Genomic DNA, 57,671 nt, shown 5'->3' with positions numbered 1-57,671 from the left:
CCGGCACCACCATGTGTAGCAGATGAACCGGTTCGTTCAAGACGGGCGGATTCTCCACGGACGCCTGCGCCGCAAAGGTCGGCGCACACGGCATAACGGCCAGCAACACGGCCAGACTGGCCCACAAAGGGCGAAAAGCGTAACGGCTATCCATGGTATGACGTCCTCCGGCAGGTCAAAAGGTAGCGGCCACGCGGGGGTGACCGACAGCCGCGCCTTTTGACGACAATGGCGTGATAATACCGTAAAACTTACCGCAGGGGATCCGCAACAAGTACCGTCGGACGCTGGCGCCCGGCTCTCTGCGCCCCGGGAACAACAGCACCGTCTTCAAGCTCTAATGCGTCGCTGGCACCCTCCGCATTGCTTCGAGCGGCCGTCATCCGGCACAGGGCGGCGCAGATAGTCCCCTTGACCTTGATGACCGCGGGCGCCGCCAGCACGACGACGCCGCAGGTGATAAGGTTATTCTACCGTTACCGATTTGGCCAGGTTACGCGGCTGATCGACGTCAGTCCCTTTGATCAGGGCAATATGATAGGCCAGCAGTTGCATGGGTACGGTGTAGAAAATAGGCGCCACAATCTGCTCCACGTGCGGCAGAGGGATAATCTTCATGTTTTCGCTGGCGGTAAAACCGGCATCCTGTTCCGCGAACACATACAGTAAACCGCCCCGGGCACGAACTTCCTCGATATTGGATTTCATCTTTTCCAACAGTTCATTGTTCGGTGCGATGACAATGACCGGCATATCGGCGTCAATCAGCGCCAGCGGCCCGTGCTTGAGCTCTCCCGCGGCATAAGCTTCCGCATGGATATAGGAGATTTCTTTCAGCTTCAGCGCCCCTTCCATGGCGATAGGATAAAGATCGCCGCGCCCCAGGAACAGCGCGTGGTGTTTATCGGAGAAACCTTCAGCCATGGTTTCAATAGGCTCATCCAACGACAGCATCTGCTCTATCCGGCTCGGCAGCGCTTGCAGAGCATGAACGATGTCTTCCTCCACCTGTTTTTCCATACCACGCAGGCGACCAATACGGGCCACCAACATCAACAGCACCGTCAACTGCGTGGTAAATGCTTTGGTGGAAGCGACGCCGATTTCGGTGCCGGCCCGGGTCATCAGCGCCATATCCGATTCGCGCACCAGCGAGGAGCCGGCAACATTACAGATGGCTAGCGAACCGAGATAGCCAAGCGTTTTGGTCAGCCGCAGCGCCGCCAGCGTATCAGCGGTTTCGCCGGATTGGGACAGGGTAATCAACAGGCTGCCCGGGCGCACCGCGGGTTTGCGATAGCGGAATTCGGAGGCGATTTCCACATCGCAGGGTACGCCGGCCAGCGCCTCGAACCAGTAACGGGATACCATGGCGGAATGATATGACGTGCCGCAGGCGATAATTTGCACATGCTGCACCTGGCTCAATAACGCATTGGCGCTCTCGCCCAGTTCCGACAGCGTCACCTCACCGTGGCTGAAGCGGCCCTCCAGGGTATTTTTGATCGCCTGCGGTTGTTCAAAAATTTCTTTTTGCATGTAATGGCGGAACAGCCCTTTCTCTCCGGCATCATATTTTACCTGGGATTCAATTTCCGGGCGCGCCACAATCTGGCCAGTCTTATCCCAAACCTGCACGGTGCGACGGGTGATTTCGGCAATATCCCCCTCTTCAAGGTACATAAAGCGGCGGGTTACGGGCAGCAAGGCCAATTGATCGGAGGCCAGGAAGTTCTCGCCAACGCCGAGGCCGATCACCAGCTGACTGCCGGAACGCGCCGCAACCAGCACGCTGGGATCGCGGCTATCCATGATAACCGTGCCGTAGGCGCCGCGCAGCGCGCCGACCACCCGCTGCATTACCTCGACCAGCGCGCCGTTCTGCTGACGCTGCTCCCAATGCACCAGATGCGCGATCACCTCTGTATCGGTTTGGGTAACAAAAGTGTAACCGCGTGCGCGCAGTTGCTCGCGCAGCGGTTCATGGTTTTCGACAATGCCGTTATGGACCACCACGATATGACAGGAGACGTGGGGATGGGCATTGTTTTCCGTCGGCTCGCCGTGGGTCGCCCAGCGGGTATGGGCAATGCCGGTGCCGCCGGACAGAGGATGCGCCTGGGCCGCTTCGGTCAGGGCGCTCACTTTGCCCACGCGGCGCAGGCGTTGCAGATGGCCGTCTTTATCCACCACCGCCAGCCCGGCGGAATCATACCCACGATACTCAAGACGACTTAATCCTTCTAACAGGATCTCGGAAATATCACGCTGCGCAACCGCGCCTACTATTCCACACATCTCGGTTATTCCTGATTGAACGGCGGCAGTCGCCGTTATGAGCTAGCACAAAATCCGACCGGCGCGGCGCCGGAACACGCCACGGGTTTTGCCGGCCGCGGTAACGTTAGGCGGCGGGCAAAACCTACCGCAGGGGGCGGCCGCATCCTCATTTTTTCTTCACCGGTCGCGTCCAGTTGGCAAGGGGAAACTGACGTATCCGGCTGATAATCATTTCGCCCTCGGCCACATCGCGCGTCACGGTGGTACCGGCGCCGATGGTGGCGCCGCGGCCGATAGTCACCGGTGCCACCAGCTGACTATCGGATCCGACGAAGACATCGTCGCCGATGTGGGTCTTATGCTTGTTGGCGCCATCATAATTGCAGGTGATGGTACCGGCGCCTATATTAACCTGGGCGCCAATTTCGGCGTCCCCTAGATAGCTGAGATGACCGGCTTTAGAGCCTTTGCCCAGACGGGCCTGTTTCATCTCGACGAAATTCCCCACGTGTGCGTCTTCCTCCAGCTCGCTGCCGGGACGCAGGCGGGCAAAGGGGCCGAGAGTACTGCGCGCCGCCACGCGCGCGTCTTCAATCACGGTATAAGGGCTGACTATCACATCATCACCGATGACCACATTTTTCAGGACGCAGCCGCTGCCGATAATCACCCGGTCGCCCAGCGTGACCTGCCCTTCGAGAATGACATTGGTATCAATTGACACATCCTGCCCGTGGCGCAATTCGCCGCGCAGATCGAAACGGTCAGGATCGGACAACATCACGCCGGCCAGCAACAGGCGCTCCGCCTGCTCACGCTGAAAAAGCCGCTCCAGCCGCGCAAGCTGCAGCCGGTTGTTGACGCCTTCGACCTCTGTCTGCCGGGCGGGCTGTACCGCGTTGATCTTACGGCCTTCATGCCAGGCCATGGCGATGATGTCCGTCAGATAGAACTCGCCCTGCGCGTTCTCGTTGGTTAACTGCCCCAACCAGCGTTTGATATCCTCGCCGCCGGCGACCAGAATACCGGTATTGATTTCTTTAATTTGCCGCTGCTGCTGGCTGGCATCTTTCTGCTCGACGATACCGGCCACCTCACCGTTAATGCGCACGATACGGCCATAACCCTCAGGATTGTCCAGTGTCACCGTCAGTAGGCCGATGCCACCCTGCGGACGCGCCGCCAGCAGGCGCTGCAATGTGTCGGGAGAAATAAGCGGTACATCGCCGTACAGGATTAAGACATCTTCTTCGTCGCGCAGGTCCGCCAGCGTCTGCTGAACGGCATGGCCGGTGCCGCGCTGTTCGGCCTGTAGCACCCAATTTAAAGGCGCATCCTGCCGGGCAAGCCGCTCACGCAGCAGCTCGCCGCCGTGACCGTAGACCAGGTGAATGCGCGCCGCGCCCAGCTGCGTGGCGGCATCGATAACGTGTTGCACCATGGCTTTGCCGGCAAGGGGGGGATGCAGCACTTTCGGCAAGGCGGAAAACATACGACTTCCTTTGCCCGCGGCAAGGACAACCACGCTTAAAGCTCGATTAGACATAACCATCCTGTGGAACCTTAATTATCAGACGAAAGTAAACCCGTTCGCAGGCGGGATTACTACATATTTTGGCATGAAAAACACTTTACAGGGCCTAGCCGCCCGGCGCTAAGGCTATTTGTCACGTTTGTGTTGCCAGAAAGGAAAATGACGCTGCGCTTGACGTTTTTTTCAGCGCAACAGTGGCGAAATCCCCTTGGCGGACCTCACTTTGGCCGTTCACTTAATTAAAGATAAAAAAAGCCGGTCATTATGACCGGCCTTTTTGCATACCCTCTTGATTACATCGCTTTTTTGGTCAATTCGATGACCAGCAGTTTCGCCAGCGCTTTGGAGAGCTCGGCAGAGGCCTGGGCATAATCAATATCACCGTGGGAGTTATTGATATGCTCTTCCGCTTTACGCTTGGACTCCATTGCTCTCGCTTCGTCAAGATCCTCGCCACGAATGGCGGTATCGGCCAGTACGGTCACCGTACTGGGCTGCACTTCGAGCACGCCACCGGACAGGTAGATATACTCTTCGTTGCCGTGCTCTTTAACGATACGCACCATACCGGGCTTAATGGCGGTGAGCAGCGGCGCGTGGCCGGAGAAAATCCCCATCTCGCCTTCGCTGCCCGTCACCTGGATTTTTTCAACCAGCCCGGAAAACATCTGTTTTTCGGCGCTGACCACATCCAGATGGTAAGTTTTTGCAGCCATATCACCCTCCTCTCAAGGCGTTACAGTTTCTTGCCTTTTTCCACGGCTTCGTCGATGGAACCCACCATGTAGAACGCCTGTTCTGGCAGATGATCGTATTCGCCGTCCATGATGCCTTTAAAGCCACGGATTGTGTCTTTCAGCGCCACGTACTTGCCGTGCGAGCCGGTGAACACTTCCGCTACGAAGAACGGCTGGGACAGGAAGCGCTGGATCTTACGCGCGCGCGATACCACCAGCTTGTCATCTTCAGACAGCTCGTCCATTCCGAGGATAGCGATGATGTCTTTCAGTTCCTGATAACGCTGCAAAATGAACTGCACGCCGCGGGCCACATCATAATGCTCCTGGCCTACCACTAACGGATCCAGCTGACGGCTGGTGGAGTCGAGCGGGTCAACCGCCGGGTAAATGCCCAGAGAAGCGATTTGACGGCTCAGTACCACGGTCGCGTCAAGGTGGGCGAAGGTGGTCGCCGGCGACGGGTCGGTCAAGTCATCCGCGGGGACGTAAACCGCCTGCACCGAGGTAATAGACCCGGTTTTGGTGGAAGTGATACGCTCCTGCAACACACCCATTTCTTCCGCCAGCGTCGGCTGGTAGCCTACCGCAGACGGCATACGGCCCAGCAACGCGGACACTTCGGTCCCAGCCAGGGTATAACGGTAGATGTTGTCGATGAACAGCAGAACATCACGACCCTCATCACGGAATTTCTCCGCCATGGTCAGGCCGGTCAGCGCCACGCGCAGACGGTTGCCAGGCGGCTCGTTCATCTGGCCATACACCAACGATACTTTATCGATAACGTTGGAATCGGTCATTTCATGATAGAAGTCGTTACCTTCACGGGTACGTTCACCCACGCCGGCGAACACGGAATACCCGTAGTGTTCGATAGCGATGTTGCGGATGAGCTCCATCATGTTAACTGTCTTGCCCACGCCGGCGCCGCCGAACAGGCCGACTTTACCGCCCTTGGCGAACGGACACATCAGGTCGATAACCTTGATACCGGTTTCCAGCAAATCCTGGTAACTGGCCAGCTCTTCATAGCTCGGCGCCGGACGGTGAATGGACCAACGCTCTTCCTCGCCGATATCGCCTTTCATGTCGACCGGCTCGCCCAGCACGTTCATGATGCGGCCCAGGGTAGCTTTACCCACCGGCACTTCGATAGCGCGTTCGAGATCGGTCACCTTCAGGCCGCGACGCAAACCGTCGGAGGAGCCCATCGCGATGCAGCGGACGACGCCTCCGCCCAGCTGTTGTTCTACTTCCAGCACCAGTTTCGCGGCGCCGTTTTCCACTTCAAGCGCGTTGTAAACCTTGGGTACGGCGTCTTGCGGGAACTCGACGTCGACCACGGCGCCGATAACCTGGATAACATTTCCAGTAGCCATCTTGAATCCTCTACGTAATTCGTAACCTAAACCTAAACAGCGGCGGCTCCCGAGACGATTTCGGTGAGTTCCTGAGTGATGCTGGTCTGTCGAGCCTTATTGTAAACAAGTTGCAGCTCTTTAATCAGGCTGCCGCCGTTGTCCGTTGCGGCTTTCATCGCTACCATACGCGCGGCCTGTTCGCTGGCCAGGTTTTCAACGACGCCCTGATAAACCTGCGATTCCACATAACGACGCAGCAGGGTATCCAGCAGCGTTTTGGGATCGGGTTCATACAGATAATCCCAGGATTTTGTCTTCAAATCCGCTTCTTCCGCAGGCGGCAGAGGCAGGATTTGCAGAATCTTCGGCACCTGAGACATGGTATTGACAAATTTGTTGCTGACAATATAGAGCTTGTCCAGGCGTCCTTCGTCATAGGCCTGCAGCATGACTTTTACCGGCCCAATCAATTCAGACAGTGTGGGGTTGTCCCCCATGCCCGTCACCTGAGCAACCACTTTGCTGCCGACCGAATTGAAGAAAGACACCGCTTTGGAGCCAATCAGCGCCAGTTCGGTTTCAACGCCTTTCCCGTTCCACTCTTTCATGTCCGCCAGCAGCTTTTTGAACAAATTAATGTTCAGGCCGCCCGCCAGACCGCGGTCGGTTGCCACCACCAGGTAACCCACGCGCTTCACGTCGCGCTCGTCCAGGTAGGGGTGTTTGTATTCCAGATTTCCCAGGGCAAGGTGACCAATCACTTTGCGCATCGTTTGGGCATAAGGACGGCTGGACGCCATGCGTTCCTGAGTTTTACGCATTTTGGAGGCGGCGACCATTTCCATCGCTTTGGTAATCTTTTGCGTATTCTGGACGCTGGCAATCTTGCTACGTATCTCTTTTGCGCCGGCCATTTCTGCTTCTCCTCATTGCTTTATGGCCTGCTCACGCAGGCCATAGCGCGTTACCAGGACTGGGTTGCCTTGAAGGTATCGAGAATGCCTTTCAGCTTGCCTTCGATATCATCGTTATAAGCGCCGGTCTGGTTGATTTGTTGCATCAATTCGCCCTGCTCGCGGTCCACGTAGGCCATCAGCGCGGCTTCAAAATCACCGATTTTCGCCAGCTCGACATCTTCCAGATAGCCGCGCTCCGCCGCAAACAGCACCAGCGCCTGCTGGGCGACCGACATCGGCGCATACTGTTTCTGCTTCAGCAGCTCGGTCACTTTCTGACCGTGGTTTAACTGCTTGCGGGTCGCGTCATCCAGATCGGAGGCGAACTGGGAGAAGGCGGCCAATTCACGGTACTGCGCCAGCGCGGTACGGATACCGCCGGACAGTTTCTTCATTATCTTGGTCTGAGCGGCGCCGCCGACGCGGGATACCGAGATCCCCGGGTTAACTGCGGGACGGATACCGGCGTTGAACAGGTTCGATTCCAGGAAGATCTGACCGTCGGTGATGGAAATCACGTTGGTCGGAACGAACGCGGAAACGTCACCGGCCTGGGTTTCGATGATAGGCAGCGCGGTTAACGAACCGGTTTTGCCCTTCACTTCGCCCTGGGTGAACTGCTCAACGTATTCCGCGTTGACGCGGGAGGCGCGCTCCAGCAAACGGGAATGCAGGTAGAATACGTCGCCAGGATAGGCTTCACGGCCGGGCGGACGACGGAGCAGCAGGGAGATCTGGCGATACGCCACGGCCTGCTTGGAGAGATCATCATAAATGATCAGCGCGTCTTCACCGCGATCGCGGAAGTATTCGCCCATGGCGCAACCGGCATACGGCGCCAGATACTGCAACGCGGCGGATTCGGATGCGGTGGCGACCACGACGATAGTGTTCGCCACCGCGCCGTGCTCTTCCAGCTTACGCACCACGTTGGCGATAGTGGACGCTTTCTGGCCGATGGCGACATAGATACATTTGATGCCGCTGTCGCGCTGGTTGATGATGGCATCGATGGCCAGCGCCGATTTACCGGTCTGACGGTCGCCGATGATAAGCTCACGCTGACCGCGGCCGATAGGAATCATGGCGTCGACGGATTTATAACCGGTCTGTACCGGTTCATCGACCGACTGACTTTCGATAACGCCCGGCGCAATCGCTTCAACGGCAGAGAAGCCGTCGTGCTCCAGCGGGCCTTTACCGTCGATAGGCGCACCCAGGGTGTTCACCACGCGGCCAAGCAGGCCGCGACCGACCGGCACTTCGAGAATACGGCCGGTGCATTTGACTTTCATGCCTTCGGCCAGATCGGCATACGGCCCCATGACCACGGCGCCGACGGAGTCACGCTCCAGGTTCATAGCGATGGCGAAACGGTTGCCGGGCAGCGCGATCATTTCACCCTGCATCACTTCGGCCAGACCGTGTACGCGGATGATCCCGTCGCTGACGGAAACGATAGTACCTTCATTGTGAGCTTCGCTCACTACATTGAACTGAGCAATGCGCTGCTTGATCAGTTCGCTGATTTCGGTGGAATTCAGTTGCATGCTCCAGTCCCCTTAAAGACTGCAAGACGTCTGCCAGGCGCTCCAGACGACCGCGTACGCTGCCGTCTATCACCATATCGCCCGCGCGAATAACGACGCCGGACACGACAGACTTATCAATTTTGCAATTCAGCTTAACTTTGCGTGACAGACGTTGTTCCATCGCGGCGCTGATTTTTGCCAGTTGTTCTTCTTTCAACGTGCTGGCGGAAATAACGTCCACTTCCACAGTCGCCTCTTGCGCCGCGCGCAAAAGGATGAACTGGTCCAGCACATCCGGCAAAACCGTCAGACGCCTGTTTTCCGCCATCACCCGTATTAGGTTCTGGCCGGCGGCATCAAGCTCCTCGCCACATACCGCGATAAACGTCTCCGCCAGATTCTCGGGCGCAACCGCACCTGATAGCAGTTCGGCGATCCGCTCATTGCGGCTCACCTCGGCACAGAACGTCAGCATCGCCTGCCAGTGCGCCACCGCCTGGCGCTCGACGGCAAAGTCAAAAGCCGCTTTGGCGTAGGGGCGAGCTACAGTTACCAGTTCAGACATCGGACCCTCCCTCCTTACAGTTCAGCGACAATTTTATCAACGATGTCGCTGTTGGCAGCTTCATCCACGGAACGTTCGATGATCTTCTCGGCACCCGCTAAAGCCAGCATAGCGACCTGCTTGCGCAACTCTTCGCGTGCGCGCTTGCGTTCGGCGTCAATTTCCGCCTGCGCCTGCGCCAGAATTTTGTTGCGCTCCTCTTCCACTTCGGCTTTGGCTTCATCGACCACTTGCGCTTTACGCTTGTTGGCCTGTTCGATGATTGCCTGGGCTTCCACCTTCGCTTGCTTCAAATGATCGGTTGCTTCGGCCTGGGCGATGTCCAGATCTTTTTTGGCGCGTTCCGCTGAAGCCAGACCGTCAGCAATTTCTTTCTGACGCTTCTCGATGGCGGCCATCAACGGCGGCCACACATACTTCATGCATAACAGCACAAACAGGACAAACGCGATGGCCTGGCCGAGGATTGTTGCGTTAAGATTCACAGCACAATGCCTCTTGTAAAGTTAACGGTTCGATGTTGGTTAGCTTGGCGTTTAACACTACGCTACGGAGAACATCACGTACAGGCCCAGGCCCACGGCGATCATGGGGATGGCGTCAACCAGACCCATAACGATAAAGAACTGCGTGCGCAGCAGAGGGATCAGATCAGGCTGACGCGCGGCGCCTTCCAAAAATTTACCACCCAGGATGCCGATACCGATCGCAGCACCGATTGCCGCCAGACCCATCATCACAGCGGCAGCCATGTACAGCAGATCCATATTCAGGTTTTCCATGACAGTCTCCAGTTTGTTTCAGTTAAACGCAGTATTAAAGTGAATAAAAATCAATGTTATTCAGACGCCATCGCGAGATAGACAATCGTCATGACCATGAAGATAAAGGCTTGCAGCGTAATAATCAGGATGTGGAAAATGGCCCATGGCACATTCAGAATCCACTGCGACCACCACGGTAACATACCGGCAATCAGGATGAAGATCAACTCACCTGCATACATGTTGCCAAACAACCGAAGGCCCAGCGAAACTGGTTTGGACAGCAGGCTGACGCCTTCGAGAATCAGGTTGACGGGAATGAAAATCGGATGATTGAACGGCTGCAGGGTCAGTTCTTTAACGAAGCCGCCGATCCCCTTCATCATCACGCTGTAGTACAGGATGAGAATAAATACGCACAGCGCCATCGACAGCGTGATATTGACGTCAGCCGAGGGAACCACACGCAGCGCCGGCAGGCCCAGCACGTGCTCACCGAGGTAAGGCAGCAAGTCGATGGGCAGCAGATCCATCAGGTTCATCAGGAACACCCAGACGAAGATGGTCAGCGCCAGCGGGGCGATGATCTTGCTTTTGCCGTGAAACATGTCCCGTACGCTGCCGTCGACAAAGCCCACCACCAGCTCAACGAAGGTCTGCATCTTGCCAGGTACGCCGCTGGTTGCGCCTTTGGCGACGCGGCCGAAGATCAGCAGGAAAATCGCGCCGAGCAGCAGCGAGAAGAACATGGAATCTATGTTCAGAACCCAGAAAGACGACGCCGTGTGGGGATTAACCAGTTCAAAGGTACGCAGGTCCAGCTGAAGGTTGTTCAGGTGGTGGCCTATGTATTCCTGTGGAGTAGAGATTTCTCCTGATGCAGACATGATGCCTCTTACTCTTTGTTGTTAATTACGGCCGGTGCCAATATCTGCACAATCAGCACCGATAAATAGGTCAGGACCAATGGGACAAACGCGGCCTTGAACATACCAAGCGCGACGACCAGCAAGGCGATGGTCGCCGCCATCTTCAGCCCCTAGCCGATAGCGAATGACCAGGCAATGCGACCCGGGACCGCGGCCTGGGCCTGATGACGGCATGCGTAGAGCATGAACGCGACATTGGGCAACCAGGCGGCCAACCCGCCCCCCGCGGCAGATGCGGCGGCGCGAGGGCTTTGCAGAGCGAACCGAACGCTGAACAGCACCAAAGTCATCAACTGGGCAAACAGTAGATTTCCAGCGACTTTACCGCTGTAAAGGGCTAAGGTCATGACTTTGAGACTCTCCCTACCCGCTCAACTAAGGCTGAGTGTGTATAAAACTGCCTTTGCCGCGATCAGTCAAGCGGTGAAAAACGTGCAAATTATACGGGTCAGTACTACGAATTCAATCGATAAGTAGCGAAAAGGTGAACAATAATTTAAAGATTGCCGTTTTCCTCTTTTTTACCGTAAAAGCGCGGGAATCATAACATGCAAAACTTTCCAACGCTTCACCAATTATCGCTTGTAAAACTGTGCACAAGATCACATCTCGGCGCGTTTTAAATCCCAGCCCAAAGGTTAATTCGAGCAATAGTCAAAATTCAAAATGAAGTAAAAATGTTTATATACAATAACTTGTATATTTAATTGACCAGGGTTGTCTCTATTTTCTCCCGCGCACTGCCGCGCTTGCGCCGTGCAGGTTAATATTGGCGTGCGGTTTAGTAATGTGGACGTAATTTTTGATTACATATATTTACTGCAGTTACTATTAGTACAGGTAATATTTAGCGGCGGGATGCAATTGCTAATAAAATGTAAAACGCAGGTAAAGGATTCTCGGAATGGCTAAATTACCGCCGACGGATTTATTAATAAAGCGCGCGGCGTTTCTATTCGCCTTTTTGTTGACGAAAAACAATTTAATGGGCCGCGAGCACCACGATATGTCGTTCCTCTTCCAGGCCCGGCACCTGAAGACCGATCACCGTTTCAACCCGAAAACCCGCCGGCAACGCGTTCAGCTCCGCCTCGGACAGCTGGCCTTTGAGAGCATAAAATCGCCCTTCTGCCTTACACGGCAGCGCCGCACACCAGGTCAGCATGTCGCCGAGCGAGGCAAAAGCGCGGCTAATTACGCCGTCAAACACCGCAGACGGCGTGAATCTCTCTACCCGGCTTTGTACCGCCGTGACATTGTCGAGCTCTAATTCATGCTGCACCTGGCGTAGAAAGCGTATGCGCTTGCCCAGACTGTCCAACAGAGTGAAATGCGCATCTGGACGCACGATAGCCAACGGAATGCCCGGCAAGCCCGGACCGGTGCCGACATCGATAAAACGATCGCCGCGCAAGTGCGGATTGACGATAATACTGTCCATAATATGGCGAACCAGCATCTGTTCAGGGGAGCGCACCGACGTCAGGTTGTAAGCTTTATTCCATTTATGCAGCAGCGTCACATACCCCAGCAGCTTCTCTTTTTGCGCCGTGGTCAGCGCCATATCCGCCTGCGCCAGCAGGGCCTCCAGTGTCTTAAGCATTAATGCGTTCCGTCGTTATCAGGCGCAGCGGCGCAGCAGCCCCTGTTTTTTCAGCCAGACCAGCAAAATAGAAATCGCCGCCGGCGTCACGCCGGAAATGCGAGACGCCTGACCGATAGAATTGGGTTTGTGATAGTTGAGCTTGGCAATCACCTCGTTGGACAGCCCCGATACGGCGCCAAAATCCATCCCCGCCGGCAGCAGGGTATGCTCATTGCGCATCTGGCGCGCAATCTCCTCCTGCTGACGGGAGATGTAGCCCTGGTATTTGATCTGGATTTCAACCTGCTCTGCCGCCTGGCAGTCGGCCAGCGCCGGTGCAAAACGTTCCAGGCGGGTCAAGCGCGCGTAATCCATCTCCGGGCGGCGCAGAAGTTCTTCGCCATTGGCTTCGCGCGTCAACGGCGCTTTGAGCAGCGGGTTAAGCTGATCGACGCCGTCGCTGCCGGGATGCACCCAGATATCGCGTAGGCGCTGACGTTCGCGCTCGATTTGCTCCTGCTTGGCGCAAAAGCGCGCCCAGCGCACGTCATCCACCATTACCAGCTGCCGGCCGGTTTCCGTTAGGCGAAGATCGGCATTGTCTTCCCGCAGCAGCAGTCGGTATTCGGCGCGCGAGGTAAACATGCGGTAGGGCTCTTTGGTGCCCAGCGTGCATAAATCGTCCACCAGCACGCCAAGATAGGCCTGATCGCGTCGCGGCGACCAACCGTCTTTCCCCGTGGCCAGCCGGGCCGCGTTCAGACCGGCGAGCATGCCCTGGGAGGCAGCCTCTTCATAGCCGGTGGTACCGTTGATTTGACCGGCGAAAAACAGCCCTTCGATCAGTTTGCTTTCCAGCGTCAGCTTAAGATCGCGCGGATCGAAGAAGTCATACTCGATCGCATAGCCGGGCCGCACAATACGCGCGTTCTCAAGCCCCTGCACAGAGTGGACGATTTTCATCTGCACGTCAAACGGCATGCTGGTCGAGATGCCGTTAGGATAAATTTCGTTGCTAGTCAGTCCTTCCGGCTCGAGAAAGATCTGATGGGCATCGCGATCGGCAAAACGCATCACCTTATCTTCAATGGACGGACAATAACGCGGCCCGACGCCTTCAATGATGCCGGAGTACATGGGACTGCGGTCCAGGTTCTGGCGAATGACCTCGTGGGTCTTCTCGTTGGTATAGGTAATATAACAGGGGATTTGACGCGGATGCTGATCCGTCGAGCCCAGGAACGAGAAAACGGGCAGCGGGTCGGCGCCGTGCTGTGTCGCCAGCTGTGAGAAGTCGATACTGCGCGCATCAATACGCGGCGGTGTACCGGTTTTTAAACGGTTGACCCGGAAAGGCAACTCGCTCAGACGGCGCGACAAGGAAACCGAAGGCGGATCTCCCGCCCGGCCGCCGCTATAATGATCCATGCCGATATGGATCTTGCCATCGAGGAAGGTTCCCACGGTCAGTACGACGGCGCGGGCGCGGAATTTCAGCCCCATTTGGGTGACGGCGCCAATCACCTTGTCGCCTTCCATGATCAGATCCTCAACCGCCTGCTGGAAGATCATCAGATTAGGCTGGTTCTCCAGCGCGCCACGCACCGCTTGCCGGTAAAGCACGCGATCCGCCTGCGCACGGGTGGCCCTGATCGCGGGGCCTTTACTGGCGTTTAGTATCCTGAACTGGATGCCGGCCTTGTCAATAGCCTGCGCCATCAGGCCGCCCATGGCGTCGATTTCCTTGACCAAATGCCCCTTACCGATACCGCCGATCGCCGGGTTACAGGACATTTGTCCAAGCGTATCAATGTTATGCGTCAGCAGCAGGGTTTGGCATCCCATACGTGCCGACGCCATTGCAGCTTCCGTACCGGCATGGCCGCCACCAATAATGATGACGTCAAAGTGATCTGGATAAAACATTGTAAAAACACCTCACGTGAAAGCGAAGGATCGTCAAGGGGCTTGGGGAAGAGGATTCTACTCAAGTTTAAGCGGGATACAAGCCCGGAAGATCCGCAGGTAATTAAAGAAAGATCTTTCTATTTAAAGATCCCTTATTATGTCTACTACTAGAATCGCGATCTTCTGTGGATAAGTCATTTTTGATCAAGCGATACAAGGTATTATCGATCCACTGATCCTGTGAATGATCGGTGATCCCCACCGGTATAAGCTGGGATATTCTTGCCTTGTTATCCATATGGTGCCGCAACGATAAAGGTTATACATTGGATAACTACCGGTTATCAGCCGCTTTTAGCCTAAGTTATACACAAAAAAAGTGATATTAGCGTGCTTTTACTTGTGTGATCCACTCCGTCACCCAGACTTCTGCCGGATCCTCCGGGATTTCATGCTGGGTAATGTCGATTTTCAGCACGTCGCCGATCCGTTTGGCGCCGAGCGCGGTAAGCTGACGATCCAAGGTGTCGATCGCGCCGCAGAACGTATCGTATTCGCTGTTGCCGATGCCGATAGCGCCGAAGGTGACCGTGGATAGCGAAGGCGATTGCGCCACCAGCTCTTCCAGCAGAGGTTGAAGATTTTCCGGCAGTTCGCCGGCGCCATGCGTAGAGGTGACCAGCAGCCACAGACCCTCGGTGATCAACTCCGCCAGTTTGGCACCGTGCAGAATGTCGGTGCTCAAACCCTGCTGCTCCAGGATGCCGGCGACATGCTCGGCAACATATTCGGCGCTACCCAGGGTGCTGCCGCTAATGATGGTTACGTCGGCCATGATGGTCCCGTCAGATAAATGAGCCGGTATTGTACGCTGTGTACCGGCTGTGATCTACCTGTGGATAATTGTGGGTATTGTTATGGCCGTTAAGGCACGATGGTACGGCTGATGGTGTTTTGCAGCGAGATAAGCGTTTCGGTGGATTGGATTTCATCGATGGTCTGGATCTTGTTGATAAGTACCTGCTGCAGGGCGTCGATGGAGCGGCACATCACCTTGATGAAGATACTGTAATGACCGGTGGTGTAATAGGCTTTCACCACCTCTTACAGCGCCTCCAGTTTTTTCAGCGCCGACGGGTAGTCCTTGGCGCTTTTAAGGATGATGCCAATAAAGCAGCAGACGTCATAGCCCAGCTGTTTCGGGATGACATCCACCCGCGCCCCGGTGATAATGCCCGCCTGTTTCATTTTTTCCACCCGCACATGCACGGTGCCGGGACTAACGTTAAGCTGCTTGGCCAGCTCGGCGTAGGCGGTGCGCGCGTTGGCCATCAGCGCCTGCAAAATGGCGCGATCGAGGGCGTCGAGCTGATAAGTTTCCGCCATGGTAATGTCCTCTGTGGCGATCCCGGCGTCAGATCCATTGCTCGTCCGCGGGATCACGCTTTACGGCGCCAGCGGCGCATAAACCGCTGTTTCAGTCCGGTGTCGAAGCGCCAGATGTGATCGAAGATCTTCATAATACCGGGTTTTCCCATCGACGATAGCGCAACGGCGTGAAAGCGTTGCTGCTCACGTATGCGCTGTTGGACCGTTTCAGGCAGGGGCGCTGGGCAATAAAATCGGAAATGACCACCGCATCCGCATCCTGCCACGCCGGGTCGGCGAGTTTTTCGCTTAGCGCCGTCAGGCAGGCGGCCAAATCGGTGCCGCCGCGAAAGCGCTGGCCGAGGAAGCGGATAGCTTGCTCCAAGCCGCCGTAGGCGGTTAGCTCGTAATCCACCTGTCCGGTAGAAAACAGGCTGATGAAGCAACGCCGGTTATCGGCCAGCGCTATCCGCATCAGCGCCAAACAAAACCCCTTTGCGCAGGCTTCGTTGAAGCCGCCCATTGAACCGGAGGTATCTACGCAGACAATCATTGGTCCCCTCGGCTGCTCATCGTGCTGCTCACTGCTGGCTGTCTGCAGGATGCGCCTGGTCTGCCAGGCATCACCTTGCAAACGGTAGGTCAGCAGCCGTTTCTCCAGCAAACGACGGTAAAACTCGTATTCCAGCTCGTCGATACCGAGAACGGCCAGTTCCCCCGGCAGTAGCCGCAGCAGATCGTCGCTCTGGTGGATGCCGCTGATTTCTTCCGGTTGTACCGCCGGTTACCGTACCCGCTTTATTACCTCGCGCTGCAGCTTGTGGGGCGCGGCGACAAAGTGCGCCTCGCGGCTGCGTCCCAATTGCTCGGCCAACTGCTGCAGCTCCGGTTGCTGATGCAGAAATTCGCCGTAATGCACCAGCAGGCGATAGTCACTTTGTTCTACCTGCCCGGCAGTCATATCCCATAACCGGCCGGCGGCGTGTTTATTCTCCGCCAGCAACGGCGCCAGCGCGCCGCTCATTGCCAGTTGCCGCTGTAGCTCATCGAGCAGACTCTACCGCTCTTTCTCCAGCAGCTGATGCTGCAGCGTCAAACTGATGCGCCAGCGATGTAAAAATAAGGTTTGGAACGCACTATCGGGACGCGCTGTTTCCCTTGATGCGGCCTGATTAAGTCTTTGCGCTTCGGCATGAAAAGGCGATGTCAGGCTGGCGAGCCGCGTCAGAGTTTCCGGCAGCTGGGCGAGAAAAACGTGATTGTCTTGCAACTGACTTTGTTGAAAGAGATAAAATTCACTCGCAAGCGCAGGAGGCACTTTCCCCTGACGCAGCGCCTGTTCCAGCCGCGGTTTCATTAGCGGCGCGCGTTTCATCAAGGCTTTCTTCAGCGCCGGAAATTGTTCCAATAGCAACACGACCTGCGGACTGCCAAGCAAGGTCAAAATAATGTCATCCAACAGCTGTCCCTGATCAATGGACAGCAGAAGGTTAAGCGTATCCATCGTTACCACCGCGCGTTAGTGCTGTCTGGCCTGGGCTAATTGCTGGGAAAGATCCAGCAGACTGGCTTCAATCCGCGCCACCCATTCCCGGGTGATAAAGAGACAGTGTTGCTGTTCGTGAAACAGACTTCGCTGTTGATGATAAAGCCTCGTGGCTTCCTCAAGGTCATCCAGCAAGGCTGCCGGCACCCACTGCGCCGGCGTAGTTTCCGCCAGCGCCAGCAATGAGGGTTGCAGGCTGATATCGACTACCTCAAGCTGATGCTGAGCAGTAATGCGCGCATCCATCTTCTGGGCGAAACCGATACCGTTCAGCCGGGCCTTGAAAGCGCCTCCTTTATTTAGCCATTGTTGCAGGACATCACGCTCGACCGTGAGATGGTCGACGTGAACATCGTGCAATACCAGCGGCGTTTGCAGCACACAGGTCAATACCGGTTCGGTCAGCGATGCAGGCAAGTTGTAATAGGGTTTACGGCTCATCAGGGTCTTGGTGGGCGTGAGGGTCAGCTCCCGCTGAGCCTGACTTTGGGCGATATGTTGACGTTTTTGCCGGTTGAAAGTCTTAATTTTGGTCGAAAGCGCCTGTTGTTGATAGCCCTGCTCCACCATTAGCAGCTCAATTTGCTGATTGATAAGCTGATAACTGGCCGGATCATGCCATAAGCACTCCTTCAACAGAATAATATCCACCGGGGTGATGCTTTGTCGATCGCTGAAAAACGCGCTGGCCTGCAGCAGGCGTAGCGCCTTCTTCCAGCGCCGATCGGAAATGTAATGGGCATCGGGTAACGCTTCCAGCCGCTGGAGCAGTTGATAGATGAGCTCGAAACATGCCGCCGGCAGCGTCACCCGGTCGATTTGCCGTTTCCAATCCAGGTATTCCTCGTCACTTACCCGCAGCTGTGCCGGAACGTCCTGCGGCTGGCTGTCGCCATGGCTTGTCATCAGCGCGTGAAAATTGCTTTTCTCCTTCACCTTGTCCAGCCACAGGCGGATTAACATCCGATCATACAGCGCTTCCAACCCGCTATCGGCCTCCGGCAATTCGTTGGAAGCGGTGATAAGCAGCCGTAGCGGCATCCTCTGCTCCTGATCGCCGTTAAGGAACCGCCGTTCATTAATCGCGGTGAGCAGGGTGTTCAAAATCTCCGGTACCGCCTTCCATATTTCATCCAGAAAAACGATTTCCGCATCCGGCAAATACCCTTGGGTCATGCGATGATAGCGGCCATCCTCTTTCAGCGCCTGAATGGACAGCGGGCCGAACACTTCCTCTGGCGTAGAAAAACGGGTCATCAGATAATCGAAGGCGCGCGCGTGACTGAACGCCAACTTTAGGCGACGGGCGATGAGGCTTTTGGCAATGCCGTGCGGCCCCAGCAAAAACACGCTTTCGCCGGAAAGCGCCGCCAGCAGGCAGAGCAGCATGGTATGCTGGCGCTCATATAACCCGCTTTCCAGTACACTACTAAGGCGGGAAATTCTTTCCGCCAGAAGGGACATAGAAGCCATAATAAGATCGGTTATCCCTGTGAATGGTGAAAACAACACAATAAACCAGCGCATTTTATAAAGAAACGCCCGGGCAAATTTATCCGTTATCAACTTTTTTTGCGTTAATCGCCCTTCAACGGGGGATAATTAGAATTAGGGTTTCGGCATTTTTCAGGCATACTGTGCGCTTTTGGTTTTCGAGGAAGTGCATCCACGCATGCTCCTGGACGACAAAATAGCGCGAAGAAAAGGTTATGAACAAAGATCATAAGCAGTCGCTGCCGGCGGTCACGCTTGCCGCCATAGGCGTCGTGTATGGTGATATTGGCACCAGTCATTTATATACCTTACGTGAATGTCTTGCCGGCCATTATGGTTTTGGCGTTGAACGCGTGGCGGTATTTGGTTTCTTATCCCTGATTTTCTGGCTTCTGATCCTGATCGTTTCCCTGAAATACCTTCTCTTCGTCATGCGCGCCGACAATGCCGGCGAAGGCGGTATTCTGACGCTGATGTCGCTCGCCGGCAGAAATACCGGCGCCAAATTGACGCCGGTGCTGGTGATTATCGGGCTTATCGGCGGCAGCTTCTTTTACGGCGAGGTCGTTATCACGCCGGCAATCTCGGTGATGTCGGCGATAGAAGGGTTGCAAATCGCGGCCCCCTCGCTGCAGGAATTTATCGTCCCGCTCTCCGTAGTGGTGCTGACGCTTTTGTTTTGCATTCAAAAGAAAGGGACCGGCAGCGTTGGCAAACTTTTCGCGCCGGTAATGTTATTATGGTTCCTCACGCTGGGCGTGCTTGGCGTGCGCGGTATCATCGATAATCCCGAAGTGCTCTATGCCATTAATCCGAAATGGGCTATCGCCTTTTTCGCCGAATATCAAACCGTCTCGTTCTTTGCTCTGGGCGCAGTGGTGTTGGCCATCACGGGCGTAGAAGCGTTGTATTCCGATATGGGCCATTTCGGTAAATTGCCTATTCGCATCGCCTGGTTCAGCGCGGTGCTGCCGTCCCTGGTGCTTAATTATTTCGGTCAGGGCGCGCTGTTATTGTCCAAGCCTGCGGCAATCAAAAACCCATTCTTTTTACTCGCCCCCGATTGGGCGATGATTCCCTTGCTTATACTCGCAACGCTTACAACGGTCATCGCTTCACAGGCGGTGATTTCCGGCGTATTTTCCCTGACTCGCCAGGCGGTGCGCCTGGGATATGTGCCGCCGATGCGCATTATCCATACCTCCGAGATGGAGGTAGGTCAAATTTATATTCCTTTCATCAATTGGCTGCTGTATATCGCCGTGGTGCTGGTCATCGCCAGCTTTGAGCACTCCAGTAATCTGGCGGCGGCCTACGGTATCGCGGTGACCGGCACCATGGTGCTGACCAGTATTCTATCTTGTACCGTGGCCAGAAAAAACTGGCACTGGAACCTGTTACTGGTATCCGTGCTGCTGCTGGCGCTGTTGTGCCTCGATGTGCCTATGTTTGCCGCCAACGCCATGAAAATTTTTCCGGCGGCTGGCTACCGTTGCTGCTTGGCTTCCTGATGTTCATCGCCATGACCACCTGGAAAAGCGAACGGTTTCGCTTGTTGCGTCGGATCCACGAACACGGAAATTCTCTGTAAGCGTTGATTGCCTCTTTGGAAAAATCGCCGCCGGTGCGGGTGCCAGGCACCGCCGTGTTTATGTCGCGCGCCATGAACGTGATCCCGTTTGCCCTGCTGCATAACCTTAAACATAACAAAGTGTTGCATGAGCGCGTTGTGCTGCTTACGTTGCGTACAGAAGATGCCCCTTTCGTCCATAATGTACGCCGGGTCACCATCGAAGCGCTATCGCCCACTTTCTGGCGCGTGGTGGCAAGCTATGGTTTCAAAGAGACGCCGGATATGGAGGAGATTTTCCACCGCTGCGGGCTTGAGGGACTATCTTGCCGGATGATGGAAACCTCTTTTTTTATGTCCCATGAATCGCTGATTATCGGCAAGCGGCCCTGGTATCTCATGCTACGGGGTAAACTTTTCATGGCGTTAAGCCGTAACGCCCTGCGTGCGCCGGATCAATATCTCATACCGCCTAACCGTGTCATTGAGTTGGGAACGCAAATAGAGATCTGACGATTCAATCATTTTCAGCCAGCAACCGCTGGCAGGCGGTGAAAGCGCCCGGACCATCGCCGGCGAAAATGGCATCCACGATGGCCTGATGCCGGTCAAGTTTGATGACATCATCGCTGGCAATGGCGCGAAAGTAGTTCTGATAAATCGAACTGAACACATTGGCGAACGAAGACAGGAACGGGTTACCGCTGATTTCATAAATATGGCGGTGGAAATCCGCATCGACGCTTATCCAGCGCTCGCGGTCGAAATGCTGGTGAAGCCTGCGCATTTCTTCCATTAACGTCCCCAGCCACTGCCGTTCGCTTTCGCTGGCATTCACCGCTGCCAACGCGCAGGCTTGCGGCTCCAGGCTAATTCGCATAATTAGAAAATGCGTCAGGATGTCCTGGAAATTTTCTCTGTTCAGCCACCATCCCAGCAGTTCCTGATCGAGAAAATTCCATTGATGGCGCGGCAATACCCGCGTTCCAATTCTGGGACGCGGCAAGACCATCCCCTTCGCCGCCAGGATTTTTACCGCTTCGCGCACGGCGGTGCGGCTTACGCCGAATTGTTCCACTAATTCAACTTCGCCGGGCAGGATATCCCCGGCGGCAAATTCGCCCGCCAGGATACGCTGGCTTAATTTTTCAGCCAGTACATAGGAGAGGTTGCGTTGAGCGGCCAGTTGCTGCGCGGATAAATGCATAGCGTTCTTTCCTATACCCTCATGAAAATAAACTACTCATACTATGCCAGCGTGGTCATTGCCGGGGGGAAATTCCCATTTCTGGCGCATAATAACGCCATTTTTATCGCTTTTGCTGAAAAATAAATCAATCAAATCGTATTTGTGAAATAGCGCTTGTCACTGGACGTTTAGGCCCTATGATGCAGCCTCTGCTGACCGGGAACAGTCGCTGCGGCGCACCGGCTCAGCCAGAGGCAGGCAGACCGCTACGGGAGAATAAAAGCTTGACTCTGAATGAGGAAGGCGTAATATACGCCGCCCGCGCTGGTCGAGAAAACAGCCTCCCGGCACTGCTCTTTAACAATTTATCAGACAATCTGTGTGGGCACTCACAAGACGATATCGATACACGAAATATCGAGTCTTGAAGAGTGAACAACGAATATTCTTATGAATACCGGTTTTAATTCTTTGAGCATCAAGCTTTTAATTGAAGAGTTTGATCATGGCTCAGATTGAACGCTGGCGGCAGGCCTAACACATGCAAGTCGAGCGGCAGCGGGAAGAAGCTTGCTTCTTTGCCGGCGAGCGGCGGACGGGTGAGTAATGTCTGGGGATCTGCCCGATGGCGGGGGATAACTACTGGAAACGGTAGCTAATACCGCATAACGTCGCAAGACCAAAGTGGGGGACCTTCGGGCCTCACACCATCGGATGAACCCAGATGGGATTAGCTAGTAGGTGGGGTAATGGCTCACCTAGGCGACGATCCCTAGCTGGTCTGAGAGGATGACCAGCCACACTGGAACTGAGACACGGTCCAGACTCCTACGGGAGGCAGCAGTGGGGAATATTGCACAATGGGGGAAACCCTGATGCAGCCATGCCGCGTGTGTGAAGAAGGCCTTCGGGTTGTAAAGCACTTTCAGCGGGGAGGAAGGCGGTGGCGTTAATAGCGCTATCGATTGACGTTACCCGCAGAAGAAGCACCGGCTAACTCCGTGCCAGCAGCCGCGGTAATACGGAGGGTGCAAGCGTTAATCGGAATTACTGGGCGTAAAGCGTACGCAGGCGGTCTGTTAAGTCAGATGTGAAATCCCCGGGCTTAACCTGTGAACTGCATTTGAAACTGGCAGGCTAGAGTCTCGTAGAGGGGGGTAGAATTCCAGGTGTAGCGGTGAAATGCGTAGAGATCTGGAGGAATACCGGTGGCGAAGGCGGCCCCCTGGACGAAGACTGACGCTCAGGTACGAAAGCGTGGGGAGCAAACAGGATTAGATACCCTGGTAGTCTACGCTGTAAACGATGTCGATTTGAAGGTTGTGGCCTTGAGCCGTGGCTTTCGGAGCTAACGCGTTAAATCGACCGCCTGGGGAGTACGGCCGCAAGGTTAAAACTCAAATGAATTGACGGGGGCCCGCACAAGCGGTGGAGCATGTGGTTTAATTCGATGCAACGCGAAGAACCTTACCTACTCTTGACATCCAGAGAACTAAGCAGAGATGCTTTGGTGCCTTCGGGAACTCTGAGACAGGTGCTGCATGGCTGTCGTCAGCTCGTGTTGTGAAATGTTGGGTTAAGTCCCGCAACGAGCGCAACCCTTATCCTTTGTTGCCAGCGATTCGGTCGGGAACTCAAAGGAGACTGCCGGTGATAAACCGGAGGAAGGTGGGGATGACGTCAAGTCATCATGGCCCTTACGAGTAGGGCTACACACGTGCTACAATGGCGCATACAAAGAGAAGCGATCTCGCGAGAGTCAGCGGACCTCATAAAGTGCGTCGTAGTCCGGATTGGAGTCTGCAACTCGACTCCATGAAGTCGGAATCGCTAGTAATCGTGGATCAGAATGCCACGGTGAATACGTTCCCGGGCCTTGTACACACCGCCCGTCACACCATGGGAGTGGGTTGCAAAAGAAGTAGGTAGCTTAACCTTCGGGAGGGCGCTTACCACTTTGTGATTCATGACTGGGGTGAAGTCGTAACAAGGTAACAGTAGGGGAACCTGCGGTTGGATCACCTCCTTATCAAAACGATACGTTAAGTGACGTGTCCACACAGATTGTCTGATAACTGTCACGAGCAAAGCAGCCCGTCGGCGGCTTTTTCCTGTTCGCCTGGCGAACGGGGGTAAAGCTATCGGCGGCTGGGCGACGACGTTAACGGCGCTTTTGCGGTCAGGGTTACCTGACTTAAAGCGGTCTCTGCCGCGTAAAAGTCATGCGATACGTTGCCCGCGTTTTCGTGTCCCCTTCGTCTAGTGGCCTAGGACACTGCCCTTTCACGGCGGTAACAGGGGTTCGAACCCCCTAGGGGACGCCACTTTGCTTTTTATTTCAGAGCGCGTTTATCAAGCGAGCTGCGAAATACCGCTCTTTAACAATCCGGAACAAGCTGAAAATTTGAAACACATGCTGAAGTGCAAACTCAGTATGCGAGTCTCTCAAACGAAGTAAGCAAACCTGAGATAACGCGTAAGCGTTATCACTGTAGCGCGACAGGCACTGTTGTCTCCGCGCGGTCTTCGCAGACTACGCCGGGTCTCGCCTGTATGGCGATACTCGAGCGAGACGGCGCGAACGGCTGAAAGCCCAGGCGCACGGCACGCAGGCACCGCGGTGGACTGTATGTCCATGAGGATGCCGAGTACCGCGCAACGCCGGATTTCGGTCGTGCAGCCTGTCGGACAAGGTGCAGACAGCTCAGGGTTGTGAGGTTAAGTGACTAAGCGTACACGGTGGATGCCTAGGCAGTCAGAGGCGATGAAGGACGTGCTAATCTGCGAAAAGCGCCGGTGAGCTGATATGAAGCGTTATCAGCCGGCGATGTCCGAATGGGGAAACCCGGTGCAATTCGTTGCATCATCGTTAAGTGAATCCATAGCTTAACGAGGCGAACCAGGGGAACTGAAACATCTCAGTACCCTGAGGAAAAGAAATCAACCGAGATTCCCCCAGTAGCGGCGAGCGAACGGGGAACAGCCCAGAGCCATCATCAGCTTGCGCATCAGGAGAACGGTCTGGAAAGTCCGGCGACAGAGGGTGATAGCCCCGTATCCGAAGGTGCGCTTGTTGTGAGCTCGATGAGTAGGGCGGGACACGTGATATCCTGTCTGAAGATGGGGGGACCATCCTCCAAGGCTAAATACTCCTGACTGACCGATAGTGAACCAGTACCGTGAGGGAAAGGCGAAAAGAACCCCGGCGAGGGGAGTGAAATAGAACCTGAAACCGTGTACGTACAAGCAGTGGGAGCATCCTTTGGGGTGTGACTGCGTACCTTTTGTATAATGGGTCAGCGACTTATATTCTGTAGCAAGGTTAACCGTATAGGGGAGCCGCAGGGAAACCGAGTCTTAACTGGGCGTCTAGTTGCAGGGTATAGACCCGAAACCCGGTGATCTAGCCATGGGCAGGTTGAAGGTTGGGTAACACTAACTGGAGGACCGAACCGACTAATGTTGAAAAATTAGCGGATGACTTGTGGCTGGGGGTGAAAGGCCAATCAAACCGGGAGATAGCTGGTTCTCCCCGAAAGCTATTTAGGTAGCGCCTCGTGAAGTCATCTACGGGGGTAGAGCACTGTTTCGGCTAGGGGTCCATCCCGGATTACCAACCCGATGCAAACTGCAAATACCGTAGAATGTTATCACGGGAGACACACGGCGGGTGCTAACGTCCGTCGTGAAGAGGGAAACAACCCAGACCGCCAGCTAAGGTCCCAAATTCATGGTTAAGTGGGAAACGATGTGGGAAGGCCCAGACAGCCAGGATGTTGGCTTAGAAGCAGCCATCATTTAAAGAAAGCGTAATAGCTCACTGGTCGAGTCGGCCTGCGCGGAAGATGTAACGGGGCTAAACCATGCACCGAAGCTGCGGCAGCGGACGTATCACTTAAAACGCTTCACGCGACGGCGAGCCGGCGCGTGCAAGCCACATTCCCGTTGAGTCGGCGACAGCCGGACACGGGCCAGGCGTTTTAAGGATACGTCCGTTGGGTAGGGGAGCGTTCTGTAAGCCTGCGAAGGTGGCCTGTGATGGCTGCTGGAGGTATCAGAAGTGCGAATGCTGACATAAGTAACGATAAAGCGGGTGAAAAGCCCGCTCGCCGGAAGACCAAGGGTTCCTGTTCAACGTTAATCGGAGCAGGGTGAGTCGACCCCTAAGGCAAGGCCGAAAGGCGTAGTCGATGGGAAACAGGTTAATATTCCTGTACTGGGTGTGACTGCGAAGGGGGGACGGAGAAAGCTAGGTTCGCCGGGCGACGGTTGTCCCGGTTCAAGCGTGCAGGTGGAAAGAGCAGGCAAATCCGCTCTTTCATAACACTGAGGCGTAATGACGAGCCACCACGGTGGTGAAGGAATTGATGCTACGCTTCCAGGAAAAGCCTCTAAGCTCCAGGTCACATCGAATCGTACCCCAAACCGACACAGGTGGTCAGGTAGAGAATACCCAGGCGCTTGAGAGAACTCGGGTGAAGGAACTAGGCAAAATGGTGCCGTAACTTCGGGAGAAGGCACGCTGTCACGTAGGTGGAGGGCCTTGCGCCCCGAGCTGAAGCCAGTCGCAGATACCAGCTGGCTGCAACTGTTTATTAAAAACACAGCACTGTGCAAACACGAAAGTGGACGTATACGGTGTGACGCCTGCCCGGTGCCGGAAGGTTAATTGATGGGGTTATCCGTAAGGAGAAGCTCTTGATCGAAGCCCCGGTAAACGGCGGCCGTAACTATAACGGTCCTAAGGTAGCGAAATTCCTTGTCGGGTAAGTTCCGACCTGCACGAATGGCGTAATGATGGCCAGGCTGTCTCCACCCGAGACTCAGTGAAATTGAACTCGCCGTGAAGATGCGGTGTACCCGCGGCAAGACGGAAAGACCCCGTGAACCTTTACTATAGCTTGACACTGAACATTGAGCCTTGATGTGTAGGATAGGTGGGAGGCTTTGAAGTGTGGACGCCAGTCTGCATGGAGCCAACCTTGAAATACCACCCTTTAATGTTTGATGTTCTCACTCAGGCCCGTTATCCGGGCCGAGGACAGTGTCTGGTGGGTAGTTTGACTGGGGCGGTCTCCTCCCAAAGTGTAACGGAGGAGCACGAAGGTTAGCTAATCACGGTCGGACATCGTGAGGTTAGTGCAAAGGCATAAGCTAGCTTGACTGCGAGAGTGACGGCTCGAGCAGGTGCGAAAGCAGGTCTTAGTGATCCGGTGGTTCTGCATGGAAGGGCCATCGCTCAACGGATAAAAGGTACTCCGGGGATAACAGGCTGATACCGCCCAAGAGTTCATATCGACGGCGGTGTTTGGCACCTCGATGTCGGCTCATCACATCCTGGGGCTGAAGTAGGTCCCAAGGGTATGGCTGTTCGCCATTTAAAGTGGTACGCGAGCTGGGTTTAGAACGTCGTGAGACAGTTCGGTCCCTATCTGCCGTGGGCGCTGGAAGATTGAGAGGGGCTGCTCCTAGTACGAGAGGACCGGAGTGGACGCACCACTGGTGTTCGGGTTGTCATGCCAATGGCATTGCCCGGTAGCTACGTGCGGAAAAGATAACCGCTGAAAGCATCTAAGTGGGAAACTTGCCTCGAGATGAGTCTTCCCTGAGGCCTTGAGCCTCCTGAAGGGACGTTGAAGACGATGACGTTGATAGGTCGGGTGTGTAAGCGCTGCGAGACGTTGAGCTAACCGATACTAATGACCCGTGAGACTTAACCTTACAACACCTGAGCTGTTTGAGAGCGTGTGCGAGACGAGAGCGAAAGCGAACGTTGACGTCAAAAACGCAAGAGACGAGACGATATCAGCGATGTTCCGGATAATGCCCGACGGTCACGCAAGTGATGGTCGGGCGGCAAGAGCAGTCTGTGCGGCGGGAGCGGCACGGAGAGAGAATTTGCCTGGCGGCACTAGCGCGGTGGTCCCACCTGACCCCATGCAGAACTCAGAAGTGAAACGCCGTAGCGCCGATGGTAGTGTGGGGTCTCCCCATGCGAGAGTAGGGAGCTGCCAGGCATCCAATACGTCGCACCGGGTCAGCACGGGGTGACAAAAGGAGCACGCTGATATGGCTCAGTTGGTAGAGCGCACCCTTGGTAAGGGTGAGGTCCCCAGTTCGACTCTGGGTATCAGCACCAGACATTATAACGGTACGAGTTCGGTAAAGGAATTTGCCTGGCGGCACTAGCGCGGTGGTCCCACTGACCCCATGCAGAACTCAGAAGTGAAACGCCGTAGCGCCGATGGTAGTGTGGGGTCTCCCCATGCGAGAGTAGGGAACTGCCAGGCATCCATTTAGAAGCCCTCTGCTAGCGCAGAGGGCTTTTTTCTTAACTATGATTCGACCGTTATCGTTGTTTACCACTGACTTAATCGATCGGTTTCTATATTGGACCGCTCTAGTAGGATAGCCAGATTCATTATCCCTTCGGCCAGTTTCATCTATCCCCCTTTTTTATCCATTCAGTCTGTTTAATCTATCCACTTAGTGATTCTACCATATTACTGGTTCGGTACCCTCGCGAGTGCGTCGGCAGAAAGCGCTGGGTAATATGATTAAATAAACTGAATTGCTTTAATTGCTGCATAATAATTCGTTGTATGATCTGCCAATCATTTGCTTTTATTCCAGTAGAGTAGATAGTCTGAGCAGACTTTGTCCGCTTTATAAATCAAGTTGATTGACCTATTTTCTCTCACGCATACTGCTACCATGATGACGGGTGGAAAAAGATAATGAGAACCTCAGGCACCAATCTCGAACACGCCAAAGCCCATAACAGGCGGGTTATTATTGAAGCTATCCGCTTGAACGGTGAATTGACCCGTGCGGAGCTGGCGCGCTTAACGGCGCTGACGCCACAAACGGTTTCCAATATCGTCGGCGATTTGCAACAGGCGGGTATTCTTTCCGCGCATCTGCCCCGGCGTGATGGCGCGCGCAGCCGGCGATTCCGGTAACGTTAAATCCGGACAGCGCTTACTCAATCGGCATTCATCTTGACCACCAAAGTTTGTTGATAATATTGGTCGATCTTTCTGGCGCGGTGCGCGCAAGGCGCTTCACTTTGATGCAAAAGCCCCAGCCAGGCGCCACAATTGCGATGATTACTCAACAGCTGCTGGACATGAAGCAACAGACGGCGATTGATTGGCGCAAGATGCTGGGTATCGGGATCGTGATGCCCGGCCCGTTTGGCGTTGAAGGGCTTTCATCAGAAGGCACCACCACGTTACATGGCTGGGAGCATGTGGATATCGTCGGGCGGCTATCCGCCGCGACTGGGTGGCCGGTGACGCTGGAGAATGACGCCACGGTGGCTGCTATCTGCGAGCGATTTCACGGTGTGGCGAAGCGGCTTGATTCTTTCGTCTATCTATATTTGGGCACTGGTCTGGGCGCAGGGATATTCACCGATGGTCAGGTCTATGGTGGTCACGCGCAAAACGCCGGAGAAGTAGGGCATATGGTGGTACGGCCTGACGGGCGGCAATGCTACTGCGGCAATCGCGGCTGTCTCGAACGTTATCTGTCACTGCAGACGGCCTGGGAAGCCTGTGGACTGGATCCGCTTACCGCGCTGCCGGAAGACCTGCTCAAGGCGCCGGCGGCGTATTTTGACCGCTGGGTAACCTCGGTACTGCCGGCGGCGCGCCAAGCGATCAATATTCTTGAATGCGTGTTTGATCCTGAAGCGGTGATCATCGGTGGTTTGATGCCACAGCCGCTGCTGGCGAAAATCGTGCTGCGGCTTTCCCCCTGCTGCGCTCGGTGCGCAGTAAATATAGCGCTGCCCATATTTGATGAGTTCAACCCGCAATATGACGTGCTGCTAAAATAAATCCACTGCTCAAAAGGCTTGTCGGTAGCACCCAAAGTCACATGCCATAGGCAAGTTAAATAGGTTGGTACGGCGTGCGGGTCAAGCGAACACCGCGCCAGAGGAGTCTCTTAAGACGCCGGAAAACGTTCAAATCCGACATCAAACCATTGTAAGCAACCCGGACCATAGGCGATAGGACCAAGAAAATGTGTTATTTGCCGCAGCTGGTTGGCGCGATCGCCCGTTATTGAAAGTGTCTGGCAACGTCTCTTTTGCGCATCAACAAGAAACAGCGTCTGGTCGACTTTTACCACATTACAGGCGTGACCATCGGTGGGCGAGAATAGCCTGCTCCAAAAGCTGCGTGGACGCTTTACGCAAAGCACCGCATTGCACTGCGGTTGCGCATTCGCTTTGTCCAACATCGCCTCAATGGAGTCAAGCATCCCACCCTGCGCATTATTGAGGGTTGAGAATTGACTGTGGCTGCCACCGCGCAACGTGTGGTCGGCGCAATGCAGTTGTCCTTCTTTCAGCGTGTCTGCCACCGCTGTGGCGCAAGAGAGACAATTGGTTTGCACTACGCCGTGAACCCCAAACAACCCGCAGACCCAGGCTACCGGCCGCAGCCACCAGGGGCTCGTACCGTGGCGGTTTACTTCTTTCAGAAGAGGTCCACGCAAATAGCGGCTTAATTCGTCCCTATAGGCTTCCCGTTGACCCGCTGCGGGAGAATAGGTTGGTGGGTGGCAGCCTTCCGTGACAATAAGCGTCCGATATTCTTCCGGGCCGGGGAGATCATCTTCCTCAGCGGATGCGGTAATTAAAGAAAATTCTTCTTCAGTCACCTCTGAGGTCAAACTTGGCGAGGGCGAGTTTTGTTCTACTGTCGACTGTTGTAACGCGACATTGTCCGTGGTGAGCCGCTTAAGATGTAACAATTCATTGAGTTTGCTAATGACGTCAGTAATAGGTTCACCATATATGTCTTTTCCGGGATTCATATCGGTGGCAATGGAAAACACTTTGTTATCCCCTTCCCCACTAAGAGAATAGGTTATGTCGCCAATTATCACGGCCTTAATATCGCTCAATGTGATATGGGAAATATTATGCTGAAAATCTATAAAAGACTCGAAACTGGGGGGGTGTGGTACACCTTTTCTATAATGTCGGCCACTGAGGCGCCAGGTCTATCATGATGAGTGGTTTGCACCAAGGAAGGCGGAATGGGCTGAAGTCTCGTTTTATCGAAAGTAGTAGGGTTCATGGCAAACTCCTTATGTATTTTATTGCAGAGGAAATATAGTATCCATTAATTAAGTGCAATATAAAAAACGCCTGCAGGAAAATTCTCCGCCATTTTAATGATTTATGATAACGCGTGTTACTATAAAGTCGCATAATAAGTGCGGGTGTGAATATAGGCTGCGGAGTATGGTGTATCAGATGCAGTTAAATTTTTCCGCATGATTTTCAACATTTTTTCATTGCCCGGCAAGAAAGTCTGTCGCGAGAGATTACATTATCTCCAGGTAGATTGCCGCCATCATTTTTTTTAATTTGGTCGATGCCCATTGTAAATCCGCAGTTGCTGGCGTATATCAGGTCCATTCTTGATAATGCATGCATGCCGCCTGAGCAGTGTTAAGACCGTTGTATGCCGGTATGCAGCCTGGAGAATAACGGGTAAATGTCGGTAAATCGCAATAAGAATAGCGAAGGGGTGGTCATATTATTCCTTGGCGGCAGGTTGTCTGGGGTTAAGGTGCTTATAGGATTTTCCGCGCTGCACTGAAACAAACGCGCCAATACAATGCCAATAGTCTATTGACGAAAAAACAGAGGAAGCCGACCGCGAGCCGAGCGTTGAGGTTGTTATCAACGCGCTGCCGGCAGGCATCAGCGCGAGCCTGTCACTTGCCGTGCGCCGAAAAGAAAAAGGCGGGCCAGCGCCCGCCGGGAAAATTAGTGAATGACCTGAGAAAGGAAAGCGCGGGTTAGCGCCGATTTCGGCTGGGCGAAGAACGCCTCCGGCGGCGCCTGTTCGACAATCTCGCCGCGATCCATGAAGATCACCCGGTCGGCCACGGTGCGGGCGAAACCCATTTCATGGGTTACACACAACATTGTCATCCCGTCTTCCGCCAGGCCGATCATGGTATCCAGCACTTCTTTCACCATTTCGGGATCCAGCGCGGAGGTCGGCTCGTCAAACAACATGATTTTCGGTTTCATGCACAGCGAGCGGGCGATGGCTACCCGTTGTTGTTGCCCGCCAGATAGCTGACCGGGAAATTTTTGTGCGTGCTCGGCGATACGCACCCGTTCTAAATAGTGCATTGCCAGCGCCTCGGCCTCTTTTTTAGGTATCTTGCGCACCCATGTCGGGGCTAAAATGCAGTTTTGCATCACCGTCAGATGCGGAAACAGATTAAAGTGCTGGAACACCATGCCGACTTCGGTGCGCACGCGCTCAATATTGCGCAGGTCGTCATTGAGCAGGGTACCGTCAACCACAATGCTGCCCTGTTGATGCTCTTCAAGATGGTTGATGCAGCGGATCGTGGTGGATTTACCCGATCCAGAAGGCACGCATAACACAATGCGTTCACCGGCTTTCACCTGTAGATTGATGTCTTTTAAAACATGGAATTGCCCGTACCACTTATTGACATTTTTCATTGTAATCATCAGGTTGTCTCCGGTGGCGGCGTTAATTTTCATCATGCTCATAAAAAAACCTCAATGCTGGTGTCCGGTATGGAAACGCTTTTCCAAATGCTGGCTATAGCGGGACATGCTGAAACAGAAAAGCCAATACACGAGCGCGGCAAAGACATAACCTTCGGTGGACATGCCTAGCCAGGCGGGGTCCACCGTCGCCTGCTGCACGCTGCTAAACAAATCAAATAACCCTATGATGACTACCAGGCTGGTGTCTTTAAACAGCGCGATGATGGTATTGACCAGCCCGGTGATGACCATTTTCAGCGCCTGCGGCAGGATGATAAGGCCATGGGTTTGCCAATAACCGAGCGCCAGGGATTCCGCCGCCTCGGTTTGGCCTTTGGGCAGCGCTTGCAGCCCCCCACGCACCACCTCCGCCACATAGGCGGATTGGAACATAATAACGCCAACCAACGCCCGCAAAAGTTTATCGATTTGGGTGCCTTCGGAAAGGAAAAGCGGCAGCATCACCGAAGACATAAACAGCACGGTAATCAGCGGAACTCCGCGCCAGAATTCGATAAAGATGATGGCAAGCCATTTCACCACCGGCATTGATGAACGCCTGGCCAGCGCCATGACAATCCCCAACGGCATCGCGCCGGCGATGCCCACGGCGGCGATGATCAAGGTGAGGGTCAGGCCGCCACATAGGCGGGTTTCCACGCGGCCGAGGCCAAAAAAACCGCCGTACAGCATGATCCAGGTGAACACGGGAAACGCGATTGCCCAGCAGATGATATAGCGGCCGCGGCGCGGCATGCGGTGCCAAAACCTCGGCAGCAGCGAGATTATGCATACCGCCAGAGTGACGTTGATGCGCCAACGCTGATCTAAGGGATAGAGTCCGTACATGAACTGGCCGAAACGCGCGTGGATAAACACCCAGCAGGCGCCGTCGCGGGTGCAATCCAGGCGTGAAGTCCCCAGCCAATTGGCTTTGATAAACGCCCACTCCACCAGCGGCGGCAGGGCTGTCCACAACAGCCAAAGGCAGAGCAATGTCAGAATGCTATTCGTGACACTGGAAAACAGATTGCGTTTGATCCAAAGTGTCGCCAGGACCAGTTGACTGCGCGCGGCCGGCGCGATGTGTTCTTGGGGAGATAAAGTCATAGTCATCGGCACCTCTCAGCGTTCCACCAGCGCTTTGCGCTTATTATAAATATTCATCAGCAGCGAAATCGCCAGGCTGATGACCAGATAGACCGCCATGGTGATAGCAATGGTCTCAATGGCCTGGCCGGTCTGGTTGAGTACGGAACCGGCGAACAACGACACCATATCGGGATAGCCAATTGCGGCCGCCAGCGATGAGTTCTTGACGATATTGAGATATTGGCTGGTCAGGGTAGGGACGATCACCCGCATTGCCTGCGGCAGGATCACTTTGTTTAACGTCACCGGGTTCGGCAGCCCAAGCGAGCCCGCCGCCTCATGCTGGCCGAACGGTACCGACTGAATGCCGGAGCGGATCACCTCGGCAATAAACGCCGAGGTGTAAACCGATAACGCCAGCGTTAACGCCGCCAGTTCTGGAATCAGCGCCATGCCGCCGCGAAAATTGAAGCCGCGCAACTGCGGAACATCCCAGGCTATCGCGGGACCGGCGATCAACTGCGCCAGCGCCACCAGCAGCGCGATGGCCGTCGCCCATGCGCCCGGTCCGGCGTCGGTGGCGGGCAAATACAATCCACGGTTACTGAGAAACGCGAGGTCGAAAGCGTTTACCGCCTGACGGGGGCCCGGCAGGTTGCGCAGGACGGCGAAGTACCAAAAGAAGATTTGCAGCAGCGGCGGAATATTGCGGAAGATTTCAATATATAACGTGGAGAGTTTGCGCAGCAGCCAGTTTTCGGACAGTCTGTACAGGCCGACAATAAACCCCAGTATCGAGGCGAACACGATACACAGCGCCGACACCAGCAGTGTATTAAGCAGGCCGACGACAAAGACCCGCCCGTAAGTGTCGCCTTGTTCAAAATCAATAAGATGCTGTACTATGCCAAACCCGGCGGCGTTATTGAGAAAGTCGAAACCGGAGGTAATGCCGCGGTGGTTGAGGTTGGTCAGGGTGTTATGCACCAGATGGCCGACAAACAGTACCAGGACCACAACGGACAGAATCTGATAAATCCAGGCGCGAACCGCAGGGTTGGTCAGGGAGAAGTTTCCCGTTACGGTTGGGCGGTGTTGCATAAGTAAGCCTCAGCAGGAAAATCGAAGAAAAAGCACCGGCGTCACCGGTGCTCCTGAACTGTGGCAGCTATTAACGTACCGGATGCCGCCGTGATTCCATAAGGCGTTCAAACCGCGCTTGATTTTCAGATCGCTACCCTGACCCACGTTGCGTTCAAATGATTCGCCGTAATTGCCGACCTGCTTGATGATGTTGTGCGCCCAGTCGTTGGACAACTTCAGCTCTTCACCATAATGACCTTCTTTGCCGAGCAAATAGGCCATATCCGGATTTTTCGGGTTGGCGGTCAGCTCATCAACGTTTTGCGAGGTGATTTCCATTTCCTCAGCGTTAAGCATGGCGTACAGCGACCATTTCACGATAGTGAACCAATCGCCGCCGCCGCGGCGCACGACCGGCCCCAGCGGCTCTTTAGAAATCACTTCCGGCAACACCACCCAGTCATCGGGTTTGCTTAACTTGATCCGCAGCGCGTACAGACCAGACTGGTCGGTTGCCAGGGTATCGCAGTGGCCAGATTCCAGCGCTTTGGCGCTCTCGTCGGCGCGATCGAAGGTAACCGGCGTGTATTGCATTTTATTGGCGCGGAAAAAGTCGGCCACGTTTAATTCGGTGTCGGTAACGGATTGCAGGCAGACGGTAGCGCCGTCCAGGTCTTTGGCGCTCTTCAGGCCGGCTTTGTTATGGGTCAGGAAACCAATGCCGTCGTAATAGTTCACACCGGCGAAAACAAAGTCCATGTTGCCGTCACGAGATGAGGTCCAAGTGGTATTGCGCGACAGAATATCGACTTCACCCGACTGCAGCGCGGTAAAGCGCTCTTTAGCGGTCAGCGTGGTGTACTTCACTTTGCTTGCATCGCCAAACACAGCCGCGGCAACGGCACGGCAAACATCCACATCCAGACCGGTGAATTTCCCGCTGGCATCAGCGTAAGAGAACCCCGGTAAGCCATCACTGATACCGCATTGAATAAAGCCTTTTTTCTTGACCGCGTCTAAAGTGGCCCCAGCGTGAGCCTGATTCGCTACCGCAAAGAGTGTGGCGGCGGCAACCAATGTGGAAATCATCATTTTTTTCATAATTCGTCCTGTGAGGCAGAATAAAGCAGTCGATTTTTGATGTGTGCTGACACATCCTTCCTTAAAAAGGCATAGCGCCTGTAACCTCATAGCAAAGGGGATGCCAAATCGGCAGAGAGTTGACTGAAGGGTTGTGTTACACTTTATTAACAACCTATCGAAGGCGGAACGGGGTGAGTCTGCACTACTGAGGGGCAATTTACGGACTTATGCGCGTGAGGTGCACTATTTGGATGCAATGTGTTCCGCTATGTGGAATTGCGCTCTCCCGTGGTCCGTCATGGAGACAGACCGGCAGGTGACGACACGCTGGTGGCTAACGAGCGAACCGGCATAAATGCCCGTCCTTCAGGTGTCGGCGCATAATGTACGCCGCGCCGGCGGGTTATTCCCTCGGGTTATAACTTTTTTCTTCATAATAACGCTTGCGCCTGTGCCGGGAGTATGCGTTAATGGCGCTACACGGTTTGTGGTACAGACCTACCTATGTAAGCCATTTTAGTAAAGTTGTTCAGCAAAAAGCGATAGTCCACCATCACTTCTTCGACGAATTTCCTTCTTAATACGTGCCCATAAGTACATGCTGGCAAACAGACCCCATATCGCCGCCGGCGTTTTTCAACTTAATGAAGGAAGTACAAATGTCTAATAAAGTAGCTGGTTTAGTAAAATGGTTTGACGCGGGTAAAGGTTTTGGTTTCATCACTCCGGCTGACGGCAGCAAAGATGTATTCGTACATTTCTCTGCTATCCAGAGCAACGATTTCAAAACCCTGGACGAAGGCCAGCGCGTAGAATTCACCATTGAGCAGGGTCAGAAAGGCCCGTCTGCTGCTAACGTGGTTGCCCTGTAAGACACGCGCTCACGGGCCGTTGGCGGGGGCGAAAAGCCTACCGCCTAGGCAATAATTGCCGAAAGATATGCCCTTAAGACGCAGAAAAAACCCCGGGCGAGGCCGGGGTTTTTTTATTGCCGTTAACACCGCCATGCCCATTATAGGGGAATATCGGTGATCCCTCTTGGTGCCCTTTTCCTGACCGCCGTTTTCTGCACCCGGTTTCGTCGTCACGATAGCGGCAGCCTTGGCCAAAACCCTAGGTTTAAGGCTTAACGGTGTGAGCCAGAGTCCGAGCATCAACCCAGGCTCAACATTTATTCCAGCCCCAGCCTCAACCCAGATTCAGCATCTATCCCAGACCCAGCCTTAACCCAGATTCAGCATCTATCCCAGGCCTAGCCTTAACCCAGACTCAGCATTTATCCCAGGCCCAGCCTCCACTCAGCCTAAGTCTCAATTTTAACCGCAACCTCAATGCCAGCAATAGCTATCATATCGGCATCCGCCGACCTGATAGGTCGTCCAGATCCTTTCCCTTACGGGGAGAGCGCCGAAAAGTGTTTGCGCATAATGAATTAACGCGATAAGTAATGTGAGGGTGAACGTTCATTACAATAATGGGAGAATGGCAGGATGGTGTTAATTCCTTTTAAAGTGGGCAAGAAACCGCTACTGGCGCTTATGTTAGCCGCCCTGTCTGCGTCCCCTATACTGACACAGGCGGCAATGGTTCCGGCAGGTACGCAGCTGGCGGCCAAGCAAGAGGTGATACGTAATAACGGTAGCGAACCGGCGTCCCTCGACCAGCATAAAAAAGTAGAAAGCGACGTCGAATTTAATATTATCAGCGATATTTTTGAATGACTAGTCAGCGTCGATAATGACGGAAAAATCCGCCCGCGCCTCGCCGAACGCTGGGAAAATGATAACAATACCCGCTGGGTCTTTCATTTACGACCGGTACTCGTGTGGTCGAACGGTGATCCGATCACCGCGCAGGATGTGGTCTACAGATGGCGCCGTCTGGTTAGCCAGGCTACGGCTTCGCCCTATGAAAGTTATTTGAGCAATATGCATGTGCTCAATGCGCAGGCTATTATCGACGGTAAGAAAAAACCGGCTGAATTGGGCATCAAATCCCTGGACACTCGGAAGGTGGAAGTGTCGTTGGATCAACCTGTCTCCTATTTTCTGCAAATGCTGGCCCATCCCGCCCTGGTGCCCATCAATAAGAAAGATGTCGAACAATTTGGCGGTAAATGGACCCAGCCGGCCAATATCGTCAGTAGCGGCGCCTATAAACTCGACCAATGGGTAGTCAATGAAAAAGTTGTCGCCGTCAGAAATAGTCGCTATTGGGATGATGCGCATACGGTTATCAACAAGGTGACTTACCTGCCGGTGGCCTCCGGTACCGCCGATGTAAACCGCTACCGCGCCGGCGAAATAGATGTGACCTACACCGTCCCCGAAACGCTGTTTAAATCGCTGAAAAAGGAGCTTGGCCCGGAAGTTCATGTTGCGCCGAAGCTGGCGGTGTATTACTACGAATTCAATACTCAGAAAGCGCCGTTCAACGATCCTCGGGTGCGGCTGGCGCTTAATTTGGGGCTGGATAAAAGCGTAATCGCCGAAAAGGTATTGGGGCAAGGTCAGACGCCTGCCTGGACGCTCAGCCATTATGCCGCCGGCGGTTATAATTTGAAAATGCCGGACTACGCGGGCTGGAGTCAGGAAAAACGCAATGACAAAGCGAAAGCGCTACTTAGGGAGGCGGGCTTCGATGCGCAGCATCCTTTGGCGTTTTCTCTGCTGTATAACACCTCGGAATCTCACCAGCGCATTGCCATTGCCGCCAGTTCAATGTGGAAAAAAAATCTTGGCGTGGTAGCGACGCTGCAAAATCAGGAATGGAAAACCATGCTGGATACCATGCATACCGGCAATTTTTGCTTGGTACGTTATGCCTGGATCGCCGACTATGATGAGCCGTCCACTTTTTTGAACAATTTTTTAAGCAACAGCAGTGAAAATACCGCCAAATTTGTTAATGCCGATTATGACCGGGCGATTCATACGGCATCCGCGGGCACGCCGGCGGAAGCGGGAAAATTCTATCAGCAAGCGGAAGACATACTGGCACAGCAAGTACCGGCTATCCCCGTCTATTATTATGTCTCGAGCAAACTGGTGAAACCGTGGATTGGCGGTTTTCATGAATCTAAGCTAGGCTTTTTCTACACCAAAGATTTATACGTAATGAAACACTGAACGGCTTCAGGCGCTGCCCGTTGTTGCCCCGGGCAGCGCGATTTAGCATGCTGAAGGATGTATTAGGCATCCAATGTCAAAAGTTCAGGATCTTGAGCGGTAATAATTGTTGCTCTTTTTACCAGGAATCCATGTTATGTCTCTGCTCGACTTACCGCGTTTTTCGCCTGGCTTTGTGCTGGTGGTCAGCCTGCTGACCTTTATGCTGTGGTGCGTGATGCCGGTCGCGCCGCTTATTCATCTGGTGGAAGAGGGGCAACTGGTGGAGAACCTGACTCTGGTCGCTTGTGCCATTACGCTCTTGTGTCTGCTGGTGTTGCCGCTAAAAGGTGTTCGCTGGTCCACTCGGCTGGCGGTCTGGATTGCGCTACTGGCGATGATGGCGCGCGAGGCCGATTTACATAAATATATCGATCACATGAGCATGCTCAAATTGCGCTTTTGGACCGGACCGATGCCGGCGCTGGATAAGCTTTATGCGCTGTTATCATTGGCGCCGATAGCCATTGCTTGCCTGTATTTTCTGATACGCTATTCCCGGCCGCTGCTGCGCGATATCACGGCGCGTAAAAGCTATGCCATTACCATCGCCACCTTTATGGCCCTCATTTTTATCACCAATGTTCTCGACCGCTCGTTGGGAGAATTCAAAGAGACGCTGGGCTGGCACGCGCCACTGTGGCTGGTGGCGCTACAAACATCGCAGGAAGAGTTTCTGGAGCTTTTGCTGCCGGTGCTGGCACTGACCGCCGCGCTGCAATACCGCCGTCAAACCCGGACCGCTCTGGCGGACTATCCCCTGGATATGCCCTCTCGCGTGTAGCCTGGCGCAGGTTGTCACCCTCGTGTTTTTCATGGTTTCGTCGCTGCTCACCTCGCCCTAGCTGTAGCCGTAGTCGTTAGCCGGGTCGCAGGCGCCCGCGCCAGGCGCCGCCCGGTCTTAGCAGGTTCAGCGAAAGGTCATCAACGCGGTCGCATTCACGTTAAATTTGCCATATTGTGCCGGTCCCGCCGTGCGCACCAGTCGCGCCCGATAAACAAAGGAAGCCGAGGGAAGAGGGTTATTGCTATTAAAGGTGATGAGTTGATGATCCTCATTCTCCACCTGAATGCCGATATCACTGAGCTGGGTCTGGAGCGTCTGGTCATCGACAAAGCGTCCGGCATAGCGGAATTGGATTAGCACGTTGCGGTAATCCTCAGCGTGAGGACAGTTCACGGGAAGGGTGAAATTCACCGCAGGCAGCGGCGCGGATGGCGTCGGCGTCATGAAGACGCGGGGAAATTTCACCTCGATGCGTTTGGCGGTGATACGGCACAATGCTGTGGTCAAGCTCACCTGCGGCGGCATGATCCTCAACACCGGCTGGGAGGCCGCCAACAGCGTCAGCGCCGGCAGGCTATAGTGTCCGCCCTGCAAATTACCAATTTTATACAGGCGCAAAAAGAGCGTATCGCCAGGGATCCAGGGCGTGTTCTGTGTCAGGCAGCGATCGCCGGACCGGTTGCAAAGGCTCAAACCCAAACCTGCGACGGGGGTTTGATAAATGCCTCTGCCGGGGCATCCCACGGTGCGCCCGCCGTCATGAGAGAAAGCTGCGTCGCTTGTAACTTACTGATAGCGCTGGCGGGCAGTGCCACGGCTTTAAGCAGCGCGCCCACCTGCTCATCCACCGGCAGATTCAACGTGACGGCCGGCAGCGACTGCGTCAGCACGCCCGCTGCCTGCAATGGCGCCGCGAAGAGGACGATGAGCAAGGGGATCACCCGTATTATTATTGGCATGTTAACTCCCAAATCTGGCTTTGTGGCTTGGCGCCCTGTAAATCCGTTTGGCAGGTCATGCCTTCGCTGCGTACATGAAATGGCCAACGGCTATCTTGCATATTAAGCGCGGTAAGACCGCCGGCAGAGACAATACCGACGTTGCGGTCGCCGGCATCGTACACCACGGCGCCGAACGGTAACGCTGCGCCGTCAGGAGTACGGATGTGGGCATAGTGCACGGCACGCTTGTGTGCGGCAAAGTCCACTTCGATAATGGCGCCCTTCCGTGGCGCGTTTTGATAGATATTGCTATCCGCTTCCACCTGTTTTTTGAGCTTATCGGTGTTAAGGGATGTTTCGTTATAACGATAGGGCGACAAACCGGTGACAATGGCGTTGCCAAAATGATCGGTGGCTATCGCGGTGTTGTTGGCGATGGGCAAACCGGAGACGTGGTCGGTATGCACCAGAGCGGTACTTTGCGTCATCGGCTGGCCAAGGTTGATGCCGTGGTGATCGGCAATGACCGATCCTTCTAGCCCCAGCGAGAGATCATTGCTGTCTCGATCCTGGCTCCAGGAGGAACTTATCGTGCCTTTGCCGGCGTTATAGCGTAAGGAGCTGTCGTTTTGACGATAGCCGGCCGAGGTCGATGCGCCAATATCATAACTCAGGTTATCGTCTTCCAGAAAGCTGCCGCTGAGAGAAAGACGGTCGTCGCTGCTGCCCCCCTGAGTGAGCGTCTGGTTATAATTCAAATAATGGCGCGCCTCATTGCCCAACGGCAGCGACATGTTCAAGGACAGAAGGTTATCTTTCTGGCTACCGGATTGATGGGTCAGGCTGGTTATGACCGTCAGGCGGTTCGGAGTGAAGCTGAGGCTGCCCCCCAGCGAGTGGCTTTTGTCGCCCTGAAAACCAAAAGACTCTGCCATATTAACCGTCAGGCTGACCTCTTCCCCCGGCTGGCTGAGCTGTAGGGCATAGCGCGTCAGATAGTGTTCATAGGCCTGATTGGATAAGGCATCCTCATATTCCTGGTAACCCTCGGCGAAGCGATGCTCCGCCGTGAGGTACAGATAGCTACCGGTGACGGTAAAACTATGGCTAAGCCAGGTGGTCAACAGGCTGCCCTGCTGGTGGCCGTGCGCTGTGGTTTCGCTGGCGCTGCTATTGACCACGGCATAAAGACCGCCCAGTCGAGGCACATTTGCCCCCATGCCGGCGGCAAGGTTATGATAATCGTTTGCGTATTGCGCGCCGCCGATGAGCGTTACGGTATTAGACAGGCCGTACAGCCCGTCGGCCTCCGCCAATGGCGGGGCATTGATCAGGCTACGGTTGCGGCCTGCATACAGGCTATAATGCAGGCTATGTGCGGGTACCAGCACATCTACCGCATTATAGGATTGGCTGAAATGGCGGCTGTCGCCGTTGGCTTCTATAATCGTGATGTCCATATCGCCGGCGCTGGATGAGGCAGGTATGTCCCTTAGCGCAAAAGGCCCTGGCGGCACTTTACGTGTAGCGATGATGAAGTCGTTTTGTTTGATAACGATAGTCGCGTTGCTGCGCGCCACGCCGGTTATCACCGGCGTATATACCAGCTCCCGGTTGGACAGCATGGCATTATTAGTGGCCAAAGCCGCACCGCGCAGATTTTGCGCGGCAAAAACTTTCCAGGTGGTAAAAAAGTCGCCCAAGGTCAGGGTGCTTCGCAGCGTATCGATATCATGTTCGAGATAATTCTTGCTGCTCACGTAGCGGGTTTTGTCGCCGTCTGTGACGTTGAGGAAACCATTATTTCTCACGCGGGAAACCCCTCAAATTAATGCCGTTAGTGAAATTGCCATAGAGGGTATTACGTCGCCAGGTGCCATTCTGACGAGCGCTATCGGTATTGATGTTATAACTGCTGAACGCCGCGTTGATGCCGTTTTGCCACTCCTGTTCGCTAGCGACATCATTTGCGCCGCTTTCCAACTGATATTTTTGCGGTACGGTTAAGGTCAAGGTGTTATCGCCAAGATCGACATCAGCCTGCGCCTGACTGATATAAGCCGTTAACGGTACTTCGCCAGCCTGGCATTCCTCAATCACGATGCCCCAACTTTTCAATGTATCGCAGGAGAATACTGCCTCAACTTTATCATCGCTGGTTTTCTTAAAGGTAATACGCTGGCCATCGATTTGATGATCGTTAATGACGACGGTGAGTGAATAGGTGCCAGGTAAAACATCATTGCCGTTATCAAACGCCGATACATCCTTGATTGCGACCCCACCGACATTTTCGATAAAGTCGGTCGCATATTTTTCTTCTGCATGTGTCCATCCCATACAGCTTATAAGAGAAATCAAGAGAAGAATTTTGTTCATAAGTATGAGCCGTCAATGTTTAACCGGTCACATGCCATCATCCCTATGGTTGAATGCGCCACCTATTGGGGGCGCTACCCGCGAGCAGATTATTTGTAGGCAATTTCAAAAACGGCATCGGTGGCCAGACGGCCTGCCTTGACATCTTCAGACATGTCCTCACGGACATAGTTAGCGGTAAATTCGAGCGTATTATCGCCTTGATTGAACGGCTGTCCGGCAAGATTAAGCGGCATATCTTTACCTAACGCGACGGGACTGTTATTGCGGTTAATTTGCAGACCTATCCCTTTTGCCGTGCCAAAGGAATTACGCAGCACATTGTGTGCCTCATCGGCGTTTTTACTGTTGACGGTCATTTTGAGCTGGCTGGCGTCTACTTGCTGCAGGCAATTTACATGCAGTTGGAAGTGCTGTTGCTGCGCCGTGCTGGGGGTAACGCCTTCGGACAAGCCTGTAAAGTCGCTCACGTTGACTGTCGGAAGCTGGATTTTCATTGATTTACCTTTAAACGAGCATGTCGCCGGTTGCACCAGCCCGCTAAAATGAACAGTGGTGGCGGTGTGCATCGCGCCGGCATCGTTCGCATCGGTACGGGTACCCGCTAACGCGGAGGACATGCCGCCTGCCATCATCATCGCAACTGTCAAAGCAGTTAATTTTTTCATCGTAATTTACCTTCTTTTTAATGATTTCATCGAACTGCCGATGAAATCTTGTCACTGTTATCGCCAAAATCCGTCAGGGTGTTATAAACCACGTTACGTACCTTGGAGGCGCTAAAATTTTTTGGGTGATTGCCGCGCTAGAAAAAGGCGCGACCATATCGATATTCAAAGAACGTTTCCCGTCCGCCATCGCCTTATTTATCGTGATGTAATATGGTGTGGGGTTATTAACCATCAATTGCGCACCTTGATAATACCAATCGAGTTTTTTCAGGCATCGCCTCTTTCCGCACTGATACCCTGTGGTCGGAAGAAAACTTTGATGCGTGTTTGCATGGCCAGCAATAAATCGGAGCTCGCCTCGTTAGCGTATACTTTGGGAATTTCTTTCACTTTGAGCCAAAAGAGTTTTTCGCTGTTTCCCTGCCGGATCTGTGGATCCACTATATTGACTCGCAGCGTGACTTTATGATGCGCTTTGATTTGCGCTACCTGCGGCTCCACCAATAATTTTTCTTGAGCTTGCCCGCTGCTGTTTTCCAACCAGCTTTGCATCAAGAAATCATCGTCGGTAGGGTTCTCTACCACGATAGAGGCAGACTGCTCACTGGCAGGGAATATCAACCGCGTGCCGTCCAGGATTAATGCGGCCCTGGCTGAATATAATGGCGCGGCTAACAGCATGACAGGCAGAATAACGCCGCCAAGTCGACGAAAAAGGATAGACATAATACCTCACCGTTTTAGATGGAGTGACTGCATTAAGAGGTAATCCGGAGGGTAAAAGTAAAGTCACAGGTCTTCATACTATTCCGGGATTACTGCTCTGTACGTCTCGGAAAATGCATTTCCCTGTGCATCTATTTGTGGGCGGTATTATTAAACTTTATTTATAAACCAATATTAAATGAAAACGATTCGCATGGGCTTCTATTGTTAAATTTGCAACACGAATGTTACTTGTCAATCAGGGAAAAATGAGTTAATGCCATAAGTTTATTTTGGTTGTTAAACTATTGATCGATTGTTGCGTGTATAAAGCAATCTGTTAATGTACCTTAATAAGATGGATGATTCTTTTAACCCTTACCCAAGTCTTGGTTTCACCGTTGAACAGATCTACCAGTAAAAAAACGCGTTATAAACGCTCAGCCACCCGCTGCGCCGAAACCGGCGTGGGTCACCCAGGCGAGTCGGGTTGTTGTGGCAGTTTTTTCACCCTCTGGCTGGTGATTTTCCGCACGCATTAGCAACCGCGAACGCTGTAATGAGGTAAAAACGCCACGGTGCGACAGCGACAGTGGGAAATGCCATGTAAGCATCGCTGACTGATTTATCCCCCTGAAACACCAGACAGTAGCTGTATCTCCAGATAAGAGATAGGCTTGAATATATGTCTAACACTAACGCCAATTTTGATATGACCGGGATCCTGTTAGGTCAAGAAGTCCGTAAACGTAAAACTCCTCAGGAAAAAATGGCCATTATTCAGCAGAGTATGGAGCCCGGTCATATCAAAATTGGCGTTAGTGTTAGACATATATTCAAGCCTATCTCTTATCTGGAGATACAGCTACTGTCTGGTGTTTCAGGGGGATAAATCATGCGCTTTGTTGCGTCTTTATGATAGTACGTGATAACAAAAATCCCGCTATCTATGCGGGATTTTTGGTTTCTTGAGTTCTACTGATTCTTTGTGGGTTTTTACTCGATATTCTGGATCTGCTCGCGCATTTGTTCAATCAACACTTTCAATTCGATAGCGGATGCCGTCACGTTGGCGTTAATAGATTTCGACGCCAGGGTATTCGCCTCGCGGTTAAATTCCTGCATCATGAAATCCAGCCGGCGGCCTACCGCCTCTTTTTTAGTCAGAACCTGGTAGGTTTCTTTCACATGGGCATCCAGGCGATCCAGCTCTTCCGCAACGTCTGTTCGCTGCGTCAGCATCACCAGTTCCTGCTCCAGACGGTTAGCGTCTAGCTGCACCTGAGCCTCTTCCAGTTTATTTAGCAGTCTTTCACGCTGCCAATTCAATACCGCCGGCATCTGCTGGCGCACATTTGCCGCCTCGGCGCTGACACCCGCCAGCCGCTGTTCAATCAGTGCTTTAAGCGCGTTGCCTTCTGTTTCACGGGCGCTGATAAAGTCGTTAAGCGTGGCGTCGATCCCGGACAGCAACTCGGCGCTGATGGCGTCCAAATCCTGTTCCGTCGCGGCCATCACGCCAGGCCAGCGCAGAATGGCCAGCGGATCTATCTCGCCTTCGTCGCTTTGCATTTTCACCCACTGCGCGGCTTCCACCAGCTGTTTGGCGAGTATTTCATTGAGGATCAGCGCGCTTTGCGCGCCGGGATTTACGTCAAAGCGCAAATTACATTCCACTTTGCCTCGGGTAAGGCGCAGGCGGATGCGCTCACGTATGGCCGGCTCCAGACCGCGGAATTGCTCCGGCATGCGGATGTAGGTTTCCAGATACCGTTGATTAACGGAGCGCAGCTCCCAGGCGGCAGTGCCCCAAGTGCCCTTAATTTCACGCCGGGCGAAGGAGGTCATACTTCGGATCATAGGCGTACCCGTTTATTATGAAGTTGCTGGGATTATAGCGTCACAGCGGCAGGCAAGATAGGCATTAGGCGGTGAAGTCCGTATAATGCGCAGCCAACCCTTGATTTGCGAGCCGGAGATACCCCTATGCGCCCAGCAGGCCGAAGCGTACAGCAAGTACGCCCAGTAACGATTACCCGCCATGCGGAAGGTTCAGTGCTGATAGCCTTTGGCGACACCCGCGTGTTGTGTACCGCGAAGGTGTAAGAGGGGGGGCCGCGTTTTCTCAAGGGGCAAGGCCAGGGCTGGATCACCGCCGAATACGGCATGCTGCCGCGTGCGACCCATACCCGCAATCCGCGCGAAGCGGCGAAGGGCAAGCAAGGTGGCCGCACCCTTGAGATTCAGCGCCTTATCGCCAGTTCGATGCGCGCTGCGGTGGATTTAAGCAAATTGGGTGAATATACCATCACCTTGGATTGCGACGTGATACAGGCTGACGGCGGCACGCGTACCGCGTCCATTATCGGTGCCTGCGTGGCGCTGGCCGACGCCCTGAGCGGCATGCAGAAGAAAGGGCAGTTAAAAACCAACCCGATGAAATGGTTCGTGGCGGCGATTTCAGTGGGTATTGTGGCCGGCGAGGCGGTGTGTGATTTGGAATACGTCGAAGATTAGGCCGCTGAAACCGATATGAATGTGGTGATGATGGAAGACGGCCGTATGATTGAGGTACAAGGTACCGCGGAAGGGGAGCCTTTCAGTCAGCAGGAGCTCAACACGCTGCTTGAACTGGCCCGTGGCGGCATTGATAGTCTGGTTCAGGCGCAGAAAGCCGCGCTGGCGGGAGAGTAATTCACGACGCCGGTTGGTATGAGATCCCCGCGATATCTCTCAGGCAACGAAATAGCCTTGATACATTGTCGTTGGCGATAAACGAACCGGCGTTGTTGTAATAGATTTAATTGATGCAAATTCGTGTTACAGAATACGACATTTAAAAAAACGCCTGATAATATATATTCATAAGCCACTGAATAATAATTGCAATTAACTCTTTTACATGCATTTTTGATTAGGGTTTAAGATAACCACGTTACTATAAATCCATAATAGTATCACAAGCATAAATTGCAGGTGGCGTTTTTTATATTGTAGCTAAAGTTATGTGGGATATATTTTACCTGACTATAAATATATAAGGAGCAGGCCATGAACCCATCAAATATAAGTTCCGTACCATCTATCCAACCGGCAAGTCAATCCTTGCGCTATGCACCTGAGCAGATTGCCGGCCCCTCTTCACAAAACGTTGCCATTAAACAGGTAAGCCAAAGCCCCCTAAAGTTTACATCTTTAAAAGCATTGAAACAGCAAATTAAACAGATTTCTTTAAGCGACATCAGCGATATCAAGATAGGCGAATTCACTTATAAAAAATAGAGGTGCATGATGGTGTGGCATTTCATACTGATACCAATAGCAAGAAAGATCGGAACGGTGACCGTATTGACGATATCAAAAATACCTTAAAGGGTATTTTGGTCAAAGAGACTGTTTTGAAGAGTAATGTCGAACTGATAAGCAAACGGCTTATGCACGCGGCTAGAAAGGTCGATTCACCTATGTCTCTATTTTCTCGTGGATGAGACGAAAAACGGTGTAAATCCGCGCTCGCCAACATGGGTCAACAGGGACTTGTTAGCGGCGTTCTTACCGACCATGATATAGCGACGATTGCTGGAATGGCCATCGCCAAGCTGACGCCGGTGAAGGCGGATAACTTTGCCCGCATTGAGATGGAACCACAAAAAGCGATGAGCTAACTTATCAATGAGTCGAAAAAATTGACTGCTGTCGACAATATTCAGCTCAGAGCATATATCGATGCCTTAAGCTATTGTCACCAGCAAGAGGTTAAGAGAAAAGGGACAGAAAGTCTGGAAAAAATGGGGGAGTGCTACCTTATCGCGAGCACGTTGTTCAACCGGAATGCCTTGGTGGATAAAAGCACGGGTAACAAAGATCTACCGGCCTTGTTCAGAACACTCATGTCGGAATGGAGTGGAGAGAAGGCGAGCGGGACCACGGATGTTACTGTAGAACATGCAGTGGGCACCGACGGACAAAGAAAATTAATAGTTGGTAATACGCTTGGTAATCTTTGCGAAACGATAAAAAGTATTGCTATGGATCCGAATAGAAATGATGGATTATTCCGCACGGGATGTAATTTAAAGGAGATGGATATTCTCGAAAATCTCTCTAAAGAGTTTACTATAACTTTGGAACAGGAATCCCCCGAGTTCATAGCAACGCTATTCGAAAGACAAATGCGTGAGACAATTCCCTTCACAGAAATCGATTATTCTGAGATGGTGAAGCTAATTGAAACACATGGCACAGAAAAAAAGTCAATGATGTTGATAAATTGAATGATATTGTTGATGTTGCGATCTCCTATTGCTTTTCTTCGGATCCCGTTAAAGAAAGTCAGTATCGCCAGCAGTTGGAAATGTTCAGCTATTGCTACAAATCTGCTCCTGATGGAGATAAAACGAAGTTTACAAAAATCAGCGTTGCTGATAGCAGCTTGACGGTATTATTTGGGAAAGTGTTGATGACACTTGATATTGAAAAGACAAATAATATAAAAGCTTCAGTCCATCATATATTACGGAGTTGGCCTGATAAAAAAGCCTCATCAACACCCTCTTCCCAAATGCAGGCGACAACACCGGGCGCTGTGCGCAAACCTGCTGTCTCATAGTGTAACGTAAAGGGGGCATAATCTTTTCATGAACGCCGCCTTTATCACACCATTCCACCTATCACGCCGGCAAACTCCCTGTCGGCGTTAGTGCTGCGACGCGCTACCATGGCGTCACCGGAACAAGCGCCGGGCCATTTTAATACTGGCATCTTGGTAACGGCCATTTTATCATCCCCCCGGCGCCGATACCTTTCAGGTACCCTGCGCCCCAGCTTGTCCAACCCACCGGTGAGGAGTAACAGTCCGTGAAAGAGTACCAGCGCAAATTTATCGAGTATGCATTAAACAAACAGGTATTGAAATTCGGCGAATTTACGCTGCGGCGCTGATGGATTCCGGTGTGAGTTTCGATGTGTTATTCGGGCCGGCCTACAAGGGTATTCCCATTGCGACGACCACCGAGGTGGCGCTGGCGGAGCAACATCAACGGGACGTTCCCTATTGTTTTAACCGTAAGGAAGCCAAGGACCACGGCGAAGGCGGTACGCTGGTCGGCAGCCCGCTTCAGGGTAAAGTGATGCTGTTCGATGACGTTATCACTGCGGGTACCGCTATTCGCGAGTCGATGGCGATTATCGCCGCCCACCAGGAAACGCTTGCCGGTGTGATGATTTCGCTGGACAGGCAGGAAAAAGGGCGCGGTGAGGTATCCGCTATTCAGGAGGTGGAGCGGGATTATCACTGCCGGGTTCTGGCCATCATTACCCTCGCGGATTTGATCGCTTATCTTGAGGAAAAAGGCGAAATGGCCGGTCATCTCGCCGCGGTTCGTGCCTATCAACAGCAATACGGCATCTGAGCCGGCCGAGTGGGACGGGCGGCCCGCGGTGAGGCCGGTCAGTGAAGAAGGCTTATTGGCCAGCGGTGGCGTGCCGTTATCCACCGCTGGGCGGCGCTCAATGCAGCTGCGCTACCAGAAGCGACCAGCGTTGCTCAAACTCCTGCGTGGGCCGGTATTTGAACTCGGTGCGCACAAAGCGCGACAGCATCCCTTCGCAAAAGGCCAGCAGCTGGCTGGAAAGCAGCGTCTCATCTTGCTTAAATGCTTCACCCTCGCGCAGTTTGCGCTCGCGCAATACCTGACGCAATTGGACCTCGATGCGTTCATACAGCTGGTTGATGCGGCCCTGAAGCCTGTCTTGTTCAAACATCAGCGCGTGACCGCTCATGATACGCGTAAGTCCAGGATTACGTTCTGCGAAGCCCAAAAGTAACAACAATATCAGACGAAGCCGATTCAGGGTTTCTTTCTCATCCTGTAGGATCAAATTTATCCGGCTGATCAAACTGTCCTCAATAAATTCGATCAGGCTGTCGAACATCCGCGTTTTGCTGGGAAAGTGGCGGTAAAGTGCGGCTTCCGAAACGCCAACATTGGCCGCCAGTTTTGCGGTGGTGATACGTTGGCTGCCGTCGCTGGATTCAAGCATCTGCGCCAATGCCTGCAGAATTTCCTCGCGGCGGTTGCGTTTCGTATTCTCTTTTTCTGCCATGCTGAATGGGTCCCTGAGTCATCATTGTCAATAATGGTTAAGCACCCGGCGTCGGCCATAGCGCACGGCGTTATGGCGTTAATGGATTTATTGTCGATGCCGGGTAATGGGCTGAATCGTCAGGGGCTATTGTCGCCCGGAGTGGCCGAAGCCCCCCTCGCCGCGTTCGCTGGTATCGAAGGCGTCCACCAGATTGAATTCCGCCTGCACTACCGGCACAAAGACCATCTGCGCCATGCGTTCCCCGGGTTCGATGGTGAAAATGTCCTGACCACGGTTCCATACCGAAACCATCAGCGGCCCCTGGTAGTCGGAGTCGATCAAACCCACCAGATTGCCCAGAACGATACCGTGCTTATGGCCCAGCCCGGAGCGCGGCAGGATCACCGCCGCCAGATTGGTATCGGCAATGTGTATCGCCAACCCGGTCGGGACCAGGGTGGTTTCCACCGGCGCCAGGACCACAGGCTCATCGATACAGGCGCGTAAATCCAGACCGGCGGAGCCCGTAGTGGCGTAAGCCGGCAGCGGGAAGCGATCGCCAATGCGGCGGTCCAGGATCTTAACGTCGATTTTTTTCATCATAACGGCTGACAATCTCGTCAATTAGTTGTTGAGCGAGCAGTGATTTATCGCTCAGGGGTAACAGGATTTCCCCGTCCTGCCAGAACAGATGCAACGCATTGTTGTCACTGTTAAACCCTTGGCCGGTCCGGGAAACGTCATTGGCGCAAATCAAATCCATTTGCTTATTGATACGCTTTTGCCGGGCGTATTCTTCCATATTGTGGGTTTCGGCAGCAAATCCTACGACGTAAGGCCGGTGTTTGGTTAACGCACCCACGGCCGCCACAATATCAGGATTTTTAACTAGGGTGATCATCAGGTCATCGCCTTGTTTTTTGATTTTTTTCGGTAAAAAGCGGCTGGCGCGGTAATCCGCCACCGCCGCACAGCCGATGAAGATGTGCTGCTGCTCGATGGTTCGCATCACCGCATCTTGCATTTCAAGCGCGCTGGTCACGTCTATACGTACCACGCCGGCAGGCGTTGGCAGAGAGACCGGGCCCGCTATCAAGGTTACCCGTGCGCCTTTGGCCGCAGCGGCGCGGGCGATGGAGAAGCCCATTTTACCCGAGCTGTGATTACTGAGGAAACGTACCGGATCCAGCGCTTCCCTTGTAGGCCCGGCGGTCAGCATGATATTAAGGTGGCTCAGAGAGCGATCGGGGGTGAAATGCTGCACCACATGGTCCACCAACACCAGAGGATCGGGCATGCGCCCGGGGCCGATATCGCCGCAGGCCTGGCTGCCGTTGTCCGGTCCCCATAGCAGCACGCCACGGCCGCCAAGCGTGGCCAGGTTCGCCTGCGTGGCCGCCGCCCGGTACATTTGCTGGTTCATGGCCGGTGCCGATGCGACGGGGGCCGCCGTCGCCAGGCAAAGGGTGGTCAGCAGATCGTTGGCCAATCCAGCGGCCAGGCGCGCCAGCAGATCGGCGGTGGCGGGCGCCAGCAGTACCAGATCGGCCCACTTTGCCAGCTCGATATGGCCCATCGCCGCCTCGGCGGCAGGACTCAACAGATCGTCCGCCACTGGATAGCCCGATACCGCCTGCAGGCTCAGCGGGGTAATAAACGCCTTCGCCGCCGCCGTCATGACCACGCGCACCTCGGCGCCCCGTTCGCGCAAACGGCGCACCAGTTCGGGGGCCTTGTAGGCGGCGATACCGCCGCTTACGCCCAGTACAATGTGTTTACCGGCCAGTCCCGTCATCTTGCATGTCCCGGTTAAAATAGGGTTACAGGCATTTTATCATAACCCTACGCGCCACGGTCATTTGTCTGTTTACGGCCTTTTTGGAATCGTGATTCGATTTTTTACCGCGCCGCATCGAACGACTGCGTCGCCGCTGGCATTATAAAATCAGCGAGGAACGGTGCCCGGGGAGGAGCAGGCGGTGGAGAAATCAAGTAAGAAAATCTGGCCATCAACGCTGGCGCCGCGTGAGAAGCTGATTGCGCTCGGTCCCGACGCGCTGACGGACATTGAATTGCTGGCGCTGTTCTTACGTACCGGCACTCGCGGCAAGCATGTACTGCAGTTCGCTGAGGAACTGCTGGCGGAGTTCGGCTCGTTCGATAAATTGATGACCGCCGATCACCGGACGCTCAGCGCCACGCATGGGCTGGGGATCTCGAAATGTACGCAATTGCGGGCGATTGGCGAAATGGCCCAGCGCATCTTTCGTTCGCACCTGATGCGTGAAGATGCGATGAGCAGCCCGGATATGGCACGGCGTTACCTGCAGCAGATTCTGGTAAGCCGGGAAAGAGAGGTGTTTGTAGTCATGTTTCTCGACAACCGCAATCGTCTTATCAACCATCAGGAGTTGTTTCAAGGTACCGTCAACAGCGTAGAGGTTCATCCGCGGGAAATCGTCCGTGCGGCGCTCAAGATCAATGCGGCGGCGATTATTCTGGCGCACAATCATCCCTCTGGTAACGCCGAGCCGAGTCGCGCCGAACGCGAGGTGACGGCGAGGGTGGTCAAAGCCTGCCTGTTTCTCGATATCCGGGTGCTGGACCATCTGGTTATTGGCGCGTGTGAAATGGTTTCTTTTGCTGAAAAAGGCTGGCTGTAGGCGTTTTTCCCGCGATCCTGCGGGATCTTTAGCCGTGCGGGACTTGAGTAGTTGCGCGTCAAAGCGTATACTACGCCATCTTTGAGAATCTTGGGTGTGGCGTTGAGAGCCTATCTCAGCAGAGTCTCTCTGTTGAACGTCTCTCCTCAGTGAAGAAGATGCTGAGATGGGCTCTAAAGCCTGACGAGGCGGCTACTACCTTTCTTAGAGCTCGAGCTGATTTGATTTTTGGAGAATAGACATGTCCAGAGTCTGCCAAGTTACTGGCAAGCGACCGGTGAGCGGCAACAACCGCTCCCACGCAATGAATGCGACCAAACGCCGTTTTCTGCCTAACCTGCACTCTCACCGTTTTTGGGTTGAGAGCGAAAAACGCTTTGTTACGCTGCGCGTATCTGCTAAAGGTATGCGTGTAATTGATAAGAAGGGCATCGAAACGGCTTTGGCCGATCTCCGTGTCCGCGGTGAGAAGTATTAAGGTAAGGAACTGAATCATGGCTAAGGGTGTTCGCGAGAAGATCAAGCTGGTTTCTTCTGCTGGTACTGGTCACTTCTATACCACCACGAAGAACAAGCGTACCAAACCTGAAAAGATGGAATTGAAAAAATTCGATCCGGTAGTACGCCAGCATGTGATTTACAAAGAAGCCAAAATCAAATAATTTTGGCGATGGGCTAAAAACCCGGCTTCGGCCGGTTTTTTTTATGGGCCGCCGGGCGTGCTAATCTCGGCCGGAGGAGATCCCGCTGACAGGGAGCATCAGACGCCGGAATTACCGGAAGTGGAAACCAGCCGCCGGGGGATTGAACCTTGGGTGGCGGGGCAGACCATCCTGCGGGCGGAGGTGCGCAATGCGCGGCTGCGCTGGCCGGTGGACCAAGAAATCATCGCGCTGCGTGACCAGCCGGTGCTGAGCGTACAGCGCCGGGCTAAATATCTGCTGTTGGAGCTGGAAAAGGGCTGGATCATTATTCACCTCGGCATGTCGGGGCGTTTGCGCGTGCTGCCGCAGCCGCAGCCACCTGAAAAGCACGACCATGTGGATTTGGTTATCAGCAACGGCTGCATCATCCGCTACACCGATCCCCGGCGCTTCGGCGCCTGGCTGTGGAGCGATGATCTGCACACCAGTCGGGTACTGTCCCACCTGGGGCCTGAGCCGCTGAGCGATACGTTCGATGGCCGCTGGCTGTACCAAAAATCGCGCAAGAAACGCACGTCAATCAAACCGTGGCTGATGGATAACACCCTGGTGGTCGGCGTCGGCAATATTTACGCCGGCGAATCTCTGTTTGTCGCCGGTATTCTGCCCGGCCGCGCCGCCGGTTCATTGAGCGAAGAAGAAGCGGGATTATTGGCTGAGAGTATCAAGGAGGTGCTGCTGCGCTCTATTGAGCAGGGTGGCACCACGCTGCGGGATTTTCTGCAGTCCGACGGCAAGCCGGGCTATTTTGTGCAGGAGCTTCAGGTTTACGGCCGGGGGGGCCAACCCTGCAGGGTCTGTGGGACGCCAATACAGATGGCCAAGCACGGCCAGCGCAGCACCTTTTTCTGTCCCGCATGCCAACACTAAAAGGGCGGCGCTAACGGGGACGCCATCAGGGGTGCAGCCGCGCCCGGACTTCTTTGGCGATGGGCGCGGGCAGAAAGTGGTCCACATCGCCGCCGTGCAGCGCCACCTCTTTCACCAGGGTGGATGAGATATAGGACCAGGCCTCGGCGGGTAGCATAAACACCGTTTCCAGCGCCGGCATCAGATGACGATTCATTTTCGCCAGCTGCATCTCATAATCGACGTCCGTCATGGCGCGCACGCCGCGGATGAGGATATTCGCCTGCTGCTGGCGGGCGAAATCGGACATCAAATCGCTAAAGCCTGTGACTATCACATTGGGGAGGTGGGCGGTCACATGGGTTGCCAGCGCCACACGTTCATCCAAATCAAACAGCGGACGTTTGCTGGGGCTGGCGGCAATCGCCAGCACGACAACATCAAACATTTTTGCGGCGCGGGTCACCAAATCCAGATGGCCATTGGTCAACGGGTCGAAGGTGCCGGGATAGATGGCTTTGTTGGTCATTGGTCATTTCCCCTCTCGGCGTGGCTTAAGGCCCACAGGGTGGCGTATTTATTTAAAGTATATTGCGCGTTCACCACCGCGAGCAACCAGCCCTGTTTACCGTCCAGAAAACCGGCGCGCAGCAGCCAGGTCTTGAAAAAAGCGCCGCTGGTGTGGCTGATAATGGCGAACATGCCGCATGTGCGCCCCTGGCGATGGCGCTCCCGCGCCCAGGCTTCCGCGTATTGAAGCTGTTTACGCTGAAAAGCCGGCAAATCGCGGCAGGTCAGATGCTGTAAATCCCCCGTCAGGGCAACGACATCGGCGTCGCCCGTCGCCAGGGATTCATGGACCGGCAGGGCGTTGTAACGATAGCGCTCGCGCGCGTACAGCCGCACCACCCGATCCGGGTACCAGCCGCTGTGGCGCATGAAGCGGCCGAGAAACAGATTACGCCGCGCGCAGCTGTAAACCTCGTTGGGAGCGGGGTGTTGCAGCACGTCTTGAATCGCCTGGCGTAACGGTGGCGTGACGCGCTCATCAGCGTCCAGCATCAGGATATAATCGCCGCTGGCATACCCCTGCGCCCTCTGACGCTGGATGCCGAAACCCGGCCAGTCCGTGGACTGGAAGACGCGCGCGCCCGCCTGTGCGGCGATATGGCGTGTTTCGTCAGCGCTGCCGGCATCCAGCACCACGATTTCATCCGCCCAGCTCACCGACGCCAGACAATCCGGCAGCAGTTCAGCCTCATTGCGGGTAATGAGCACCACCGACAGACGCTTTCTATGCGACATTCACTGACTCCGTTGCGGCAGGTAAGGCTCCAGCAGATTCAACAGGCGCTGAAGCGCGCCCTGATTCTGGTGCAGCACCTCGACGGCGTGACGGCCGTAGTACAGACGGTAATCCTCGTCGGTCAACAGGGTGGAGACCGACGTCACCAACGACGCTACATCGGTCACGGTAATCAAACCGCCGGCTTCGTCCAGTTTGCTGCAAATATCGCGGAAATTCAAAGTATGCGGCCCCATCAGCACCGGGATGGCGTGCGCTGCCGCTTCCAGAGGGTTATGGCCGCCGCGCGCCACCAGGCTGCCGCCGACAAACGCCAGATCGGCAATGCCGTACAGCAGCATCAGCTCGCCCATGGTATCCCCCACCACCACCTGTGTATCGGCGGATGGAATTTCGCCGCTGCTGCGCATGATGTAATGGAAGCCCGCCTTCATGGTCATTTCCCGCGCCGCCGGAAAACGCTCCGGGTGGCGCGGGACCAGGATCAGCAGCAGATCGGGAAAGTGGGTCAGCAGCTGGCGATGGGCCTGTAATAACAGCGTCTCTTCGCCCTCATGGGTGCTGGTGGCTATCCATACCTGGCGCCGGGGCGCCCACTGGCGCCGCAGCGTAAGCGCCCGCGCCGCCAGCTCGGGAGTCACGGAAATATCGAATTTCAGGCTGCCGGTGACCGCCAGCTGATTCTTCTTCAGCCCGAGCTCAAGGAAGCGGGCGCCGTCCTCATCATTTTGCGCCGCGATGAGCGTGATACGGCGCATGATGCCGGCGACGAAACCGCTAAACCTTTTATAGCCGGCGGCGGAGCGGGCAGACAGACGCGCATTGGCGACCACCAGCGGGATGCCGCGGTGGTGCAGCGCCTTGATAAGGTTAGGCCACAGCTCCGTTTCCATGATGATAACCAGCTTTGGGTTTACTTGATCGAGAAAACGGCTCATCGCCCCCGGCAGATCATAGGGTAGGTAGACATGATGGACATCTTTACCGAACGCCGACTGTACCCGCTCCGAGCCGGTGGGGGTCATCGTAGTGACGGTAATGGGCAGCAGCGGATAGCGGTGGCGCAGTGCACGCACCAAAGGGATGGCCGCCAGCGTCTCGCCGACCGACACGGAATGCAGCATGATGCCGCCGGGTTTCACTTTGCCCCGGCAAAAGCCGTAACGTTCGGCCCAGCGCCGGCGGTAGGCAGGCGCTTTTCTGCTGCGCCATAATAATCGTATCCATACCAGCGGCTGGATTAAGACTATGATTATGTTGTAGATCATTATAATTAACTATTGTAAGGCACAGCGACTCATGTGCTGAGTGAGTTTTTAACCGGATAATGTGAATGTCCCCAAACCGGGGACATGCTAGCAGATAAGTCATTATCCCTCATTAGCGGTGAGGCATTTATCTGATTAGTGCTGAAAGCCGGCGGTGCCGCCAGCCAGCAAAACCGGCGTCAGGGTTATGATAGCAGGTGCCGATACAGCGCCGTAAGCTGAAGTGACAAATTCGCGGGCGTACAGTGACTCACCCGTTGGCGCGCGGCCACGCCCATCGCGGGGTCCTGCTCCCGTGAGGGCACTTCGGCGGCGAAGGTCCGCAGGCTGGCGGTGTCCAGCGCGTCGCAGACAAAGCCCTCGCGTCCTTGCTCGATGAACTCTGCCCCGCCGCAGCGCTGGCTGGTAATCACCGGCAGGCCGCAGGACATGGCCTCAAGAATCACATTGGGAAACGGATCGTACAGCGTCGGCAGGATCAGCGCATCGGCGGCGTGGTAATAGGTCAACACCTCTTGGCGGACGCCGGCGAAGCGCACGCGCGACAGGCAGCCCAGGCTTCGCGCCAGCGCCTGATAGCGGCGCTGATGTTTGTCTTGTCCGACAACAATCAGGTAGCGATCGGTGGCCGCCACTGCCTCAAGGGCCTGTCGCAGCCCTTTGCGTGCAAAACCGGAACCGACGAAAATCAGCGCGCAGGCCTGCTCAGGAATCGCCAGCGCTGCCCGCGCCGCCCGGCGTTGCGCCCCGTCGGCGGGGGCGAAGCGCTGGGGATCAATGGCGTTGTAAATCAGGGCGAACTTATCCTCCGCCACGCCGTAATAGCGCATAATATCGTTTTGCACCATCGCCGAATTGCAGATGATTTTCTTAAGCGAGGGGGAATGAAACATTTCGCGCTCTGCCGACAGGACATAACGGTGATAGCGGCTGATGTGCGTTAGCCAACGCTGGTGGGCGGGGATGATACGCGCGCGCTGCTTCAACCACGCCTGATGGACGCC

The 57,671-nt window shown here is 54.4% G+C and carries 45 protein-coding genes, 2 tRNA genes, 4 rRNA genes and 10 pseudogenes (2 of these 61 running past the window's edge); 22 read left to right on the top strand and 39 right to left on the bottom strand.

Translation table 11 applies throughout. The features are described 5' to 3' along the window. The 18 genes and pseudogenes from JZM24_RS03715 to ravA form a co-directional block, all read right to left on the bottom strand. Nucleotides 1-154: the start of a retropepsin-like aspartic protease gene (locus JZM24_RS03715; protein WP_215668604.1), read on the bottom strand. 656 nt of this gene lie to the left of the window's left edge; 154 of the gene's 810 nt are visible here — the first part of the coding sequence; the start codon lies at nucleotides 152-154; its stop codon lies beyond the left edge, outside the window. Between the two features lie 311 nt (nucleotides 155-465). Continuing rightward, the gene (gene glmS / locus JZM24_RS03710; RefSeq protein ID WP_215668603.1) at nucleotides 466-2,298 is read right to left on the bottom strand and encodes a glutamine--fructose-6-phosphate transaminase (isomerizing); all 1,833 of its coding nucleotides are present in this window, start codon (nucleotides 2,296-2,298) and stop codon (nucleotides 466-468) included. A 148-nt stretch (nucleotides 2,299-2,446) separates the two neighbouring features. Next, nucleotides 2,447-3,826, bottom strand: coding sequence for a bifunctional UDP-N-acetylglucosamine diphosphorylase/glucosamine-1-phosphate N-acetyltransferase GlmU (gene glmU, locus JZM24_RS03705; RefSeq protein WP_215668602.1), 1,380 nt, complete (start codon nucleotides 3,824-3,826; stop codon nucleotides 2,447-2,449). 281 nt (nucleotides 3,827-4,107) lie between these two features. Next, on the bottom strand, nucleotides 4,108-4,530 hold the full coding sequence (locus JZM24_RS03700) for a F0F1 ATP synthase subunit epsilon (RefSeq protein WP_215668601.1): 423 nt from the start codon (nucleotides 4,528-4,530) through the stop codon (nucleotides 4,108-4,110). Nucleotides 4,531-4,550: 20 nt separating this feature from the next. Further along, nucleotides 4,551-5,933 carry a F0F1 ATP synthase subunit beta gene (gene atpD / locus JZM24_RS03695; RefSeq protein WP_215668600.1) on the bottom strand — a complete coding sequence of 461 codons (1,383 nt, stop codon included), beginning with the start codon at nucleotides 5,931-5,933 and terminating at the stop codon, nucleotides 4,551-4,553. A 32-nt stretch (nucleotides 5,934-5,965) separates the two neighbouring features. Further along, nucleotides 5,966-6,829: a F0F1 ATP synthase subunit gamma gene (atpG, locus tag JZM24_RS03690; RefSeq protein WP_215668599.1), complete on the bottom strand. Its 864-nt coding sequence runs from the start codon at nucleotides 6,827-6,829 to the stop codon at nucleotides 5,966-5,968. A 50-nt stretch (nucleotides 6,830-6,879) separates the two neighbouring features. Next, the gene (atpA, locus tag JZM24_RS03685; RefSeq protein ID WP_215668598.1) at nucleotides 6,880-8,421 is read right to left on the bottom strand and encodes a F0F1 ATP synthase subunit alpha; all 1,542 of its coding nucleotides are present in this window, start codon (nucleotides 8,419-8,421) and stop codon (nucleotides 6,880-6,882) included. 16 nt (nucleotides 8,422-8,437) lie between these two features. Then, nucleotides 8,438-8,968: pseudogene (gene atpH / locus JZM24_RS03680) on the bottom strand (F0F1 ATP synthase subunit delta); the annotation flags it as partial. A gap of 14 nt (nucleotides 8,969-8,982) precedes the next feature. After that, nucleotides 8,983-9,453 (bottom strand): F0F1 ATP synthase subunit B, encoded by a 471-nt coding sequence (gene atpF, locus JZM24_RS03675; RefSeq protein ID WP_215668597.1) that lies wholly within the window; start codon nucleotides 9,451-9,453, stop codon nucleotides 8,983-8,985. Between the two features lie 57 nt (nucleotides 9,454-9,510). Continuing rightward, a complete protein-coding gene (gene atpE, locus JZM24_RS03670) occupies nucleotides 9,511-9,750 on the bottom strand; it encodes a F0F1 ATP synthase subunit C (RefSeq protein WP_215262826.1) in 240 nt (79 codons plus the stop codon). Nucleotides 9,751-9,806: 56 nt separating this feature from the next. Then, a complete protein-coding gene (gene atpB, locus JZM24_RS03665) occupies nucleotides 9,807-10,619 on the bottom strand; it encodes a F0F1 ATP synthase subunit A (protein WP_215668596.1) in 813 nt (270 codons plus the stop codon). Nucleotides 10,620-10,627: 8 nt separating this feature from the next. Next, nucleotides 10,628-11,008 (bottom strand): annotated as a pseudogene (atpI, locus tag JZM24_RS03660) (F0F1 ATP synthase subunit I). 635 nt (nucleotides 11,009-11,643) lie between these two features. Continuing rightward, entirely contained in the window at nucleotides 11,644-12,264 is a 621-nt protein-coding gene (gene rsmG / locus JZM24_RS03655) for a 16S rRNA (guanine(527)-N(7))-methyltransferase RsmG (RefSeq protein WP_215668595.1), read from the bottom strand. Nucleotides 12,265-12,282: 18 nt separating this feature from the next. Continuing rightward, nucleotides 12,283-14,172 carry a tRNA uridine-5-carboxymethylaminomethyl(34) synthesis enzyme MnmG gene (gene mnmG, locus JZM24_RS03650; protein WP_215668594.1) on the bottom strand — a complete coding sequence of 630 codons (1,890 nt, stop codon included), beginning with the start codon at nucleotides 14,170-14,172 and terminating at the stop codon, nucleotides 12,283-12,285. 367 nt (nucleotides 14,173-14,539) lie between these two features. Then, complete coding sequence (mioC, locus tag JZM24_RS03645) at nucleotides 14,540-14,989, bottom strand: FMN-binding protein MioC (protein ID WP_215668593.1); 450 nt, start codon at nucleotides 14,987-14,989, stop codon at nucleotides 14,540-14,542. A gap of 89 nt (nucleotides 14,990-15,078) precedes the next feature. Then, nucleotides 15,079-15,540 (bottom strand): annotated as a pseudogene (gene asnC / locus JZM24_RS03640) (transcriptional regulator AsnC). Between the two features lie 53 nt (nucleotides 15,541-15,593). After that, nucleotides 15,594-17,035: pseudogene (gene viaA, locus JZM24_RS03635) on the bottom strand (ATPase RavA stimulator ViaA). A gap of 6 nt (nucleotides 17,036-17,041) precedes the next feature. Next, a complete protein-coding gene (gene ravA, locus JZM24_RS03630) occupies nucleotides 17,042-18,541 on the bottom strand; it encodes an ATPase RavA (RefSeq protein ID WP_215669993.1) in 1,500 nt (499 codons plus the stop codon). Nucleotides 18,542-18,777: 236 nt separating this feature from the next. Here ravA and kup point away from each other — a divergent pair. Further along, nucleotides 18,778-20,645: pseudogene (gene kup / locus JZM24_RS03625) on the top strand (low affinity potassium transporter Kup). A gap of 4 nt (nucleotides 20,646-20,649) precedes the next feature. On the opposite strand, the gene JZM24_RS03620 reads toward kup, so the two are convergent. Continuing rightward, nucleotides 20,650-21,339, bottom strand: a complete 690-nt coding sequence (locus JZM24_RS03620; RefSeq protein ID WP_215668592.1) for a FadR/GntR family transcriptional regulator — start codon at nucleotides 21,337-21,339, stop codon at nucleotides 20,650-20,652. Nucleotides 21,340-21,808: 469 nt separating this feature from the next. Here JZM24_RS03620 and JZM24_RS03615 point away from each other — a divergent pair. The 7 genes and pseudogenes from JZM24_RS03615 to JZM24_RS03585 all read left to right on the top strand — a co-directional run bounded on the left by JZM24_RS03615 (nucleotide 21,809) and on the right by JZM24_RS03585 (nucleotide 29,164). After that, nucleotides 21,809-23,350: ribosomal RNA gene (locus tag JZM24_RS03615) — 16S ribosomal RNA — on the top strand. 219 nt (nucleotides 23,351-23,569) lie between these two features. Then, nucleotides 23,570-23,645, top strand: a tRNA-Glu gene (locus JZM24_RS03610). Between the two features lie 392 nt (nucleotides 23,646-24,037). Beyond that, nucleotides 24,038-27,042: ribosomal RNA gene (locus tag JZM24_RS03605) — 23S ribosomal RNA — on the top strand. 180 nt (nucleotides 27,043-27,222) lie between these two features. After that, a 5S ribosomal RNA gene (rrf, locus tag JZM24_RS03600) occupies nucleotides 27,223-27,338 on the top strand. Between the two features lie 46 nt (nucleotides 27,339-27,384). After that, nucleotides 27,385-27,460 (top strand) — tRNA-Thr (locus JZM24_RS03595). Between the two features lie 36 nt (nucleotides 27,461-27,496). Further along, nucleotides 27,497-27,611, top strand: a 5S ribosomal RNA gene (gene rrf, locus JZM24_RS03590). The 16S, 23S and 5S rRNA genes sit together here with 2 tRNA genes alongside, the layout of an rRNA operon. A gap of 447 nt (nucleotides 27,612-28,058) precedes the next feature. Further along, a pseudogene (locus JZM24_RS03585) lies at nucleotides 28,059-29,164 on the top strand (ROK family transcriptional regulator). A 110-nt stretch (nucleotides 29,165-29,274) separates the two neighbouring features. Here JZM24_RS03585 and JZM24_RS03580 read toward each other — a convergent pair. From JZM24_RS03580 to JZM24_RS03560, 5 genes are all read right to left on the bottom strand, one after another. After that, nucleotides 29,275-30,171, bottom strand: a complete 897-nt coding sequence (locus JZM24_RS03580; RefSeq protein WP_215668591.1) for a toxin glutamine deamidase domain-containing protein — start codon at nucleotides 30,169-30,171, stop codon at nucleotides 29,275-29,277. A gap of 943 nt (nucleotides 30,172-31,114) precedes the next feature. Continuing rightward, on the bottom strand, nucleotides 31,115-31,882 hold the full coding sequence (locus JZM24_RS03575) for an amino acid ABC transporter ATP-binding protein (RefSeq protein ID WP_376775508.1): 768 nt from the start codon (nucleotides 31,880-31,882) through the stop codon (nucleotides 31,115-31,117). Between the two features lie 9 nt (nucleotides 31,883-31,891). Then, nucleotides 31,892-32,998 carry an amino acid ABC transporter permease gene (locus tag JZM24_RS03570; protein ID WP_376775507.1) on the bottom strand — a complete coding sequence of 369 codons (1,107 nt, stop codon included), beginning with the start codon at nucleotides 32,996-32,998 and terminating at the stop codon, nucleotides 31,892-31,894. Nucleotides 32,999-33,007: 9 nt separating this feature from the next. Beyond that, nucleotides 33,008-34,075, bottom strand: a complete 1,068-nt coding sequence (locus JZM24_RS03565) for an amino acid ABC transporter permease (protein ID WP_215668590.1) — start codon at nucleotides 34,073-34,075, stop codon at nucleotides 33,008-33,010. Nucleotides 34,076-34,084: 9 nt separating this feature from the next. Beyond that, entirely contained in the window at nucleotides 34,085-35,158 is a 1,074-nt protein-coding gene (locus tag JZM24_RS03560; RefSeq protein WP_215668589.1) for an amino acid ABC transporter substrate-binding protein, read from the bottom strand. Nucleotides 35,159-35,799: 641 nt separating this feature from the next. On the opposite strand from JZM24_RS03560, the gene cspE reads away from it, so the two are divergent. The 3 genes and pseudogenes from cspE to JZM24_RS03545 all read left to right on the top strand — a co-directional run bounded on the left by cspE (nucleotide 35,800) and on the right by JZM24_RS03545 (nucleotide 39,091). Further along, nucleotides 35,800-36,012 (top strand): transcription antiterminator/RNA stability regulator CspE, encoded by a 213-nt coding sequence (gene cspE / locus JZM24_RS03555; RefSeq protein WP_215668588.1) that lies wholly within the window; start codon nucleotides 35,800-35,802, stop codon nucleotides 36,010-36,012. A gap of 618 nt (nucleotides 36,013-36,630) precedes the next feature. Further along, nucleotides 36,631-38,268: pseudogene (locus tag JZM24_RS03550) on the top strand (ABC transporter substrate-binding protein). Nucleotides 38,269-38,404: 136 nt separating this feature from the next. Next, entirely contained in the window at nucleotides 38,405-39,091 is a 687-nt protein-coding gene (locus JZM24_RS03545; RefSeq protein WP_215668587.1) for a hypothetical protein, read from the top strand. A gap of 126 nt (nucleotides 39,092-39,217) precedes the next feature. On the opposite strand, the gene JZM24_RS03540 is transcribed toward JZM24_RS03545, so the two are convergent. The 7 genes from JZM24_RS03540 to JZM24_RS03510 form a co-directional block, all read right to left on the bottom strand. Beyond that, a complete protein-coding gene (locus JZM24_RS03540; protein WP_215668586.1) occupies nucleotides 39,218-39,787 on the bottom strand; it encodes a fimbrial protein in 570 nt (189 codons plus the stop codon). Continuing rightward, the gene (locus tag JZM24_RS03535) at nucleotides 39,784-40,053 is read right to left on the bottom strand and encodes a hypothetical protein (protein WP_215668585.1); all 270 of its coding nucleotides are present in this window, start codon (nucleotides 40,051-40,053) and stop codon (nucleotides 39,784-39,786) included. Before JZM24_RS03535 ends, JZM24_RS03540 begins: the two co-directional genes overlap by 4 nt. Continuing rightward, a complete protein-coding gene (locus JZM24_RS03530; RefSeq protein ID WP_215668584.1) occupies nucleotides 40,044-41,846 on the bottom strand; it encodes a fimbria/pilus outer membrane usher protein in 1,803 nt (600 codons plus the stop codon). The genes JZM24_RS03535 and JZM24_RS03530 overlap by 10 nt, the downstream gene beginning before the upstream one ends. Then, nucleotides 41,836-42,414 (bottom strand): FimD/PapC N-terminal domain-containing protein, encoded by a 579-nt coding sequence (locus JZM24_RS03525; protein ID WP_215668583.1) that lies wholly within the window; start codon nucleotides 42,412-42,414, stop codon nucleotides 41,836-41,838. Before JZM24_RS03525 ends, JZM24_RS03530 begins: the two co-directional genes overlap by 11 nt. An 89-nt stretch (nucleotides 42,415-42,503) precedes the next feature. Then, nucleotides 42,504-43,082, bottom strand: coding sequence for a fimbrial protein (locus tag JZM24_RS03520; RefSeq protein WP_215668582.1), 579 nt, complete (start codon nucleotides 43,080-43,082; stop codon nucleotides 42,504-42,506). Nucleotides 43,083-43,155: 73 nt separating this feature from the next. After that, nucleotides 43,156-43,356 (bottom strand): fimbrial biogenesis chaperone, encoded by a 201-nt coding sequence (locus JZM24_RS19600; RefSeq protein ID WP_512699067.1) that lies wholly within the window; start codon nucleotides 43,354-43,356, stop codon nucleotides 43,156-43,158. Continuing rightward, entirely contained in the window at nucleotides 43,353-43,811 is a 459-nt protein-coding gene (locus JZM24_RS03510) for a fimbrial biogenesis chaperone (protein ID WP_215668580.1), read from the bottom strand. Before JZM24_RS03510 ends, JZM24_RS19600 begins: the two co-directional genes overlap by 4 nt. Before the next feature lie 691 nt (nucleotides 43,812-44,502). On the opposite strand from JZM24_RS03510, the pseudogene JZM24_RS19595 reads away from it, so the two are divergent. Further along, a pseudogene (locus JZM24_RS19595) lies at nucleotides 44,503-44,634 on the top strand (IS3 family transposase); the annotation flags it as partial. 152 nt (nucleotides 44,635-44,786) lie between these two features. Here JZM24_RS19595 and JZM24_RS03500 read toward each other — a convergent pair. Continuing rightward, nucleotides 44,787-45,650: a YicC/YloC family endoribonuclease gene (locus JZM24_RS03500; protein ID WP_215668579.1), complete on the bottom strand. Its 864-nt coding sequence runs from the start codon at nucleotides 45,648-45,650 to the stop codon at nucleotides 44,787-44,789. A 126-nt stretch (nucleotides 45,651-45,776) separates the two neighbouring features. On the opposite strand from JZM24_RS03500, the pseudogene rph reads away from it, so the two are divergent. The 6 genes and pseudogenes from rph to pyrE all read left to right on the top strand — a co-directional run bounded on the left by rph (nucleotide 45,777) and on the right by pyrE (nucleotide 49,201). Further along, nucleotides 45,777-46,484: pseudogene (rph, locus tag JZM24_RS03495) on the top strand (ribonuclease PH). Nucleotides 46,485-46,841: 357 nt separating this feature from the next. Continuing rightward, a complete protein-coding gene (locus JZM24_RS03490; RefSeq protein WP_215668578.1) occupies nucleotides 46,842-47,072 on the top strand; it encodes a hypothetical protein in 231 nt (76 codons plus the stop codon). Between the two features lie 239 nt (nucleotides 47,073-47,311). Beyond that, the gene (locus JZM24_RS03485; protein ID WP_215668577.1) at nucleotides 47,312-47,455 is read left to right on the top strand and encodes a hypothetical protein; all 144 of its coding nucleotides are present in this window, start codon (nucleotides 47,312-47,314) and stop codon (nucleotides 47,453-47,455) included. Nucleotides 47,456-47,476: 21 nt separating this feature from the next. Beyond that, nucleotides 47,477-48,064: a hypothetical protein gene (locus JZM24_RS03480; protein ID WP_215668576.1), complete on the top strand. Its 588-nt coding sequence runs from the start codon at nucleotides 47,477-47,479 to the stop codon at nucleotides 48,062-48,064. Next, entirely contained in the window at nucleotides 48,061-48,399 is a 339-nt protein-coding gene (locus JZM24_RS03475) for a hypothetical protein (protein ID WP_215668575.1), read from the top strand. Before JZM24_RS03480 ends, JZM24_RS03475 begins: the two co-directional genes overlap by 4 nt. Before the next feature lie 248 nt (nucleotides 48,400-48,647). After that, a pseudogene (pyrE, locus tag JZM24_RS03470) lies at nucleotides 48,648-49,201 on the top strand (orotate phosphoribosyltransferase). Between the two features lie 97 nt (nucleotides 49,202-49,298). Here the strand turns inward: pyrE and slmA are convergent. From slmA to coaBC, 3 genes are all read right to left on the bottom strand, one after another. Further along, nucleotides 49,299-49,895 (bottom strand): nucleoid occlusion factor SlmA, encoded by a 597-nt coding sequence (gene slmA / locus JZM24_RS03465; protein ID WP_215668574.1) that lies wholly within the window; start codon nucleotides 49,893-49,895, stop codon nucleotides 49,299-49,301. Nucleotides 49,896-50,021: 126 nt separating this feature from the next. Next, a complete protein-coding gene (gene dut / locus JZM24_RS03460) occupies nucleotides 50,022-50,480 on the bottom strand; it encodes a dUTP diphosphatase (protein WP_215668573.1) in 459 nt (152 codons plus the stop codon). After that, complete coding sequence (coaBC, locus tag JZM24_RS03455; protein ID WP_215668572.1) at nucleotides 50,458-51,672, bottom strand: bifunctional phosphopantothenoylcysteine decarboxylase/phosphopantothenate--cysteine ligase CoaBC; 1,215 nt, start codon at nucleotides 51,670-51,672, stop codon at nucleotides 50,458-50,460. Before coaBC ends, dut begins: the two co-directional genes overlap by 23 nt. Before the next feature lie 205 nt (nucleotides 51,673-51,877). Between coaBC and radC the strand changes: the two genes are divergently transcribed. From radC to mutM, 4 genes are all read left to right on the top strand, one after another. Next, nucleotides 51,878-52,540: a RadC family protein gene (radC, locus tag JZM24_RS03450; RefSeq protein WP_215669990.1), complete on the top strand. Its 663-nt coding sequence runs from the start codon at nucleotides 51,878-51,880 to the stop codon at nucleotides 52,538-52,540. Between the two features lie 241 nt (nucleotides 52,541-52,781). Continuing rightward, nucleotides 52,782-53,018, top strand: coding sequence for a 50S ribosomal protein L28 (gene rpmB, locus JZM24_RS03445; protein WP_215668571.1), 237 nt, complete (start codon nucleotides 52,782-52,784; stop codon nucleotides 53,016-53,018). Between the two features lie 16 nt (nucleotides 53,019-53,034). Beyond that, nucleotides 53,035-53,202: a 50S ribosomal protein L33 gene (rpmG, locus tag JZM24_RS03440; protein WP_011412018.1), complete on the top strand. Its 168-nt coding sequence runs from the start codon at nucleotides 53,035-53,037 to the stop codon at nucleotides 53,200-53,202. A 63-nt stretch (nucleotides 53,203-53,265) separates the two neighbouring features. Further along, a complete protein-coding gene (gene mutM, locus JZM24_RS03435) occupies nucleotides 53,266-54,114 on the top strand; it encodes a bifunctional DNA-formamidopyrimidine glycosylase/DNA-(apurinic or apyrimidinic site) lyase (RefSeq protein WP_215669989.1) in 849 nt (282 codons plus the stop codon). A gap of 25 nt (nucleotides 54,115-54,139) precedes the next feature. Here the strand turns inward: mutM and coaD are convergent, their stop codons facing one another. The 4 genes from coaD to JZM24_RS03415 all read right to left on the bottom strand — a co-directional run. Next, complete coding sequence (coaD, locus tag JZM24_RS03430) at nucleotides 54,140-54,622, bottom strand: pantetheine-phosphate adenylyltransferase (RefSeq protein ID WP_215668570.1); 483 nt, start codon at nucleotides 54,620-54,622, stop codon at nucleotides 54,140-54,142. Beyond that, nucleotides 54,619-55,398, bottom strand: a complete 780-nt coding sequence (locus tag JZM24_RS03425) for a glycosyltransferase family 2 protein (protein WP_215668569.1) — start codon at nucleotides 55,396-55,398, stop codon at nucleotides 54,619-54,621. Before JZM24_RS03425 ends, coaD begins: the two co-directional genes overlap by 4 nt. Further along, nucleotides 55,399-56,667, bottom strand: a complete 1,269-nt coding sequence (waaA, locus tag JZM24_RS03420) for a lipid IV(A) 3-deoxy-D-manno-octulosonic acid transferase (protein WP_220098809.1) — start codon at nucleotides 56,665-56,667, stop codon at nucleotides 55,399-55,401. Between the two features lie 185 nt (nucleotides 56,668-56,852). After that, nucleotides 56,853-57,671, bottom strand: the 3' portion of a protein-coding gene (locus JZM24_RS03415; RefSeq protein WP_215668568.1) for a glycosyltransferase family 4 protein. It continues 309 nt past the right edge of the window; 819 of the gene's 1,128 nt are visible here — the last part of the coding sequence; its start codon lies beyond the right edge, outside the window; the stop codon is at nucleotides 56,853-56,855.

The sequence above is a fragment of the Candidatus Sodalis endolongispinus genome (genome assembly GCF_018777395.1).
Lineage (GTDB): Bacteria > Pseudomonadota > Gammaproteobacteria > Enterobacterales > Enterobacteriaceae > Sodalis_B > Sodalis_B endolongispinus.
Note: the sequence above shows the minus strand (reverse complement) of the source record. Positions and strands in the feature narration are given on the sequence as shown.

Bases quoted from the DNA above. Each gene is read 5' to 3' on its own strand.
- glmS (WP_215668603.1), bottom strand. From the start codon at position 2,298: ATGTGTGGAATAGTAGGCGCGGTTGCGCAGCGTGATATTTCCGAGATC.
- glmU (WP_215668602.1), bottom strand. From the start codon at position 3,826: ATGTCTAATCGAGCTTTAAGCGTGGTTGTCCTTGCCGCGGGCAAAGGA.
- JZM24_RS03700 (WP_215668601.1), bottom strand. From the start codon at position 4,530: ATGGCTGCAAAAACTTACCATCTGGATGTGGTCAGCGCCGAAAAACAG.
- atpD (WP_215668600.1), bottom strand. From the start codon at position 5,933: ATGGCTACTGGAAATGTTATCCAGGTTATCGGCGCCGTGGTCGACGTC.
- atpG (WP_215668599.1), bottom strand. From the start codon at position 6,829: ATGGCCGGCGCAAAAGAGATACGTAGCAAGATTGCCAGCGTCCAGAAT.
- atpA (WP_215668598.1), bottom strand. From the start codon at position 8,421: ATGCAACTGAATTCCACCGAAATCAGCGAACTGATCAAGCAGCGCATT.
- atpE (WP_215262826.1), bottom strand. From the start codon at position 9,750: ATGGAAAACCTGAATATGGATCTGCTGTACATGGCTGCCGCTGTGATG.
- atpB (WP_215668596.1), bottom strand. From the start codon at position 10,619: ATGTCTGCATCAGGAGAAATCTCTACTCCACAGGAATACATAGGCCAC.
- rsmG (WP_215668595.1), bottom strand. From the start codon at position 12,264: ATGCTTAAGACACTGGAGGCCCTGCTGGCGCAGGCGGATATGGCGCTG.
- mnmG (WP_215668594.1), bottom strand. From the start codon at position 14,172: ATGTTTTATCCAGATCACTTTGACGTCATCATTATTGGTGGCGGCCAT.
- mioC (WP_215668593.1), bottom strand. From the start codon at position 14,989: ATGGCCGACGTAACCATCATTAGCGGCAGCACCCTGGGTAGCGCCGAA.
- ravA (WP_215669993.1), bottom strand. From the start codon at position 18,541: ATGGCTTCTATGTCCCTTCTGGCGGAAAGAATTTCCCGCCTTAGTAGT.
- JZM24_RS03620 (WP_215668592.1), bottom strand. From the start codon at position 21,339: ATGCATTTATCCGCGCAGCAACTGGCCGCTCAACGCAACCTCTCCTAT.
- JZM24_RS03575 (WP_376775508.1), bottom strand. From the start codon at position 31,882: ATGAGCATGATGAAAATTAACGCCGCCACCGGAGACAACCTGATGATT.
- JZM24_RS03570 (WP_376775507.1), bottom strand. From the start codon at position 32,998: ATGACTATGACTTTATCTCCCCAAGAACACATCGCGCCGGCCGCGCGC.
- JZM24_RS03565 (WP_215668590.1), bottom strand. From the start codon at position 34,075: ATGCAACACCGCCCAACCGTAACGGGAAACTTCTCCCTGACCAACCCT.
- JZM24_RS03560 (WP_215668589.1), bottom strand. From the start codon at position 35,158: ATGAAAAAAATGATGATTTCCACATTGGTTGCCGCCGCCACACTCTTT.
- cspE (WP_215668588.1), top strand. From the start codon at position 35,800: ATGTCTAATAAAGTAGCTGGTTTAGTAAAATGGTTTGACGCGGGTAAA.
- JZM24_RS03545 (WP_215668587.1), top strand. From the start codon at position 38,405: ATGTCTCTGCTCGACTTACCGCGTTTTTCGCCTGGCTTTGTGCTGGTG.
- JZM24_RS03535 (WP_215668585.1), bottom strand. From the start codon at position 40,053: ATGCCAATAATAATACGGGTGATCCCCTTGCTCATCGTCCTCTTCGCG.
- JZM24_RS03525 (WP_215668583.1), bottom strand. From the start codon at position 42,414: ATGAACAAAATTCTTCTCTTGATTTCTCTTATAAGCTGTATGGGATGG.
- JZM24_RS03520 (WP_215668582.1), bottom strand. From the start codon at position 43,082: ATGAAAAAATTAACTGCTTTGACAGTTGCGATGATGATGGCAGGCGGC.
- JZM24_RS03510 (WP_215668580.1), bottom strand. From the start codon at position 43,811: ATGTCTATCCTTTTTCGTCGACTTGGCGGCGTTATTCTGCCTGTCATG.
- JZM24_RS03500 (WP_215668579.1), bottom strand. From the start codon at position 45,650: ATGATCCGAAGTATGACCTCCTTCGCCCGGCGTGAAATTAAGGGCACT.
- JZM24_RS03490 (WP_215668578.1), top strand. From the start codon at position 46,842: ATGAACCCATCAAATATAAGTTCCGTACCATCTATCCAACCGGCAAGT.
- JZM24_RS03485 (WP_215668577.1), top strand. From the start codon at position 47,312: ATGGGTCAACAGGGACTTGTTAGCGGCGTTCTTACCGACCATGATATA.
- slmA (WP_215668574.1), bottom strand. From the start codon at position 49,895: ATGGCAGAAAAAGAGAATACGAAACGCAACCGCCGCGAGGAAATTCTG.
- dut (WP_215668573.1), bottom strand. From the start codon at position 50,480: ATGATGAAAAAAATCGACGTTAAGATCCTGGACCGCCGCATTGGCGAT.
- coaBC (WP_215668572.1), bottom strand. From the start codon at position 51,672: ATGACGGGACTGGCCGGTAAACACATTGTACTGGGCGTAAGCGGCGGT.
- rpmB (WP_215668571.1), top strand. From the start codon at position 52,782: ATGTCCAGAGTCTGCCAAGTTACTGGCAAGCGACCGGTGAGCGGCAAC.
- rpmG (WP_011412018.1), top strand. From the start codon at position 53,035: ATGGCTAAGGGTGTTCGCGAGAAGATCAAGCTGGTTTCTTCTGCTGGT.
- coaD (WP_215668570.1), bottom strand. From the start codon at position 54,622: ATGACCAACAAAGCCATCTATCCCGGCACCTTCGACCCGTTGACCAAT.
- JZM24_RS03425 (WP_215668569.1), bottom strand. From the start codon at position 55,398: ATGTCGCATAGAAAGCGTCTGTCGGTGGTGCTCATTACCCGCAATGAG.
- waaA (WP_220098809.1), bottom strand. From the start codon at position 56,667: ATGATCTACAACATAATCATAGTCTTAATCCAGCCGCTGGTATGGATA.